Source organism: Amycolatopsis sp. SID8362, assembly GCF_010550475.1.
Lineage (GTDB): Bacteria > Actinomycetota > Actinomycetes > Mycobacteriales > Pseudonocardiaceae > Amycolatopsis > Amycolatopsis eburnea.
The window spans coordinates 1-50,721 of sequence record NZ_JAAGNB010001461.1 but is presented as its reverse complement, the minus strand read 5'-3'; the positions used below and the strand labels follow the sequence as shown (position 1 = coordinate 50,721).

The 50,721-nt window shown below is 66.6% G+C and carries 30 protein-coding genes and 2 pseudogenes; 22 read left to right on the top strand and 10 right to left on the bottom strand.

Annotation, left to right across the window (positions count from 1 at the left end):
- Together G3I65_RS44820 and G3I65_RS44815 are read left to right on the top strand one after the other, a co-directional pair.
- Positions 1 to 1,060, top strand: a 1,060-nt coding sequence (locus tag G3I65_RS44820) for a catalase family protein (RefSeq protein WP_203612681.1), incomplete at its 5' end; no start/stop codon positions are given.
- Positions 1,061 to 1,351: 291 nt separating this feature from the next.
- Complete coding sequence (locus G3I65_RS44815; protein ID WP_160701492.1) at positions 1,352 to 2,041, top strand: response regulator transcription factor; 690 nt, start codon at positions 1,352 to 1,354, stop codon at positions 2,039 to 2,041.
- An 885-nt stretch (positions 2,042 to 2,926) separates the two neighbouring features.
- On the opposite strand, the gene G3I65_RS44810 is transcribed toward G3I65_RS44815, so the two are convergent.
- Positions 2,927 to 3,553 carry a VC0807 family protein gene (locus tag G3I65_RS44810; protein WP_166641375.1) on the bottom strand — a complete coding sequence of 209 codons (627 nt, stop codon included), beginning with the start codon at positions 3,551 to 3,553 and terminating at the stop codon, positions 2,927 to 2,929.
- A 638-nt stretch (positions 3,554 to 4,191) separates the two neighbouring features.
- On the opposite strand from G3I65_RS44810, the gene G3I65_RS44805 reads away from it, so the two are divergent.
- Positions 4,192 to 5,196, top strand: coding sequence for a DUF11 domain-containing protein (locus tag G3I65_RS44805; protein ID WP_160701490.1), 1,005 nt, complete (start codon positions 4,192 to 4,194; stop codon positions 5,194 to 5,196).
- A gap of 3,963 nt (positions 5,197 to 9,159) precedes the next feature.
- Here G3I65_RS44805 and G3I65_RS56665 read toward each other — a convergent pair.
- Entirely contained in the window at positions 9,160 to 10,044 is an 885-nt protein-coding gene (locus G3I65_RS56665; RefSeq protein ID WP_203612680.1) for a hypothetical protein, read from the bottom strand.
- A gap of 36 nt (positions 10,045 to 10,080) precedes the next feature.
- On the bottom strand, positions 10,081 to 10,395 hold the full coding sequence (locus G3I65_RS44795) for a hypothetical protein (RefSeq protein WP_160701489.1): 315 nt from the start codon (positions 10,393 to 10,395) through the stop codon (positions 10,081 to 10,083).
- Positions 10,396 to 10,991: 596 nt separating this feature from the next.
- Here G3I65_RS44795 and G3I65_RS44790 point away from each other — a divergent pair.
- The 7 genes from G3I65_RS44790 to G3I65_RS58480 all read left to right on the top strand — a co-directional run bounded on the left by G3I65_RS44790 (position 10,992) and on the right by G3I65_RS58480 (position 23,881).
- Entirely contained in the window at positions 10,992 to 11,270 is a 279-nt protein-coding gene (locus G3I65_RS44790) for a DUF3040 domain-containing protein (RefSeq protein ID WP_160701488.1), read from the top strand.
- A 137-nt stretch (positions 11,271 to 11,407) separates the two neighbouring features.
- Positions 11,408 to 11,533, top strand: a complete 126-nt coding sequence (locus tag G3I65_RS58485) for a hypothetical protein (protein ID WP_255482074.1) — start codon at positions 11,408 to 11,410, stop codon at positions 11,531 to 11,533.
- A gap of 687 nt (positions 11,534 to 12,220) precedes the next feature.
- Complete coding sequence (locus tag G3I65_RS44785; RefSeq protein WP_160701487.1) at positions 12,221 to 12,472, top strand: hypothetical protein; 252 nt, start codon at positions 12,221 to 12,223, stop codon at positions 12,470 to 12,472.
- Between the two features lie 940 nt (positions 12,473 to 13,412).
- A complete protein-coding gene (locus tag G3I65_RS44780; RefSeq protein ID WP_160701486.1) occupies positions 13,413 to 16,646 on the top strand; it encodes a helicase-related protein in 3,234 nt (1,077 codons plus the stop codon).
- Positions 16,647 to 16,681: 35 nt separating this feature from the next.
- Positions 16,682 to 19,411, top strand: coding sequence for a DUF1156 domain-containing protein (locus G3I65_RS44775; RefSeq protein WP_160701485.1), 2,730 nt, complete (start codon positions 16,682 to 16,684; stop codon positions 19,409 to 19,411).
- On the top strand, positions 19,408 to 22,278 hold the full coding sequence (locus tag G3I65_RS44770; protein ID WP_160701484.1) for a DUF499 domain-containing protein: 2,871 nt from the start codon (positions 19,408 to 19,410) through the stop codon (positions 22,276 to 22,278). Before G3I65_RS44775 ends, G3I65_RS44770 begins: the two co-directional genes overlap by 4 nt.
- Before the next feature lie 1,471 nt (positions 22,279 to 23,749).
- Positions 23,750 to 23,881: a hypothetical protein gene (locus G3I65_RS58480; RefSeq protein ID WP_255482073.1), complete on the top strand. Its 132-nt coding sequence runs from the start codon at positions 23,750 to 23,752 to the stop codon at positions 23,879 to 23,881.
- Between the two features lie 262 nt (positions 23,882 to 24,143).
- Here G3I65_RS58480 and G3I65_RS44765 read toward each other — a convergent pair whose 3' ends face one another.
- Positions 24,144 to 24,386 (bottom strand): hypothetical protein, encoded by a 243-nt coding sequence (locus G3I65_RS44765; protein WP_160701483.1) that lies wholly within the window; start codon positions 24,384 to 24,386, stop codon positions 24,144 to 24,146.
- Positions 24,387 to 24,767: 381 nt separating this feature from the next.
- Between G3I65_RS44765 and G3I65_RS44760 the strand changes: the two genes are divergently transcribed.
- On the top strand, positions 24,768 to 25,421 hold the full coding sequence (locus G3I65_RS44760) for a DUF6338 family protein (RefSeq protein WP_160701482.1): 654 nt from the start codon (positions 24,768 to 24,770) through the stop codon (positions 25,419 to 25,421).
- 477 nt (positions 25,422 to 25,898) lie between these two features.
- Here G3I65_RS44760 and G3I65_RS44755 read toward each other — a convergent pair whose 3' ends face one another.
- The 3 genes from G3I65_RS44755 to G3I65_RS44745 form a co-directional block, all read right to left on the bottom strand.
- On the bottom strand, positions 25,899 to 26,078 hold the full coding sequence (locus G3I65_RS44755) for a hypothetical protein (RefSeq protein ID WP_160701481.1): 180 nt from the start codon (positions 26,076 to 26,078) through the stop codon (positions 25,899 to 25,901).
- A 200-nt stretch (positions 26,079 to 26,278) separates the two neighbouring features.
- A complete protein-coding gene (locus G3I65_RS44750) occupies positions 26,279 to 26,902 on the bottom strand; it encodes a DUF2637 domain-containing protein (protein WP_375336771.1) in 624 nt (207 codons plus the stop codon).
- 385 nt (positions 26,903 to 27,287) lie between these two features.
- Positions 27,288 to 28,673, bottom strand: a complete 1,386-nt coding sequence (locus G3I65_RS44745) for a site-specific integrase (RefSeq protein WP_255482072.1) — start codon at positions 28,671 to 28,673, stop codon at positions 27,288 to 27,290.
- An 81-nt stretch (positions 28,674 to 28,754) separates the two neighbouring features.
- Between G3I65_RS44745 and G3I65_RS44740 the strand changes: the two genes are divergently transcribed.
- Both G3I65_RS44740 and G3I65_RS44735 read left to right on the top strand, forming a co-directional pair.
- Positions 28,755 to 29,702, top strand: coding sequence for a hypothetical protein (locus tag G3I65_RS44740; protein ID WP_160701479.1), 948 nt, complete (start codon positions 28,755 to 28,757; stop codon positions 29,700 to 29,702).
- Positions 29,703 to 30,315: 613 nt separating this feature from the next.
- The gene (locus G3I65_RS44735) at positions 30,316 to 32,175 is read left to right on the top strand and encodes a tetratricopeptide repeat protein (RefSeq protein WP_160701478.1); all 1,860 of its coding nucleotides are present in this window, start codon (positions 30,316 to 30,318) and stop codon (positions 32,173 to 32,175) included.
- Here G3I65_RS44735 and G3I65_RS44730 read toward each other — a convergent pair.
- Positions 32,160 to 33,056, bottom strand: coding sequence for a serine/threonine-protein kinase (locus tag G3I65_RS44730; protein WP_160701477.1), 897 nt, complete (start codon positions 33,054 to 33,056; stop codon positions 32,160 to 32,162). The two genes, G3I65_RS44735 and G3I65_RS44730, sit on opposite strands and share 16 nt — an antisense overlap.
- A gap of 228 nt (positions 33,057 to 33,284) precedes the next feature.
- Here G3I65_RS44730 and G3I65_RS44725 point away from each other — a divergent pair, with 228 nt between their 5' ends.
- Genes G3I65_RS44725 through G3I65_RS44710 form a run of 4 tightly spaced genes read left to right on the top strand, consistent with a single transcriptional unit; the run spans position 33,285 to position 41,677 of the window.
- On the top strand, positions 33,285 to 34,664 hold the full coding sequence (locus tag G3I65_RS44725; RefSeq protein WP_203612679.1) for a PD-(D/E)XK nuclease family protein: 1,380 nt from the start codon (positions 33,285 to 33,287) through the stop codon (positions 34,662 to 34,664).
- 5 nt (positions 34,665 to 34,669) lie between these two features.
- Entirely contained in the window at positions 34,670 to 35,683 is a 1,014-nt protein-coding gene (locus G3I65_RS44720) for a hypothetical protein (RefSeq protein ID WP_160701475.1), read from the top strand.
- The gene (locus G3I65_RS44715) at positions 35,676 to 39,053 is read left to right on the top strand and encodes a hypothetical protein (RefSeq protein ID WP_160701474.1); all 3,378 of its coding nucleotides are present in this window, start codon (positions 35,676 to 35,678) and stop codon (positions 39,051 to 39,053) included. The genes G3I65_RS44720 and G3I65_RS44715 overlap by 8 nt, the downstream gene beginning before the upstream one ends.
- Complete coding sequence (locus G3I65_RS44710) at positions 39,041 to 41,677, top strand: pPIWI_RE module domain-containing protein (RefSeq protein WP_160701473.1); 2,637 nt, start codon at positions 39,041 to 39,043, stop codon at positions 41,675 to 41,677. The genes G3I65_RS44715 and G3I65_RS44710 overlap by 13 nt, the downstream gene beginning before the upstream one ends.
- 237 nt (positions 41,678 to 41,914) lie before the next feature.
- Here the strand turns inward: G3I65_RS44710 and G3I65_RS44705 are convergent, their stop codons facing one another.
- Both G3I65_RS44705 and G3I65_RS44700 read right to left on the bottom strand, forming a co-directional pair.
- Entirely contained in the window at positions 41,915 to 42,871 is a 957-nt protein-coding gene (locus tag G3I65_RS44705) for a hypothetical protein (RefSeq protein WP_160701472.1), read from the bottom strand.
- Between the two features lie 246 nt (positions 42,872 to 43,117).
- Positions 43,118 to 43,287: pseudogene (locus G3I65_RS44700) on the bottom strand (IS5/IS1182 family transposase); the annotation flags it as partial.
- Between the two features lie 639 nt (positions 43,288 to 43,926).
- Between G3I65_RS44700 and G3I65_RS44695 the strand changes: the two are divergent.
- From G3I65_RS44695 to G3I65_RS57890, 5 genes and pseudogenes are all read left to right on the top strand, one after another.
- A complete protein-coding gene (locus G3I65_RS44695; protein WP_160701470.1) occupies positions 43,927 to 44,157 on the top strand; it encodes a hypothetical protein in 231 nt (76 codons plus the stop codon).
- A gap of 233 nt (positions 44,158 to 44,390) precedes the next feature.
- A complete protein-coding gene (locus G3I65_RS44690; protein ID WP_160701469.1) occupies positions 44,391 to 44,915 on the top strand; it encodes a hypothetical protein in 525 nt (174 codons plus the stop codon).
- A gap of 517 nt (positions 44,916 to 45,432) precedes the next feature.
- Entirely contained in the window at positions 45,433 to 47,385 is a 1,953-nt protein-coding gene (locus G3I65_RS44685) for an ATP-dependent endonuclease (RefSeq protein WP_160701468.1), read from the top strand.
- Positions 47,382 to 49,292, top strand: a complete 1,911-nt coding sequence (locus G3I65_RS44680; protein WP_160701467.1) for a UvrD-helicase domain-containing protein — start codon at positions 47,382 to 47,384, stop codon at positions 49,290 to 49,292. Before G3I65_RS44685 ends, G3I65_RS44680 begins: the two co-directional genes overlap by 4 nt.
- A 792-nt stretch (positions 49,293 to 50,084) precedes the next feature.
- Positions 50,085 to 50,721 (top strand): annotated as a pseudogene (locus tag G3I65_RS57890) (transposase); the annotation flags it as partial.

Genomic DNA, 50,721 nt, shown 5'->3' with positions numbered 1-50,721 from the left:
AGTCGAGCATCGTCGCGCGGACGAGGACGAGATCGTCGCGAAGATCGTCGATGAACTGCACGCCCTGAACGCGGTGGCCTACGACAAGCACCAGCATGCGACGCGGGACGCTCACGCCAAGAGCCACGGCGTCCTGCGCGGCGACCTGACGGTCTATCCGGACCTGCCCGGCGTACTGAGGCAAGGGCTGTTCGGCCAGCCGGCCAGCTACCCCGTCATGGTGCGGCTGTCCACCGCGGCAGGCGAGATCCGCAGCGACCAGATCGCCGGCCTGCGAGGGTTCGCCGTGAAGGTTCTCGGTGTACCCGGCCCGCGGGCCTTGCCAGACGACGACACCGGCAACCAGGACTTCCTGCTCGTCAACAAGCCGACCATCCCGTTCGGGCACGTCGAGGCGTACTTGGCGGCCATGCGCCTGGCCAAGAAACAAGCAAAGGTACCGGATGCGGCGCTGAAGGTGGCGGGTGTCGTCGCCCGCACCGCCGGGCACGTGCTTGACGCGGTCCAGTTGCCGAAGCCCGCACCGGTAGCTGGACTCGGCATGCCGAACACCCACATCCTCGGCGAGACGTTCCACTCGATGGCCGCCCTGCGTTACGGCGACTACCTCGCCAAGATCAGTGCCGCGCCGCTGTCCGAGCCAGTCCGCACGCTGACCGGCGTTCCGATCGACCGCGACGGGGACGGGGTGCTGCGAGAGCTCGTCGTCGACTTCTTCCGCGACAACGCCGCGGAGTACGAGCTCAGGGCGCAGCTGTGCACGGACATCTCCACCATGCCCGTCGAGGACGCGTCCGTGCTGTGGCCCGAGTCCGAGTCGCCGCACCTGCCGATCGCGAAGCTCAGCTTCCCGCCGCAGGACGCCGGTAGTGCGGCACGCCGCGTGTACGCCGACGACGTGCTGTCCTTCAACCCATGGCACGCCTTGGCCGCACACCGTCCGCTCGGCTCGATCATGCGTGTCCGGCGCCAGGCATACGAGGCATCCACCAGTTTCAGGCACGCCATGAACGCCGTGCCACGCGTCGAACCTCGGAGTATCGACGAACTCCCGGACTGAGACATTCCACCAGCCCGTGGTGAGCGTCGAGCTGTCGCTGCTGTTGATCACGCGGTGAACCGTGGGGGCTGATCTGCTGCCCACCGACGTGATCGTCGCCAAGGTCAAGCAACAACTGTGAAGCACCCGCGTCGTGCTCATCCACGATGCCGGACGCAGCCGTTCGCAGAGCGTCGCGGCACTCCGGCAACTGCTTCCGCGGCTGGTGGCGCCGGGGTACGAGTTCGACCTTCCCACCTGAGGCGTTCTCCGGACAACGCTGCCGACCCGACCACGAAGGTGCGCAGAACAATGGCAACGACCAAAACCCGGCGTTTCGATCGCACTGTAGTGCGGGTACTGGCAATCGTCACCCAACCGCTGACCATGTACGGCCTGCACGCCCTGGTGGACCGCACACGCGGGCTCACCTGGTGCGGTGCCACTCCCAACATGGAAACGGCGCTTTCCGCGTTGAGTGACCATCTACCGCACGTCGTGCTCGTGGACAGCAGACTCGACCGCGATGCCGGCGGAATACGCGCACTACGCGATGCACGCCCCGACGTCCGGGTGATCGGCTTGGTACGCGGCGACTACGCACCTGGCTACATCCGCGCCATCCGCGCCGGCGAGGTGAACGGATTGGTGTCCCAGTCGGCTTCAACGGACATCATGGTCTCGGCAATTCGCGCCAGCCTCGGCGAACAGCCCTTCGTTGACCCGCAGCTCGCGCTGTGGTTGCCCGCTGCACCCGACGCGGTCCCCACACAGCGCAACCGGCTCACTCACCGCCAGCTGGAAGTCCTCACGCGTCTCGCGGCCGGACGGCGCAACGCCGAGATCGCGGACGAGCTGGGAGTCACTACGGAGACAATCCGCAAGCACGTCAAGCGCATCATGAACCGGCTCGAGACGCAGGACCGGGCGCACGCCGTGGCCCGCGGATACCAGCTCGGCCTGGTCGGGTTCCCGGGCGCGGAAATCCCCCCGACGACTTGACCGCGACCACGCCGATCGTCCAGCAGGACTTCCGGCGCCGTTCGGCAGCCGCCGCCCAGCGAAGCCAGTGATGACCAGCTGCCGAACACGGTTCCGCTGCCGGTTCGCACAACCAAAAGCGCAGGAGCACGTGTGACTGCGCGATCGGTTCACCGCCGACCGGAAGCCAGCCCCGATGATCGTGCCGACACGGCCCGAGGTGGAGATTGGGCACGCCCTTCCCGCCGCCAGGACGTGCGATGGCAGTGGCCGGTGATCGACTGACGCATCGGACCCCCACCCCTCACGATCCGGCGCCAAGGCGGACACCGTCAGGGACACGCCGCGAGGAACGGCCGTCCACGGCCGCTGGGCGATGTCCGTTTCGGCGACGATGTACAGCCTCACGGCACAACCTCTCTCGGCGGCGAACGCGGTCATCGCTCCAACGTGATCCCCGGGTTCGGAAACAGCCAGAGCCGAGGGGGCAGGATCACAGGCACTTACCGTCGGCTTCTTCGGCAGCGCGTCACTTCCTGTACCGTTCGGGCGGCAACGGGTACCCTTGTGGGCGCGGCAATGATGCCTACAGTGACGGCTGGCATTCGTCAGCCGCACTTTCGGCGATTTCCGATTCGCGCCCTGAGAACCGCCAGGCCGCCGAGTGCCTGAACAGACCCTGCGCAGACCCTCTGGCAGTGGGAAATGGTGGAGCGATGATCAGGGCCGCACGCCAGGCGACCTGGCATATCGGCTCGATCGCTCGGCGCCGCCGGCGCAAAGCATCGGCATGGCGTACCAAATCCGGCAGACGTTCCCAACGACGTGGTCTGTGCGCACCTGGCACTCGGGGGACATGGTGACCGGATCGGCAGCCGTAAGGCTCCCGAGTCCGCCGGAGGTGTCTCAGCCGCCCTGTGCCGCGGCTGCGCGTCGCTTGCCGTACGCGATCGTTCCGGTGATCAGCGCAGCCATCACGACCAGCGGCAGCACACTGTTGAGCACGACCATCACCTCGGTCGGCAGCACGTACGTCAGCGCGATCCGCAACGCGGCCTCGGCGAGGAATGACGCACCCCACACTACGGTCAGCATCCGTTGGCCGCGACGGAAACCCTCGAACTGCCACAGCCCGTTCCACCAGGCAACGCGCTCTGGAGTGCCGTCAGTGGCGAATTTGCGTCCGAAGTAGAACATCAGCGGCCGGGGTGCCAGAAGCGAACCCAGCAAGACGAATCCGAAGAGACCGGTGAGCGCAGAGTCCCTGAGCAACAGCAACTTCGGCGTGTTGAACATGAGTGAGGCGACCGTACTCACCGCGAGTGCGATGAGGGTGATCATGCTGAGTTCGTCGATATGCCTGGTCCGGGCGTAACTGATGCCGATCTCCACGACCGGCCACACCCCACTGAGGAGCAATGCGGCCACTTCGCCCACTTGGCCGGCCAGCGCTGCGTAGGTGAGGACCGGCAGCACGATGTTGAGCGTGATGGTGAGGAACCAGTTCAGTCCAGCAGATGACTTCCCGGCCATGGCAGCTCTCCGTCGTTGTTGGAGAAAGTGGGTGTGGCTGCCGATGATAGAGCGAAAACTACGGGCAGGCGTGACAAGCCCCTTCCGGGACATGGTGAGGGCCAGGCACCAGTCCGCTCGCGGTGTCCCATTCGGGCACCACCGGATTCCCTCGAGTACCGTGTCAACGTTGCACGCTGGAGCCGGGCAGGCGATCGCCGGTCGGCGGCTCGTTGAGACCTCGAACCAGAGCCCTTGCCGGAATCACCTTCTGCGACTCCCCTAAAGCTTGTTCTCACTGCGGCGAGCGCAGCAGCCCCTACGATGCCCGCTGCTCACTGACCGCCCCGTCCCGATGCGACATCCGCCCCCGCCAGCAGACCCAACTCTGTCAAGTCGCCCTCTTCGGCCGCGTCGTCCGATTGGACGACCGCGCGGAGGACTCCGGAAGTCCAGTCAAGCCCGCACACCGAAGCCGCCCCCGCAGGCCGTGGATGCTCGGTCACGTCCGCCCGGCTCGAATTCACCCCGATGGCCGAGTACGCACGCCACTTGACAAGCCTGTTATCGATTGGACCGATTCCTACTCCAATAAGGGGTAGCACGAGCCGGAGACTTGTCCCAGCGACTGGGAAGACTGATACGGTTTTGCACCGGCAATGAACCTCGCCCCCAGAAAGGGTTTCTCGTTGAAGTTTCAACGCAACACGTCATTTTTCCGCTCCAGTCGCCTGAAACGCATAGGCGCACTCAGCTCGATGACGGCTGTGTTCTTGGCGTTGGTCACCCCCGGCATCGCGCATGCCGAAACGCTCGATCAGCGACAAGAAGATTCTCAAGGGGTCGTCTACTCGATCACCCAAACCAGCCCCGCAGCGCAAACCTTCACATCAGCGATCACCGGCACCCTCAACCGAGTCGACCTCTACCTCAGCCGGTTGTCGTCAGCCCACGATATGACGATGGAAATCCGCAGTGTGACTGCCGATGGCGCGCCCGCTGATGTGCTGTCGACCTACACCGTGCCCATCGGGAGCGTTCCCGCTTTCCCCGGCGGCTGGGTTCCCGTTGCCCTGAATCAGGCCGTTACCGCAGGAACCCAGTACGCCATCGTCCTGCATGGTGGCGACAGCAACCCTGCGCAGTGGCACGGCGCGAAGAACAACCCTTACCTCGGCGGTGGTAGCTGGAGGTACAGCACACCTCCTGCTTGGTCGGGAGACTTCGCCCAAGACCTGGGGTTCAAGACCTACGCCACGGGAACAGGAGCACAGACGGACCCGAGCGTATATTTCTACGCCAATACCAGCGGGGCAGTGTTCCCCACCGTGACATTTACGGCCGCCATCTATAACGCCGGACCGGAAGTCGCAACGAAGAGCGTACTTTACATACAACTGCCCGACACCTCGAGTGTCAGCCAGGTCAAATTGAACAACCCGGAATCCTGCACCTACAACGGCGCCACGTACATCCTTTGCAACGTCGGCGACGTCGCCGCCGAGGGGCGAGCGACATTGAGTTTCCAAGCCAAAATCACCTCCCCGGGACAGCACACAGTCACCGCGGCTGTCTACAGCCCGACCCTCGACGCCAACCCGGTCAACAACCGCTCCAGCGACACCTGCGTCGCAGACATCACAACAGCCTTCGTCAGCTGCTGAACCGCACAGGGACCGCGGTCGGCTAGGAAGCCGGGGAACGATCCCACCGGGTCGCTCCCCGGCTTTCCGCGACCGCGCCCGACCGGATCCTGCTCAGATGCAGACGACGATCTTTCCGCGTGAAGGTTCGCGCTCGACGTGCGCGCGGGCGTCGGCGACGCGCTCCAGAGGGGAAGGACGCTTCGATTCGCGCGTGCCCAGCCGCCGCCCGCACGGCGTCGCCAGCCGCGGTGTCGAGCGCGACGGCGACGCCGTGCGGAGTGGGGGTGGAGTGACGCTCCCCGACGCCGGCTCCGTAGGTGGTGGGAATGACGCCGAAAGCGGTGAGGAATTCGTGGTTGCGCTCGCTCGCCGTCCCGATCGCGGTAGTGCCCCGAGCCACCGCGATCCCAACCGCCGCAACGCCGACGCCTCCTGCGACGCCCTCGAGCAAGAGGGTCCGCCCCGCGAGCGGGCCGAGCACGTTCAGCCCCCGCATCGCGGTCACGGACGCGACGCCGACGGCCGCCGGGACCATCCCGGCGACGTCGCGAGCCGGAATTGCCGGCAGCTCAAGGGGAAGCATCTGATGCAGCGCCCCGGTGCGCAGTTCCAGTCGAGCGGATTGACGCTGGTCAGACAGCGCTCCTCCAGGCCCAGTCCAGGGCGGCGTACGCGTTCGGCGCCAGCCGGTCCCAAGCGGGCACCCAGCTGATCACGGGGCGCACGACAGCCACTCAGGAACGCGCGGAAGTCCTGCCACCGCATCAACTAGATCCGGTCGGCGCACGGTCCAGGGAACGTCTGCGACGGCACCACATCGCCCAGCGCCCGTCCGACACCACCCGCTGGAACAACGCGATGAGCCTCCCCCCGTTCGCCGGATACGGCGGCTGTGAGGTCAAGTCGGCGTGTCTGGTGGCTGATTGAGAGCCTCAAACGTGGCGGGGCTGCGCATCCCGATCTTGGGTGTCTCCGCTTCGCGTTGTAGCAGCACACTATCCATTCGAAAGCCGCGTTGGCAAGTTCGGCACGAGTCTCCAGATTTTCGAGTCGAGAAGTTCGTGCTGGAGCGTGCCCAGGACGATTCCATCATGGCTTGTCGCAACCGTCGTCGGCTGTTCCGCCGTGGGGTTGGCGGCGGAGAATGGCCATACCGAGCGCGTCGGTGAGTAGTTCGGTGCGCATATGGTCGGCGAGTGACCAGCCGACGCTGCGCTGGGAAACGTAGGATCCTCCTCGCCGTTGCCTGCGCCGTCGCGATCGCGGTCGCCACTGCGTGCGGGTAGGCAGCTTCGAACGACATGCGTGCTGACGAGCCCTCGCCATGCGTGCAACCAGGAGGCGAAGCCGTCACGACTCGAACGGATGTGTCACGGGGCAAGGACTCACGGCCGCAGCCTTCGGTCGTCCACATCGTCGGGTCCACGGCTCACCGCACCGGCTAGCACATCGCCCTGACTTTCGACGACGGTCCCCTTCCGCGGTCGGCGCCGCAGGTCCTCACGCTCCTCCGGTATACCGGGCGCGCGCGACGTCTGCATGGCGGGCGGCAACGCCCAGCGATCCTGGCCGCGGCGCCGCAGTCCGAAGTGACCTGCCTCCGAGCGCCGGCGGGAAATACAGCATGCCGGCCCGGCAGGTCGCGGTTGTACTTCGGGATTCAGCCGCTCGCGTGGTCGGTGGACGCCCGGGACTGGACCCGCCCGGGAGCCGCGACCATTCTCGCCGGGCCAGGCAACTGCGCGCCGACAGCGTCGTGCTCGTGCACGATGCCGGGGGCGACCGCACACAGAGCGTCGCCGCGCGCGGACAGCTCCTTCCGGCGGGGTGGCACAGGGGTACGAATTCGACGTTCCAGCCTGAGCGGGTCACGGGCAGACCACTCACCGTAGGTCGCGGCATGAAGTCTGGCATCCGACGTCATCTGGACGGCCCCTGCCGATCGACCCGAGGTGGCCAGCGCGACGGCGACGAATCGAGGCCTCCCCCGGTTTCCTTCCGGTCCCGATGCGGGGCGGGTGCCGGCCGTCATCACCCCGTCACCAGCCGCATACGGGCTGCCGTGGTGGGCCACGCACGTCGGCCTACCTGGTACGTTTCGTGCCCGGGCGTGGAGGCGGCGGTTTCCGCGATGCGCCGGCGCACGCCGACGGCCTGGCACTTCGTCCCGAATCTCGGACACGATGAATTCACCGGGATCGAATCCATCCGGCCACGTGCACGGACCACAGCACCGCACGCCGGACGTCATTCCAGACACCGATCGAATAGGCAAGGCGATGAGCCACGGATCGATCGGGCACGCACCCGGACCCACATTTGCGGTGGGTGGCGCTCGTGGCAGTGCGCCACGACACGGTCAGGTCCCCGCCGCCCTCCCGTACGGCGACGTCGGCGGGGACGCTACGCCGGCAGCGCGTTCACCACGGTCGACGACCCTTAGCTCAGATGGTGGTCAGCGCGCAAGACCTGACTGCAGGATGTCGCGGCCGAATTTCCCCTACGCGCAAGCCAGACTCCCTTGCCCTGCAAGGACTTTCTAATGAAAACAAGACTCTCGACAGCCTCCGTTTTTCCGCCAAAAGAGTGACAGTTGCAGATTTACTGTTCGTGACCACCGGTCACCCGATCGAGTTACATGATCACCGAAATGCCGGATCAAGCTTGCATTACCCACAGTCACCACTCGGACGCTTGCCACTGATCGTGTGCGTCACTCCAAAGGGGCGCCCCTGAGGCAAACACGAATGGATCACACGTTTAGAGTGGGAGGATTCCACTCCGACGCGTCCCGCGGAAATCAGTACGTTGACAGCAAGACAGCTCGATGGAAACCTGAGTTCACTCTCGCGAGAGCAAATCCAGGGAAATGCTGTTAAGACACCGAGGAGTCATTCCATGACGGACATCATCACCGGCGCACTGGCGGACCTGGCGCACCTCATCGGCTGGATCATTTGACCCAGTTGAAACGCCGGCCCGGCCGCGGGAAACCGCGGCCGGGCCGTTTTAATGTTCAGCACGGTGAGCCGAGTCAGCAGTTCGGCTCACCGTGCTCCTTCAAGGGCACGAGCTGGGATTTCCGGGTCCGGATCCACCGCCGCCGAATGGGCCGCAGCGACCAGGCGAGTGTCACCTGGTCGGGTGTCGAGCCGCGCGCGTGACGCGCAATCCACGGTGCTTCCAGAACGCTGATGACCTGCTCCGAATACGTCCGCCGGTCAAGGAGGCAAGGTTCCCGCTGCCGGCCGCAATCAGCAGCAGGGCGAGCAGGGGCACGGTATCCGCGCCGACATGACGGCTCGCGCGTCGAACGGGGCGATTCAGTACGTCGCAGCCCCACCAGGGCTGGCGGCGAGGCACCTCGTCGTCGCGGCTCAGTCGATCAGCCCTCGTGCGGTCATGGACGGATCCCGTCCGGAGCCATACAGCCGTCGTACCACAAGAACAGCACGCTACACCAGCCAGTCACCGCGTCACGAAAGAAGCGGTCGGGCATCTCAGTGGCGTCCGACCTGCGGCGGGCCACCACCGGAAAATCGGGCCAGCCGATACCCGGCCGGTCCGACACGATGGACGATGGCGTCCTATCCCTTGTCGGCATCAGCGAACAAGGGCAAGTCGTAGTCCCGGACATGCATCAGCAGCGCAGCTCGTCCGGCTGCGCCACGTCGACCGCAGCCGCTTACGCCGGAAGATCCTGCGCCGCGCAGTCGGCAACACTACGAACGCGGTCTGTCCGTTCGGCGACGACGATCCGGCCGGACGTGGGAGCCGACGGTCAGGCCAGCCGGGCGGCATGCTCCCCCAAGCGGTCGACCAGCTGTGTCGACGTCTCACCGATCGTCGAAGATCGAGGCAGCACGAAGGCCCGCACGAACAGATCAGCACTACCCCCTCGAGACCATGCGAGAACTGCAGGCACCTCCACCTCCGGCGACACGTCCATGTGATCACGTTGTGACAGAGCGTCGAGTAACGTCAGACAAGGTCGAACCAAGGCTCAAGCTCCCGGTATTCAACCTGAAATTCACCAATAATCCTTTTGGCTTCCGCAAGCGCCCCTCGAAGCACCCCGACCTGGCCGTCACGAGTGAGGATGTCGATTTTGGTCAGGGGTCCGACCCAATTGTCACGCCAAGTGTCAATTGCAGTATCAAGCGCTTCCTTTTTCTTCTTTCTTCCGGTCGGATCGTCGGAAGCACCCGGGCGTATTCCACTGGTATCGTGGACCACATCAGCCCCGCCGATCATCGCCAAGCCGCCAAGAATATTCACGCTGTCTTTCGGCTCCCAAGTAACGTTGTACTGCCACTCACGGAGGGCATCCGCCAGCGTAAGCTCCTTCGTCTTGTACTGGGGCTCATTTGACTTATTCACGAGCGTCGCCGTGAAAGCTGGCGTTTGCTTCACTTCGACCACATGCTTCGAGAGGAGTTTTTGCGCCTGCTGTTGCGCCGGTTGTTGTGCTTGTTGCTGCGCCTGTTCCTCCGCCTCCAGCTGCGCTTGTTGCTGCGCCCATTGCTGCGCCTGCTGCTGTGCTTGTTGCTGCGCCTGCTGTTGCGCGTGTTGCAGCTGCTGCTGCACCTGTTCGGTGGTCTGCGGCTGCACCGAAGTTGTAATCGACCCTCCGTACCCGAGCTGTTGCTGCTGCGCCTGTTGCGCCGCCTGCTGTGCTTGTTCGGGGGTCTGTGGTGGTGCTGCTGTGGTGATGGATTGGGCGTAGCCGGGCGCCGGCGCGGGGGGCGGGGCTGCGACGACGGCTGCGGTGACGATCTGGGGGTCTTCCGTGATTTGCTGGAGCTGCTGGGTATCCAGGTTGGTCATCGCTTGCTGGAGATGAGTGCGCTGCTGGGAGTTGGCCACTGGTCCTCCTCGATCACGACAGCGGCGGGGCGGCTGTCATCGTTGCTGTTGCAGGGCGGCCGTTACCGTTCTCCGGATGATCTCGTTGAGGACTGCCGGGTCGGTCGCAGCGACATCGATCCCGTCGGCGGCGGGCGCCCGGGCGAGCTCGGTGGCCGTTTCCGCCGCGATCGGCGTCGCCCCAGCCCCCTCGCCAAGACCGGCCGGCGAGGCCACAGCGCCCACGGGCACCCCGTGGCTGGTCAGCACTCCCGCCGGATCGCTCGGGCCCTCCACCTCCACCATCAGCATCTCGGCCAAGTCCGGCACGCCCGCCTGGGTGGTAGCACCGACGAACCCGGCCCGGAACACCGGCCAGCCTTCCTTGGTCCCGTCCCCGCCGAGCTGGTTCCCCCGCAGAAACCCACACCAGCCCTCAACCGCTTCCGCACCAGCAGTCGCCGCCGTACCGGCGGCTTCGCTCGCCGCCGCGTTCCGCGCTGGCTCCGCCTGCCGCTGAAATCCGCCTGCCGCTGAAACAAGTTGTCGGGACCAAGGTCGCCGACGGTCTTCATCGTCTCGGCAGGCTCGGCAAGCTGCTCAAGCGCCTCCCCGAACGCCTCCGCCATCGCCTCGTCAACCTGGCGAGCCCCCTCGACCAGACCAGCCAGATCAACCGTGCCCTCCGCCGTCTGCGCCAGATGGGAAAAGCCGCAATTCCCCGAACGCAGCAAAACGTCGACACCGTCCATCAAATCCTCCTCGCAGTACCTCGCAGTCTAGGCACCACCCACCCCCGCCCCATGTCCGAAAAGGCATGCCAGCGGGAACCCTCTCGTGCACATCCACACCAACGCCTGGTCGCAAGCCGACGGAGAATATAGTCTGGCGCCGTTGGACCGACCGGTCGATGACTGAGAGTTCGTGCAGTTCAGCCACCGGATCAGACGAGCATTCAGGTGGTCCCGATGACACTTCACGACTACGAGCAACGACAGCTCGACGAGATCGCACACCGTCTCGCCGAGGAGAGCCCCTGCCTGGCCCAGCAACTCGCCGACTTCAAGCAAGTCCCCTCTTGGCTCGTCCTCATGGCCACGCTCAGTCCCCTGACCGTCGGTGTTCTGCTCACGGTCGCCGGTCTCCAGCTGGGCATACCCGACGTCGCCGTCATCGGCGCGGCCGTCGCGGTTTCCGCACCCACCCTCGGCTGGTTCGTCTGGTGCCGTGGCGGGTCCTCATCGTGAACGGCTGCTCCCTCGCCGGCCGAAGGACCTGAGGCCGATGAGCGAGACGACGAATTGCAAGGGCTGCGTGACCGGCTCCAGTACCTGTTCAAGGTCGCCGACAAGCATGGCCTGCTCGACCCCGGCATCATCCGCGGGTGCTGGCCTTCCACGGCGGTCCGATCGTGGGCGTGGCCAGTGACGGGAGCGCGCTCGCTGCGCCGATGCAGTTGTTGCGCCGCCATGCGGCCGTGATCAGCGCTGCGGTCTTGCCGACCGAGTGATGATTCCGCGCCACGACGGGCGACCACCGAGCGAGCGTGGCCTGACACGGGCTCCCGGCCGGCCCTGTAGTGTTCCTGCCGCACGTCACGCCGCTCCGTGAAAGCGCCGCGCGGCACCCAAGCAGCCGGCTGGCCGTCCTCACCGGCCGAGAGGCCACGGCCGTCGCGCTGACGACCAGCCTTGCGCCGCAAGCGACTCACTCCGCAAAGCAGCGAGATCATGATCTTCGGCGGCGGGAGGATTCCGCTGTTGGCGCCCCTGCCGATCACCTCGGGGTCGGCGGTGTCCACACGGCACTCTCGATGTCGAGGCACACAGACGTCGTCGCCGACATGCGAACCGGCGTCCGACGCTCAGCCGGGAACGGCAACGCTGGCTTGTATGCTCGCGCGCGCCGACCACATCGCGGACGCCACGCGCGACGCGATCCTGCGGCACGCCATTCCCCACCAGCGCCTACCGGCGCCGCGGCGGCAATGGCGACGAATCGGTGGACCGGGGCGACGACCCAGACTCCGCAACGATGACCCCATAAGGTGCCTTATCACAATTCCAGCAACCGATAAGATTTGTTTTGCTCCGGTAAAAATCAGCGATGGTGCCTTGTGTGAAGTGACTCTGGCCCAAGTTTTATGGACCGGCCACGTTGCATAGCAAGAGGGTGAAGATCACGGTGACTTTGGCTCGTGATCGACATCGTTGTGGCGATGCGCTCGACGTCGCCGCAACTCACGGGAATCACCAGGGAGGATTTTCTGGCGCCTGCGCCACAGCCGCCCGAGTTCTATCAGCGTGCCGTCGAGCTGGTTCGTCTGGGCGACAAACCGGTCGCCGCGTGGCGGAAGAACCAGCAGCTCGAGCCGGAGAATGAGATCTTGAAACGGGCAGCAGCGTACCAACCGTGCGGGTCGACTGGTCGTTCTTCTTCCCTGGCCTGACGTCCTTACCCCCGAAGAAGGCGTAGGTCGCTCCCGGTGGACGACTGTAGCGCAAGACCGAGATCAACGACGGCTACGCGGACCCTCCTGGGCGCGCACCTCCTCTCGATCGTCCGGGAAACCTGGGCCATCGGCCCCTCGTTCACCAACCTCAAGGGCACCGGCATCCGCCCCGGCCCCGACAGTCCCGACGAACACCCGTTCGATGTCGAGGTCGACCGTGCCACTGCGGACTGGCATGACGACCACACCGGAGCACCGTACTCCACCGCAGGGTCTCAACCGAATGAGCAGGACGCGCGAGGTTCGCCCCAAGCCGGCGGCACCGCCACGTAAACGGCACATGTTCCACGCCGTGGTGATCGAGAACCGAGAGCTCGGGTACCCAGTTCGTCGGAAACTGGCCGATCGAAGGGCAAGAGCAAGTCCTCGCGACCGCCGGGATGCGCTCCCTGCAGCCACCCGGCCGGGATGGCAACGACCCGCTCCACTTGGATTGCCTGGAAAGCGGTGCCGCCCAGGCGGACACGCTCTTCGTTGTCTCCGAGGGATCCCGCTCGCCCTGGCCCCTACGTCGAATGCAACGCGAAGCGCACGGACGCCGACTGAAGCCGATTCGACACATCATTTGCTGCTCCGATTGGAGCAGCAACCTTGGGACATACAGGTGAAGTGGCGCCAGCTTTACCGATCCGCAATCTGCGGTTCGTAACGTCCCCTGAGCGAAGATCGACCTCGACATCAGTTGACAAAAGGTGATCGCGAGCGGTGTCCGAATGGACAGGATTGCTCCTTTCGAATGACACGCAGTCGACGCTAACGCAGCACTCGCCTTTGGCAAGCGCTCAAGTCCAGCTACGGAAAGCCGAGGAACTGTGCAGCGGACGGCAGAGGAGAGCGTTCAACACCGTCGCCTGCGGGGACACGCCGTGGTCCGATCATGACGGAGCACGAACCCGCGGCTCTGCCGCAGCCGAACACGCAAGTCACGATCGACGGTCAACTCGTCACCGTTGTCGCCACCACTGCAAGCCTGACCGGCGCCGACGTGGTGTACCGCCGCAGCGACGGAACTCTCGACGAAGCTTCACTCGACGCCGCCGACCTGGCGCAGGTTCACATCCCGGTGAACGATGCCGCCGGCCACCCCGAACGGGCCTTGACCGGCTTGTGGGGTCGGTGGATGCAGTACGCCGTGCCGCGCATCCGGTCCGCGGTGCTGGCGACACGGCCGCTTCAGCCCTACGCACACCAGGACGAAGCCGTCTTCAGCCACATGCTCGCACAACCCCGGTTGCGTTTCCTCTTGGCGGACGAGCCAGGGACCGGAAAGACGATCATGACCGGCATGTACCTGACCGAGGGCACCCGACGCGGGCTGATTCCCGGTCGGACGGTCATCATCGTGCCTGCCCACCTGGTCGAAAAGTGGCGACGGGACCTTCGACGCTACTTCGCCGTCCACGCCGACCGGCTCACTCCCGAGCTCGCGCGGGACCCGAAGGACCTCGACCCACGGGTGAGCGTGTGGATCGTGTCGGTCGACCTGTTCACCTACAACACCGATGTGCGACGCAAGGTCGCCGGAGCCCGCACCTCGTGGTCGCTGACCGTCTTCGACGAGGCCCACCGGCTGACTCCGACCTCGCAATACTTGAGCGCAGCGCGCGAGGTGTCCGAACGCACCCACCACCTCCTGCTGCTCACCGCCACGCCGCACCGGGGCAAGGAACACTTCTTCCGCGGCCTGCTCAACTTGCTCGACCAGACCTTGTACCCGTTCGACCCGCGGCAGACCGATTACCACGCGGCACTTCGCCCGAGCAAGCTTTCCTTCCTCCGCCGCATGAAGGAAGAGCTCAAAGACCTCGACGGACGCCCGCTCTTCCCCGCTCGTTACGCCGAAACCGTCCAGATCGGACTCACCGGCCCCGAAGAGGCGGCATACACGGCGGTGATGGACTACGTCGACGCCTTCTACGGTGACAAGGCGACGCTGGCCCGTTCCATCTACGGCAAACGCGCGGCGTCATCGATCGTTGCGGCGACCTCGACCATCCGCCGTCGCGAAGAGGTGGTCCGGGGCCCGGCCGGCGCCCGCACCGACGTTCCGGTGCCCGAGGAGTTCATCGGCGCGGGCTCCGACCTGCAATTCGAAGTCCCGGACGACGACGTTTGGCAGCGTGCCGAGGACGCGGTCGTCGCGGCGCGGAGCAAGGACAAGGGCAAGGAGGTCGCGCGCATCGCCGCGGTCTTGGAGACCCTCGACCGGGCTGCGGCAACGCCTCCCACGAAGTGGCTCCGCGCCTTGGAACTCATGGAGCGACACGGAATTCGGCCCGGTTCGGGCCAGCTGCTCGTTTTCACCGAGTTCGCCGACACGGCGCGGTGGCTGGCGGGTGAGTTCGGTGACGCCGGGTTCACGACCGATACACTCGAAGGAGCCGTCGGCCACGCGGCCCGGGACCAATTGCAGCAGCGGTTCCTCGCGGGCCGGTTCCAGGTGCTGGTCAGCACCGACGCCGGCGGCGAAGGCATCGACCTCCAGTCGGCGCACGTCATGCTGAACTGGGACGTACCGTGGTCGCTGGTCCGGCTCGAGCAGCGCATGGGCCGACTGCACCGCATCGGGCAGAAGCACCCGGTGCATGTCTACCACTTGGTCGCGCCCGCCACTCGCGAGGGTCGCATCCAGGAAGTCATGCTCCAGAACCTCGAAGAGGCCGGCCGATCGCTGGGCGGGCGCATCTTCGACCTGCTCGACGCGACCGCCGCCCGTGCCGGGTTCGACTACGGGCGCGCGCTGGTGGAAGCGCAGCGCAGCGGAGCGCACACGCACGTGCCCTTGCCGGGCGCGGAACGACTCCTCGACGCGGCTCGCGAACTCGTGGCCGACGAGGACCGGTTGCACACTCCGGCCAACACCGCCGAGGCGATGGCCCGGTTCCGCGCCGACCGGCTGGAGGCGATCAACCCGGTCATCGTCGACGCCTTCGTCGATCAGCTCGCCCGGGCCCGCGGCTGGACGCTGGGTCCGGGTCCGGCGAAGGGCATCCGCGACGTCGTGGCTCGGCAGCCTCTGCCACCCGCCCTGGGCGGCGGTCTCGACCGGCTGGTCGCGGCCGATGGCGCGTCGGTGCGGCGAGCTGTGAACGACGGCGCCCACGGGCTCGAAGACGTCGTGGTCCTCGGCCCGACCGAGGAGCCGTTCGGCGAGCTGGTCGGTCTCGCGGTGCGCGAAGGAGAGACCGAGCTGGTCCGCGGCACCCGGCTGACCGACACCGCCGCGCTCACCGGCTACCTCCTGCTGATCTACGACGCGGAAATCGAAGCGCACGACGGGATCCGGCGCCATCGCCGCAAGACCCCGCTCCTCATCCGCTATTCCGGCGCGGGCGCGTTCGAGATCGCGTGGGAATCACTGATGACCTTGCGTTCAAGCGCGCCCGTACCGGCGGAAGCCACTTCGACGCTGCCACCCGCGGCGCGTGCGGAAGGCGCGATCCAGGCGCAGGCGGCGCTGACCCGGGAGGTCGACCGCGTTCGCGCCGAGCGGACAGCGTGGGTCGGGAAAGCACACGAGCAACTCGACCAGGTCGAGTACCGCTACCTCGACGAACTCGACGAGTTGCCGGCCGAGGTCCGGCGAGATCGGCGCAACGCCTTCACCGACCTCAAGGCCGTTCGCATCGACCAGCTGAAGGACATCGCCAAGGTCAACGGCAGCGGAATACGTCTGGCCGGGTGGGCCCAGGTGAGCGCGGGTGCGCGGACTACCGACCTCGGCTACGACCCCGACAGCGAAGCGATCGCCATCGCCACGGTGCTCGAGGAGCTGGAACGGTTCGGCTTCCTCGTGGACGACCGGCAGACGGCCGGGGTCGGTTACGACCTCTTCGCTCGCCAGGCCCGGACCGGCGAACAGCGCCTGGTGGAGGTCAAGGGCCTTCAGCACGGCCTCGAAGCCATCTGGCTCGAGCAGCACGAGTGGGCGCAAGCCCAGCAGCGCGGCGAGGACTACTGGCTGTACCTCGTCACGAACTGCTCGACCGCCCCTGAGGTAGTCCTGCGTGCACAGGACCCGGCCGGCCGCTTGGCGACCGGGCCACGACGCATCGAACGGTTCCGCATCAAGGCCGCCGAACTGCGGCGCATGATGAGGGGAGAACAGTGACCAGCAGGAAATCCGCACCAGCGCCTGGTACAGACGTGCGCGAGCGGTTGATCGATTATTGGTTCCCGTGCGCGGTCGTCGATGCGGCCGTCGGCTCCCCCGCGGGATCGGGCCGGAACGAGAAAGCGATCTTCCCGTGGTTCGCGTCCAGGCCCATCGCTCAGGCCCGGGCCGCGGTGCTGACGGCCTTGCTCCCCGACGACGCATCGCTGCGCCCCTGGGTCGAAAGGGCTGTCCAAGAAGGCGCACCCAGCGCCTTCGACCAGCTCGCCGAGGCTGTCCGGGCCAACTACGGTGGCCGCCCTCCGGTCGTGGTCGACATGTTCTCCGGCCGGGGAATCATCCCACTCGAAGCTGTCCGGCTCGGTGCGATCGCCGTCGGCAGCGACCTGAGTCCCGTTGCGACACTGGCCGGCCGGCTGCTCGCGGACTGGGCGATGCAGGATTGGTCGTCGGAACCGGAATTGCCTTTCCCCAGCAGCTCTACGCGTCCCCTTGCCGACCATGACCGGCTGGTCCTCGATGCCCGCATCTTCCACGAGGAGATCGGTCGTCGCATCAGGATTGCTCTCGCGACCCACTACCCGGCCGACTCCGGCGGCCGAGTCCCGTGGGGATACCTGTGGACTGTATCGATGCCCTGTGACCAGTGCCGCCGCCGGTTCCCGCTGATCGGAAGCTTCACGTTGCGCCACCCATATCGGCGCACGCAAGACGCCGGTCAGGCGATGAGCCTGGTACTCGATGCCGATGCCTGGCGAATAGAGGTCGTCGCAGGACCGGCCACCAGCCGACCGACATACGCTTCGTCGGGCAGGAAAGGAAAGAGCGCCCACTGTCCCTTCTGCGGCCACCTGCACACTCTGGAAACCATCAAAGCCAAGGGTTTCGCCGGACAATATCGTGACGAACCACTTGTTGCCGCCGATTTCGCCGACGGCGGCAAGAACACCAAGAAACTCTTCCGCACCCTGCGCGCTGAAGAACGGGAGGCGGCGCTCGCGGCCGACCCGGCCGTGCTCCCGAAAGCAGGTGCGCTTTCCGCGATCCCCGACGAGCGGATCCCATCCGGCAACGTCCACACTGTGCGGGCCAGCGGGTACGGTTATGTCGGCTACGGACAACTCATGTGCGACCGGCAGGCGCTGCTGTTTGGCACGATCGCACAGCAAATTCGCGACTGTCACCAGGACGTGGTCACGTCGGGGATCTCGGCGGAATACGCCGATGCCCTCGCGGGGTTCGCCGCCGCGACGTTGATGCGGATGCTGAAGTACGCCACACGCGGCGCGCGGCTGCGGACCCACGGGAAGCCGGACGGTTCCGAGCAGAACCGGGTCAAGATCGATCACATCTTCACCAATGAGGCCAGTTTGTCCTTCCAGTTCGACTTCTTCGAAGCCGGGGTCGCCGAAGGCCCCGGCACGTGGACCGGACTGTCCGAGATGGGCCTGGGCCCACTCGCGGCTCATCTGCGTGCTCGGCGTGGCGAACCGGCTCGGTTGCGGCGGGCCGACGCCATGGCTCTGCCCTTCCGCGACGGAACCGTGGACGCGGTCGTGACCGATCCGCCGTACTACGACATGATCGAGTATTCCGACGCCTCCGACTTCTTCTATGTCTGGTTGCGGCGCGTCCTCGGCGACATCCAGCCGGACCTCTTCGCGGACACCATCGGCAGTGAAGTAGCCCCGGACCTGCAGAACAAGGACAACGAGATCATCGTCCGCCGGGTCTACAACGGTGGCATCCGGCACGATCGCGAGTTCTACGAGCGCTCACTTTCGCGTGCCTTCGACGAGGCACGCCGGGTCCTACGGCCGGACGGTCACCTCGTCGTCGTCTTCGGCCATTCGGATCCCGATGCCTGGCTGCGTCTGCTCGGCGCGTTGCAACACGCCGGCTTCGTGGTCACCAGTTCTTGGCCGTCGCGATCTGAAACGTCCAACACCGGCGTGGCGAGCATCAAGGTGACCCTCACCATCGGCTGCCGCGTCGCCCCGGCGCGGCGTTCGGTCGCCACCGCAGCCCAGGTCGATCGCGAAGTCACCACCGCCGTGAAGGCCGCGGTCCAGCAATGGGAGAACGACGGGCTCGCGCTCACCGACCAGCTGATGGCCGCCCACGGCCCGGCGATGGAGATCTACGGCCGGTATCGCAGCGTCCTGCTCCCCACCGGCGAGCGGGCTCAGCTCGAGCGCTACCTGACTCTCGCCCGCACCGCGGTGCGAGACGCCAGCGCGCTCAAAGTCGACCAATTGCCGCTGGAGACCTTTGACGCGCCCACGCGCTTCGCTGTCTTCTGGCAACGGCTCCACGGACGTTCGGACGTCCCGAAAGGTGAAGCGCGGTTCCTCGCACAAGCCGACAACCTGCGGCTGGAGGACATGCGCGGGCCGCTCCTGATCGAGAGCAAGAGCGGCTTCCGGTTGCGGCTCGACGCGCCCGGAACCGTCAATGAACGATCGTCCGGCTTCGAGGTCGCCCGTGCCATGGCAGAGGCGTGGCACGACGGCGGAACCGAGGCCGTCGCCCGCGTCATCGCGGCTGCCGACCGGCCCGCCAACGACGCCCACCTCTGGGCGGTCGTGGCCGAGATCGTCGGCCAGCTGCCACCCGCCGAACCGGTGGCGAAGGCCTTGACGGCCGTGCAGCGCAACGCGACGACGATCGGGACCATGATCGGGCACGTGATCGCGGCGGCCGCGGAAGAGACGGAAGCACGAACGCAGCTCGCGCTGTCCTTCGGAGAGGAGCAGAGGTGACCACCCGCAAATCCTCCGCGCATTGGGCCGACGTCCTCCGGTTGCGGCCCGAGGTGCGATCGTCGGACGGATCCGTCGGCGAGCTCCAGATGAGCCTGCACAAGGCGGTCTACCAGACGGTCGACGTGCCTTACCGCAAAGTCGGGTACTACGGCGACATCACCGAGCCGACGCCGAACCTGACCGGGTTCCTCGCCCGGGTCGCCCGGCGGCTGGGCACCGATGCCGATGCCCCCGCCCTGTTCCACCTCGACCAGGGCATGGGCGGCGGAAAGAGCCACGCGCTGGTCGGCCTGCACCACATGGCCACCGCACCAGACGAGTTCTTCGCGACCGACATCGGCCGGCAGGTGCACGCCGAAGCCCGCCGCGGCGCTACCAAGATCGATCTCACGGACGCCGTAACCGTCACGCTCACCGCCGATCACTTCAGTCCCGGCCGGACCAGCGAGGTGTTCGGCCCGGCGAAGAACCTGTTCGAGCGGTTCGTCTGGGCTATCGTCGGCGGTGACATGGACCGCTACCGCAGTCATCTCGCCGGTGGCCCGAACAAGAGCACTCTGCAACTGGCGCTCGCCGAGGCCGGCCGGCCGGTACTCATCCTGCTCGATGAGCTGATGGACTACGTCATGGATCTTTCCGACGTGGCCCACATCGACACGATGCCCGGCGAGAAGGCCTTTCTCAACGCGTTGATGGACGCCTGCGACGACGTACCCCGGGTGGCCTTCGTTGTCGTCATGATCCGCTCCGATCTCGACGAGCGGGGCTACCCACCGCAAGCCGCCGATTTCCGGGACTACGTCGCCGCCCGGCTGGTCCGCAACGGCCAGACCGTCGCGGTCACGGAGGCACAGGACTTCTCGGCAATCATCCGGCGACGGCTGTTCGAGCTGCCCGACGCCAAGCTCCCGGTCCGGGACCTGTCCCGGCGATATGGAGCCGCCGCCGACAACGCTTGGCGCAAGCAAGTGTTCGACAAGCTCGGAGCGAACCGCGGGCTGTCCGGCGTCGAGGAGCGGATCGCCACCAGCTACCCGTTCCACCCGGAACTGATGCGCCTGGTCCGGGACGAGTGGTCGCAGGTCGCCGGGTTCCAGCGGGTCCGTTCGACCGTCGCCATCTTCGCTCGTACGGCACTGCACTGGTCGACCGAGCACAAAGCAGGCCGGTGGGCGCCGCCGCTGATCGGGGTGGGTGACATCCCGCTGACCGTCGCGCTGGAGCAGCTTCTCTCCTCCGGATTGCTGCTCAACAACGACCGGGCCATCCAAGGCTACCGAGCCGTTGCCAACACCGACATCACGAGCACCGACGGCCGTGGCGGGCGCGCCGTCGACGTCGACATCGTGCTCCGGCGCGACGGCGTCGCCGTCAGCCAACCTGCCCCGGCAACGCGTATGGCGACCGCGCTCCTGTGCTACTCGCTCGTCAGCCGTGGACAAGGCCGCCGCGGCGCAACGAAGGCAGAACTGCTGCACGCCGTCTTCGGACCGGCCGGCGAACCGGTGCCGTACCCGGCCGCCGAAGAGGTGTTCAACAAGCTCACCGGCGACGAGGGACTGGGCGCGCTCGAGTCGAGTTCGCCCGGCAACGCCCAGGCCCGCTTCCACCTGTCGATCAAGCAGACACTCCGGATGTACTTCACGTCGGCGATGGCGCTCGTCCCGCCCGGCGCCCGGAGCGAGCTGCTGTGGGAGCAGGCGCAGGACCTGGCCTCGAAGGTCACCTTTGACCAGCTCATCCCGGTCGACCAGCCTGGTGACGACAGAACGCCATTGCGGAAGGTGTTCGAAGGAATCGACAGCGCCACGACGAGGCTGATCCTCCTCGACCCGCGGCGCTGGACGCTGCTCAACGGCAAGGACACCGCCAGCAGGCAGGACATCACGGCTCTGCTCGGTCTGGGAGACCACCCCCTGCGCGTCGACAACGCCGCGAGCTGCGTCGTCGCCTGCGTCAACACCCAGCGCCGGGAAACCGCCCTCAAGCGCGCTGCCGAAGTACTCGCCTGGCGAGAGGTCGTCCACCAGCTCACCGACGACACTGAGGACGAGCTGGACGAAGCGCGCGGCAAGCTCGGCGAGGCCCTGATCAAGCTGCGGCGGGACATCGAACGGGCCTACCAGCATTACGCGTACCTGGTGCGTGCCGGCGAACTGCACGTGGAGTACGGCCGGTTCGACGACGAATCGCGGACCGCCCTCAACGGTGGTCACGTCTGGAACGCCCTTGTCGAAGCCGGGCGTGCGACCCAGCCTGCTGGCCTGGCCGTCGACTACCTGGCCGCGCTGCTCGGCGACTTCGACCGCACGCTGACACCTCGTGAGATCGTCCAGTCCTTTTACAAGAATCCGGCGTTTCCGCTGGTCACGTCGACCGATGAGATCCGCCGTGTGCTGTACGAGCTGGTGTCCGACGGCTGGGAGCTCGTCGACACCGACGGGGACACGCTCGCCGTCTCCGGTGCCGGACAGATCGCGATCACGTCGATCAACCAGACTCTGCGGCGCCGAACGCCAGAGCCGGAACCTTCGTCGGGCCCGGCGTCGCCCGACGTGGTCCGGGACGAGGAGCCCGGCCGTACGCAACCGAACCCCCACTCCCGGCCGACGCCGGGGCCGGCTTCCTACAAGCGGTACCGGCTGCGGCTGACGAACAAGAGCATCACCGGCTCGGAGGTGCGCGAACGCGCCTGGCAGCTGCTCCAGGAGCTTCGCAAGGTAATGGACCCCGCGGCCGCGGCGGACCACCAGCTTCTCACTCTCGACCTCACCCTGGTGACCGCCGAGGGAGACCAAGGTGCGATCGAAGCGAAAGCCGAAGCACTCGGCGCGCAGATCACCGTGGAAGACGACGACTTCTAGTGACGCCGCAGGGATCCGGGACGCGCTCCGAGCGGGTGTGCGCCTCGACATGGAGTTCTTCCGGCTCGATTCGGTGCAGGTGTGGGAAGCGATATCGCTCGCGGTCGAAGAAGTTGATCCGCGCGGCCTCACCATCGCCAAATGCGAGCATGACCGGAGTGCTCGGCCATGCCCCGAATCTGGTCTCCGCCAACGGCGCCAGCGAACTTGCCGGAACGGGCCTAGGAGGATCCCGACTCCCACCGCAAATCCACCGGAACCGACGGGGCCGACCAAGGCGTTCCGAAGGATCTACTGCTACGCCTACAGTGAGAGCCGCACGCCACGCCAATCCCATGCCCGACCCTCCGGGCTTCGGCTGATCGCCGAACACCACGAACGCAGCACCGGCGCCCACCAACAGTCGAGCCGGCGAGAAGCGCACCAACGGCGACGTCATCGAACCATCGTAGGGCCCCGCCGAGCACCTGATCGGCAACCACAACGGCAGGCACCCGACATTTACGGCCTGCCCCCCTTCCGTGACACGCGCCCCGCCGCCGGACGTCGCCGAACCGGGCGTGCCACAGTATGTGATCCCCAGTGGAGGCGGGTAGCCTCGGCCAGGTCGGCGCCGCTGATGCCCTGGTCGACAAGCGTCGACTCGGTCTCCGCGCGCACCACGACGGCGCTTTTCGATACGCGCTCGCTCTGCCGGCCCCAGACCCCGTCGTGGGCTGCGGCACAGCTACACGAGTTGCGGTCATCCGTAACAGCTCGCAGCCAAGTCTCGACTTCAGTCGGCGGACACCCGCTGGGCGTCCTTCGGACTCCCCAAAGGACCAAGATGCGCGCAATCTTGACCTGACCCGTGGTGTTCTTGCCGGGGCTCGTCATCATCGGCGCAAGGATTTTCCTCGTCCAGGACGGCGTGCTCTACGGCACAGCGGCACGTCGGGCGAGTCGACGCGATCGCCGCCGGCACCCTGGCGCTCGGCGCCGCGCTCGGAGTGTGGTTGTGTGTGGACCGATTGGGTCGCCGCTTTGGCAGCCTTCGCGAGTATCGTTGGCCTGGCGGTCAACAGCACGAACCTGGTGTCACACTGCGGAATTCGTCCTATGTCGGGTTCGTCGATGCCGAAAAGGGACTCAACAGCCGTTCCGGTCCGTCGGCGAGCTACAACCTGACGGGCCGCTTCCCCAAGGGCTGTCCCCTCGGCTTCACGGGCTACTGCCTGGGCGACAGTCAGCCTGATGCGACGGGAACGACCGAGCACGCGAGGTGGGTGACGAATCGCTGGCTGCTCGTCACCCGACATCCGAGCGGAGTGCTCGGCTGGCTTGCCCAAGCACTCTCCAGGAGAGCGCCGACAGCCGGTTCGTGTCGGACGCGCAGAAAACGCGGTCAACATGGGATTTGCCCTCTGGTATCCAGAAGACAACTCCGGATACATCGATTCGGGCCATCCCCTGCTTGGCCGACAACATTCCCATGGACGTCCCGTCAGCGTCGGTGTCCGCCTACGACGTCGGCGACGACGGTCCGCGCGCCGTGAAGGCCTCGATGCCCGCCGACTTCGAGCTCGACCAGGCAACGCGAGCAGCCTGCGGCACGAACACCTGACGGCCTCCACCTGCGTTCAGTTGCACCTCCGGTGAACGCTTACTCAAGCCGGTAACGCCGTAACCTGTGGTAGAGCCTCGCACGGCTGATGCCGAGCAACGCGGCTGCCTAGACGCGGATGCCCTTCCCACGAGCAGCACCTCCAAGATGGCTCGGTTCGGGTGCCGGAGACGGGGACTTCATGCCCGGCGTTCCGGCCCAGTGGGGCGGTCACGTCCACGTCCGCTGCGTGACGCCTACCGAGGCATTGGCCCTCCGTGATTCACAGTGGGAGACGCACTGCCCGGTCTGTACGCACCAGGTGGGGGTCGTCGTCGACGCCTTCGATGATCTTCTGGCTCTTCGCCGAGGCGGTCAGCAACTCAGTCAGAGGGTCTTGGCCAACCGCCGCGGGTGGGGCGTAAAGCCGCACCAGATCGGAGCGGCCGGTGCGCGGTCCGGACAGGCTCTCGGCCGAGCGCCAGATCGTGGTGTGAGACGCATTAACCTCGTCGAGGGCGAGCACGGTCAGCCCTTCATCAGAAAGCTCTTCACGCCGTGCGGTCCCCGCGGCGGAGCGGCGGCTCGCCGGTACTGGTCGGACGGGCCGTCGTCGGGTCCCGCCCGCCAGCGGCCGCTGACCTGCGGCGACCTGCAGGGCGACGTCGCGTCCGAGAGGCTGTCCCGGCTCCGCGCGCCCCACCCGCGCACGGCTGGGGGCGTCGACACGGCTCCTGCCAGTGCCCTCGGGTACGGTTTCACGCCATCGCCGGACAACGATCGGACCGGCTGGGAAGGACGAGAGGGGGATCGCGGTGGCGAGCCACGAGACGGCGTTCATCACCGTTGCCGGAGGGCACCTGCGAAGCTGCGCCGTCCCGATCGCCACGGGCGGGTGCCCGCCGGCATGATCTCCACCTTCCAGGGCCTGCTCGTGGCAGTGCTGGCGCTGCTGCCCGGCGCCGCCTACACCTTCGCACTGGAACGGGTCACCAACGGCTACGGGGCGGCCAGCTTCTCCGACCGGCTCGTGCGGTTCCTGGCCGCCTCCGCCGCGATCCACGCGCTGCTGGCCGGCGGCGAGTACCAGCTCTACCGCTACCTGATCGCCGAGCATCGACTGGGCAACGGCACCGCCAACGTGTGGCTGCTGCAAGGACTCTCGATCGGCTACGTGCTGCTGCCCACCGCGGTTGGCAGCACCATCGGCTGGGGCCACAAGCACCACAAGAAGTGGGCGGTCCTGCTCGTGGGCGCCGCCCCCGAGCCCCGGGCGTGGGACTACATGTGGCGCCACACCCAACGGGCGATCGTCCGGATCAAGCTGAAGTCGGGAACCTGGCTGGCCGGCTACTACGGCTGGAGCCTGGATGGCCGACGGTCCTACGCCTCGGCCCACCCTGAGGAGGGCGACCTCTACCTCGCCGTCGGTCTGACCATCGACGCCGACAGCGGAGAACTCGTCCTAGACGAGAAGAACCAGACTGTTCCCCTGCCCGACGCGCGAGGCCTTCTCGTGCGCTGGCCCGAGATCGAGTACATCGACATCAAGGCGTTCTAAGGAGTTCCGATGCATCCCCTGCCGCTTACCGGATTCCCGTCCATGATAATCCTCCCCAAATGGTGGAACGCCGGCTACCCCGCGCCGGAGACGCCGTTCGTGATGCCGGCGATGACCTCCGGGCCTGCGGATGGCTCCACGCCCGCTGCGGCCGCGCCGCCTTCCGCCGAGCCTGCTGCGGGCTCGGACGCAGGGTTCCAGGCCACCACCCCGTCGGATAGCGACGGCTGACCTCGTCGGGTGTCCAGCGCCGCGGGCCGGACGCGTGGAGGCAGGCAGTCAAATCGCCAGCGGCCGGGCGCTGCAACCGCTCGGCCGACGGATCCCCGGGACGACTGCAGCGGCGTTGCCTGCCCGACCGTGGCGGAGCTGGTCAATACAGCCCGCGATGAGGCTGAACTGACTGTGTTCCTGCGAAGGTTCGGCCACCTTGCCTAGCAGATATTGCGGAGGAAGAGTTTTGTACTACGAGTCAAGTTATCGAATTTTTTGAAGAGCCAGCGCGGCAATCCACCCACTGGCACTCAAACTGAGCACCGTGAGCAGCAGGAACACCAGCTGCCAGAACAGGGTTCCCACCATTCCTGCGAGCACCTGTGCGCCGCCTGAGCACACCAGAGCAGCGGTGCCCCAGACACGCGGCGAGAGTGTCTTCACCCCACCATCGTGACACATTCCCTGCCAGGAGCACACCTTTGGCCGAACATGTCATTCCGATTATGCCGCCCGTCAAAATGGCGGTCACAGTCCCGCCTGCGCCCACAAAATCGACGAACAACACCGAGCGAACGCTGCTGCTCACGGCACCTTTGATCCCGTGAGGTTGCTGCGTGAATCGCGCCACCGGCGTATCAACATCACGACGGCGAGCCCGTGTGAACGATTGACCTTGCAGACGTCGTTGCTGCACCAATCGCCACAGCACTTTCGGGGCGGTTGCTCTGCCGATCTTGCTCGGTCCTCCACTTCCGGAGAATCCGCCGACCGTAGTTGTGCGTGCCAGCCATTCGATCCAGCTCGGCGACTGTCGGCGTGCGGCCGCAGGACCGCTCCCTGACGTAGTACTCCCACATCCGCTGCTCGGCTGCCCGATCGGAGTCCTCCATACTCGACGGCGAGACCATGATCGGCCTCAAGGTCTCGTTGTCCGTCCCTGGTTCGAAAGCCTGACCGGACGTCTCACTAGCAGTGCGGACGGTCCCGGAGCCAGTCTCGCGAGACCGCTGCTTCAACGCACCGTTTAACAACTCGACCGCCAGTAACAAGACCAGCGGCGGACACGCCGCGACGGTGACCTGCAACATGCCCAAGGCCGACACCGAGCCGATGTTCGCCACCAATGACAGGCAGATGCCGAACACGAACGCTAGCCACGCCACCAACCGGCTCGCCCCGTCGCCACCGCGGTGGGTCTTCCACAGCTCGACCGTGGCAATCGTCAACAGACCATCAACCAAGAGCGGCCAGGTCGACGCCGTCACTATGTCCGCGCCGAAGCGGAGTGCGAAGTCACGTCCGTGACGCTATGAGGCGTACGCCGCGCCGAGGGCAACCAGCCCGGTGCAGGCGCACTGGACGGACAGGGCGAGGTCTTGAGCAAGCCATTCCCTAAGCCGTGTCACGATCGCATCGCCTTACTCGCGGGCTCGGAAGCCTTCCCACCACACCCGCGCGACCGATCACGAAGCATCAACGAGGAGCTCGGACCATGCGACACGGCCCGGCAGTTGCGAGCCCGAGGGGAGCCCGAGAGCGCACGCTCTTAACCAGCGGGTTCGGGGTTCGAGTCCCTGATGGCGCACTTCACTGAATCGAAGCCCACCTGCGGGTATCCTTGATCAAGAGGATCTTGCTGGTGGGCTTCGATCATGGGTGGGACCGGCGTGGGGCCGAATGTGGCCGCCTTTTGCCGGTCTTGTCCTTCGCCTTCTTGTTCCGGCCGCCGCCTCCTTTGCTTCGCCGGTGTTGTTTCCCGCTTCCCCGGCTGCGCAACGACGCCGCTGCGTCGCGGGCCGCTGCCAGCACCAGCGCCGCCGTTGCTTCCGCGGCCTGATGGGCCAGGCAAGGCAGGACACTGGTGTAGGTGTCGGCGGTAAGCACGATGCTGGAATGCCCGAGTAACGCCTGCACCACCTTCAGGTCGTTGCCCGCGGCCAGGGACAGGCTCGCCGCGCCGTGCCGCAGGTCGTGGAACCGGATCGGCGGCAACCCCGCTTTGGCCACCAGCCGGGTGAAGGTGTGCGTCACATAGCCCGGGCTTAGCGGCCCGCCGTACCGGTTGGTGAACAGGAACCCGACCGGCTCCTCCCCCTGCTCTTGCCGCCGCTCTGCTCGAAGCGCCCGCAGGGCCGCCACCAAGCCGTGGTCCAGTGCCAACGTGCGGACGCTCGCCTCGGTCTTCGGCGGACACACCACCGTGCGACCACCGCGGTCCTGGACCTGGTGCGATACCTGCACGGCCGCAGCATCGAGGTCGAGATCGCACCAGCGCAACCCGGTCGCTTCGCCCCGCCGCAACCCGAGCAACGCGACCGCCAGATACAGCACGTACATCGGATGGCCGCGCGCGTGCTCGAGGAACTCGGCCGTCTGCCGGGCCGTCCACACCGCCACCGGCGGACGCTCACCGGTGGCCCGCCAATGGGCCACCCGCGCCTCGGTCCACACCACCGCGCGTGGCCGGTGTCCCGGTGGCAGCTCCACCAGGTGCGCCGGGTTCCGCTCGATCAAACCCACCCGGATCGCGCCGTTCAGCGCCGCGTGCAACGTCCCCCGGATCCGCACAAACGTGGCCGCCGACAGCGGCCGCTCCCGGGTCGTGTTCGCCCGGGCCAACGCCACGAACATCGCCTGCACCCGCGCCACCGTCAACGACCGCAACGGCGTACTTCCAAGGTAGGGCTTCAGATAGTCATTCACGTGCTGGCTATACAGGCGGCGGGTGTTGAAGCTCAGGGTCTGGCGCATCTCCAGCCAGATGTCCAACCACTGCCCCACCGTCACCGCACTCCGCCCCGGAACCACATCAGCCCCGAGCAGATACGCCCGCGCCTGCTCCGCAGCCGCACGGGACCGGAACCCGCCACGACGCACCCGATGCCGTCGGCCCTCCCGGCCACACGGCAGCTCCAGCGAGAAGTACCAGCTCCCGTGCCCGCGCTCAGCTAACTGAGGACACGGGGCGCCTGGCTCGCCGCCGGCTTCTTTTCGTGTCTTACACCCGCACCGCTTGTAGACCGCCGCTCGTCCCATCACGACCTCCTTATGACCACCTCAGCGTGCGCCTCCGCGTCGTCGACCACCACAAGCTGCCCGCCGGGATAGCCTGGACGAATGACCCGCGCCCAGGGACGCAGCCGCCGAGTCAAGGTGACCGTCGAAGCGATCGTCGACATCACCGACGAGAACGCACTCGAACAAGCCGCGCTCGCCGACATCGAGGCAACACAGTTCTCCGTCTCCGATGACAGCGACCTCAGCGTCACCCAGGTCCGGCAGGACGAGCAGGACCACATCCGCGGCGACGCCGTCGCCGCGGTGCAGTGGTTCATCGACGCGGGCGGCGTGATCGATGACCGTGCCGGCATCGAGTTTGTCGAAGCCACTGAGTCCGTGGTCGAGATCGACGAACTCGGCGTACCGCTCTCGGCTTGGCCGCGATTCGCCGAACTCTTACCCCTATGCACCTGCGGCGCGGACGACTGCAATCACTGCAGCGGCTTCCAGCTGACACCGCGAACGGCAGCAGCATTGTGGACCGCAGCCGGAATCCTGGCCGACCATGCCTACGACGATGTCCTCGAACACGGTGACGAGCCGGTGGACGACACTGGTGCCTGGTCAGTGTTCGACGAGTTCCCGCGGATCACCTGGCGACAGAACGCCGTCTGGCGCCGCCAAGCCGCGCGCTCCTTCGACGACCTCAGCGACGACCTCGCCGCCGGCCATTGGCCGCAACCCCGCTGCCCCGCCGAAGAGATGGCACTGCACCTCATCCTCCGCTCCGCCGAAGCCGCCGTCGACGACGACTGGGCCACCTTCGCCGAAGGCTACGCAGACCTGCCCGAACACGAAGACGACCACGACTGGGACGTCCTCACCGAAACACTCTTTCAAGACCTCGACATCCTGACACTCTTCAGCAAACAACTGGACGGCATCGAAAACCCCGACGCCGACCAAAATCGAGAACTCGGCATCGGCGACTACCGACCGCAAGCCTGGTTCGAACGGTTCCTCAACATGGAACCACGAGACCCCCGACGCCCCTTCCGCCGCTGAACGAGATCAACAACCGGGACGCCGAACCGCATGGGTGTCCCAAAGCGCCTTCAGCACGACCGCCGAGTCCGCCATGGGCTCGGCAAGAGTTCTCCCGGCCACTCCCGGGGAAGCACCAAGCTGAGCAACCCGCAGGCAAGGTCGCTACGCAGGCATGTGAACGCGTCATCGAACGGCTGCTCCACTCGCTCACTCGAACCAGAAATCCTCCGGTTAGCTGGAGGTTCCAGGCGTGGGTCGACGTCAGTCAACCTAGCTGGGATGTTTGCATTCGCTCATGCTCTGATTCGGTGTCAATCGACGTCGATCGTCGCCGTTTATGGAGCATAAATGCTCCCTCGTTCGTGGCGATGACCGGCGACAACCAGTTTGCAGCCGACGTCGCAGCGCAGAATATGCCCGCCTCCGGCGGGCGGCGCAGTTATTGAAGACGGCCAGGCAGACCCAGCCACTTGGGTGATTGACATGCTCAACTGAATAGGCCTCGCGCTCCCGTGACGAGCGCCCAAGCCATGTCGATCGATGCCATGTCACCCCGACTCGTTGATCGTCCATCCCGCTGGACCAGCCCTCGTGAGTCTCGAGTATCGCCGTGGTCTCCGGCATGGCGGGTGTGGGCAAAACCAGCCTGGTCCGCACCTGGGCCAAGGGTGTCGAAGACGCCGCGTTCCTGGGAGGGACGTTGTACGCGGACCTCAACGGATTCGGGGCGCTCTCGCCGGAAGACCCCGAGCAGATCCTGGCGAGGTTCCTCAAGGACCTCGACGTCGAGGCACCTACGAGCACTCTCGACGGGTTGATCACGACTTTCCGAACGGCGACCGCGGGCCGGGCAGTCCTCGTCGTACTCGACAACGCCCGGGATTCCGCCCAGGCCAGGCCCTTGCTCCCTGGAGCCGGGTGCTCCGTAGTCGTCACCAGCCGCCTCCGCTTGGAGAGCCTGATCGCCCGGGAGGGGGCGCGGCCTCTCGTTCTGCGGCCCCTGGCGCGGCCCGAAGCGGTCGCGATGTTGTCCGGGTCGCTGGGTGCGGACAGGATGCGCCACGCCGGGCACCTGGTCGGCGAAATCGCGGAGTTGGTGGGCGGACTCCCCCTGGCCCTCGCCGTGGTGGCCGCGCGGCTGGCCAGGCACCCCGCCGACGCGGTTCGCTCCATCCGCGACGCACTCCGCGAGACCAAGACCAGGCTCGACGCACTTTCCCTGGGGCGCGAGCCGGACTTGGACGTCCGGGTCGCGTTGTCCTACTCCCACGACGGGCTGACCAGCGCGGCCGCCGAACTGTGGGCCGTGCTCGCGCTGCACCCCGGCCCGACGATCAGCCTGGACGCGGCCGCGGACCTGGTGGGCAGGACCTGTACCGCCGAGATCGCGGATCTCGTCGCGGCACATCTGCTCGACGAGCCGGTCTATGAGCGGTACGCGATGCACGACCTCGTCCGTGACTACGGGCTCGAGCTCGCCGGCCTCCTCGAGCCAGGTCGCATCGAGGAGGTCGCTTCGGCCGCCTTCGAGTACCTCCTTCACCACGCTTGGGCTTGCGACCGGGCGCTCGTGCCCGACCGGGAGCTGCCCATACCGACGCCGGCCAAGGGCGAGGTGGCGGTGCCGCCGAGTGCGCAGGACGCCATGAGCTGGCTGGATGCTGAGTATTCGACGATCACCGCTGCCCTGCGCGCAGCGGTCGAGAGCGGGGCCGACCAGTACACCTGGCTCTTGGCGATGACGCAGGTGACCTACCAGTGGCGCCGAAGCAAGTTCGCCGACGCCGACCGCTATCTGCGCGAAGCGGCCGAAGCGGCAGGGCGGGTCGCCGGCCCGGCTGACCAGGCAATGGTCTACCGCATGCTCGGTGGATCTCGCTGGAATATGAAGCAGTACACGCTGGCCGAAGGCGCGCAACGGCACGCCGTCCGGCTGAGCGAGCAGGCCGGCGACGAGCGCGGCCTCGCCTACGGACACCTCGGACTAGCGACCGTCTACTTGGCGCGCGACGAGCACCCAAGTGCCCACGCCGAGTTCGAGAAGGCCCACATGCTGTTCCGACGGCTGGCCGACGAGACCGGCGAAGCCGACGCGCTCAGCGGCCTCGCGCGGGTCGCACTGGCCGAAGGCGAGCACGATCGTGCGGCGCAGGCATGTTCAGAAGCCCGGCAACGGTTCGCCCAGGTCGGCGATGTGAACGCCGAAGCCGCCGTGCTGGTGGTGCTCGGCGACGTGCACGCGGACCGCGGAGACCTGCCACGGGCCGCCGCGACCTACGACGTCGCGATCTCCGCCTACCGGTCCTTGACCCGGCGAAGCCACGAAGCTCGGACGTTGGTTCGCCTGGCCGAAGTTCTCCGGCTCGACGGCCGCCAAGACGAACAGGAACAGGCCTTGCGCCGCGCCCGCGCGCTCTACGACGAACTCGGCGACACCGCTGCCTTCGAACAGATCGACAACGCCCTGACGAAGGCTCAGGAGGCGTTCTGATGACGCGCCAGCCAGTACCTGAGCACGGGGTCGGGTTCGCGGCCCGGCCGGGGTGGCGCAGCGGGGCCCGGGAGGAGCCCGGCCAGCTCTCCGACGACTTCGTCCGCACTCTGCGGGCGATCGGCGGGGTCCCACGCGATCATGCGGAACCCCACTGCGCGCAGTTGCGGTGCAAGCGCCGCGATCTCGGCCTTCAGCCGGTCCGGGAATGGTGGGTCCGGGGCCGGGGGGAGCCCTGTCTCATTGGCATAAGGAAGATTCATGATCGCCAGCTTGAACAGCAGACAACCCAGCGAAAACACGTCAGACGCCACGGTCGCCGGAGCACCTTGCATGACCTCCGGCGCGGAATACCCGACGGTGCCTTGGGGCGTGGCTGCCACGTCGCGCCGAACCGCGCTGCCCAGGTCGATCAGCCAAACACGCCCGTCAGGGGCGATGAGCGTGTTCTCGGCCTTGATGTCGCGGTGGAACCACTCCCGCGCATGCAACTCACCGAGGGTTCCGCACAGCTGGGCGATGATCGCGGCCGTTCGCAAGGACGAAACAGCACCCTCATCGGCCGCGAAATCCACGAGGTCGCGGCCACCGACGTCCGGCATGACCACGTACTGCCGCTTGATGTGGTCGCCGCCGGGGCGAGCCAGGACCAGGCCCGGTACTTCGCTCAGCTGACCCCCAACGGACCCCTCGTTGAGGATCTCGTTGCCGTATTCCTCGTAGCTGGCGGTGTCCTCGAAGAGGCGGGGCATCTGGATCTTGAGTACGAGGTGCTCCCCTGTTCGCCGGTCCCGGACACGGTAGGCCTCGCCTGAATTCCCATTCCCGAGTACGCCGTCCACAACGTAGCGGCCGTCGACTACCTCACCCGGATGAAACATCCCGGAATGCTCTCACGGAAGAAGGAAGAAATGACGTCATGGCGCCCCCCGGCTGGGGTGTCCGGTGATTCCGGCCTGATCAAGGTCTCGGTCGGGATGCTCGGGCCAGCGCGGTATCGCTGCCCGGCGCGCGACGCACTGGCGGCCCGGCCGCGCTACCGGGCCGACACACCGGTGCCGCGCAAGCCAGAGGTGCTGGAGACCTTCGCGAATGGCCCGTTCATGGACGTGCTCGACCTCGTCGAGCACCAAGGAGCCACCGTCGAGGACGCCCTCGCGAAGGTTGCCAGGCGCTCGATGCACGATTCGGTCCGGCAGTGGACCAACCACGCCGTCGACGGTTACCGCAAGGCGTTCCCGCCCGGTGAGGACGACGCGCTGAAGCCTCTGCGTGAGCGATGGGTCTACGAGACCGTGCTCACCCAGCCTGACCAGCGAGGAGCGCGGCAGTACCGGATCACCGTCTGGGGTCGCTGCTACCGATCCGCCGACGGCACCCTGCGTGAGGTGCGGCTGCCAGCGAACCGCCTCGACGGCCGGGCGAGGACCGATGCTGAGATCGCGGTCGCCGCGCTCGTCTTGGCGGCCGGCGGCCCGGGCACACCACCAGAGCACGTCACGATCCGTCAGTTCGGCATGCTTGACGGCCGTTCGGCCATCCTGTTCGACGGTTCGCGACAGGCCGCACTCGATCTGTACGCGGTGTCGGGCCGGACGGCGCTCGCCCAGCTCGTCGACGCCGGAGACCCCGTCGTCTACCGGCCGGGTGCTGCGTGCGCGGATTGCCCGTTCGCCGCGGTGTGCCCGGAACTTCGCCGGACCCCGGGCCTCCTCGGCGTCCGAAACCGCCGGCGTCCCCGTCGGAGCTGGTCCGCCACTTCGGCGCGCAACCACGCCACCTGCCCGGCTCGTGACTACGGCCGCAGACAGCGTCTGCCCGTCGACCAGCAGGTCGAGCGCGGGCCGGCCGCCGAACGCGGGCGAGCCGTGCACCGGTACCTCGAGAACAGGCACGCTGGAACCGCGTGCCGTTGCGACACCCGGATCCCCGTGGACTGGGTACCTCCCGGTTTCAGCCTGACCGAGGAAGACCAGAAACTCGGCGCGGTGCTCCTTCGCCACCACGCGGTCGTTTGCCCGGTCCGCCACACGAGCAAGCCCGCGGACCTCCGGGTGGAACCCGACCTCGTCTTCGACGACACCGACGCCGACACGGTCGTCCTGGCCAAGCCCGACCTCCTCTATCACGACGGGACCGCCTGGGTCTGGCGCGAAGTCAAGACCTCCGCCTCGGGGCGCCGTGGGACACGACCATGGATCGAGCAATACCCACAGCTCGCCCTCGCCACGGTCCTCGCCGCCCGCGCCGAATTCGGGCTGGGGATCGGCCGGGTCGAGCTGGAGGTGCTCCGTCCGGCGGGCGCCGACCTCTACACGCTCGACCCGAGAACGCCGGAGGTGCTCGCGCATGCCGAGACCGTGGTACGCAAGTCCTTTAGCAGTTGGCAGAACGACGACAGCTTCGTCCCCGTGCCAGGACGCCACTGTTCCGGATGTGAAGTGGCCCAGTGGTGTACCGCAAAGGAAACGACCGAAGGTGCAGGATGACGGACATGACGACCTTGCTCCACCACGTCGCCCGCGGCGTGAACGCTCTGTCCGATCGCGACAGTGCGGGGCCGTCTATCCCGCCGTACCCGGACGAGAGCCAGTACGCGCTGGACTTGGTCGTCAGGGATTGCCTCGACCACGAACGCACGCCCCCGGCCGGAATACCGGAGCTCATCCGGTGGTGCACGGACCTCACGGCGCAGCACTGGCCCGTTCCATTCGGGCCTGCGTACGGAGGTCTCGCCCTGGTCGATCCGGTCCAACGCACCCGGACCCGGGCTTGCGCCGAGCTTGCCGGGCTGGCGGCCGTCGCCGACGAGATCATGACGGAGACGCTCGCCGATCTTTCCGACGGTGAGGCTGCAGAACGGCTTCGATTCCTGCAGTCACATGTACTCGTCGGACCGGACACCCAGCGGAAGCTGTTCATGGAGAATCCCAGGGAAGCGCACGTAATGAAATTCGTCAAACCCCTCTACCGGCCGGCCTCGGCAGCGTGGATCGTCCGGGGCCGGGTCGCCCTGTGCGACTGTGGACTCCCCGCCCGGACGGACGATCTTGCGGGTGAAGACATGAGGTGGTGCGAGCGGGAGACCTGCCCACCAGGTGGCCGGACAGCGCAGCGATTCCCGGCCGCCCGAGTGCTTCTGCTCCATCCCGCGCTCCGACTCTTTGTCACGTTACCATCCACATTGGACATCCGGGTTCTCGACGGCTTCACATCGACGGGAGTCCCGGTACGGACGGTGGATCGCCCCACGCAACGCCGTGAAGTCTGCTTTCCCGGCCAGGGTCCACTGACTTTTCGGAGCTACGACCGGCTTGTTCCGTCCGCGTTGGCCCTCGATGCCGCAGCCGACGGCGTAGACGTCGCAGTGATCCCGGATGGTTCCGCGATGACCGCGCCGGCTGCTCGTCAGGCCTTCGCGGACAACCTACCGCCCGGTTCGCGGGTCGTTCTCGCAACCGAGAGCGAACTGCTGGCCGGCGCGCTCGAAAGGAACCATGATGCGTGACCCCGGAGTCGTGCTCGCGCCTGTCTTGCGCGACCTCGAAGAAGCAGGCCTCCGCAAAGAGCAGGCGGCTTTGCTGTGCGATGTCGAACTGGGCCTGCTGCTCCACCAAAGAACGAATCCCGACGAGGCTGCGGGCGGGGCCTGGGTCTTGTTCTGCGGCATCCCGTACGCGCGTGGCCGTGGGCTCGCGAGCACCGAGGAGGCGATGACCGCACTTCGCTCGGCGCGCTTCACGCTCTGGACGTTGCGCCGGCGCACTGCCTGGCACGATGCCTTGGCCACCTATCAAGAACTGGCCCGGAAGTTCCGAGCCTTCGACGTGCCGCGGCCGGACGTCCGGATCGTCCGGCTGCCGACCGAAGGCATCGCCGATGACCGGTTCGCCTCGTACGGCCGGCTGCTGGCCGCGGCGCCGCCGTTCGAGGGGCGCCCGGCGACCTTCGCCCGACGCGGGCCACACCGGTTCCAGGCCGGGCGGGCGACGGTACGCGTCGACCTGCCCGACACCGGGCACCTCCCCCGGCCTGCCGCCCACGACGTCGACCTCCGCCCGACGGGCAACGGCGAACCGATAGCCGTGGTCTGGAACGACTTGATCACGACGGCGGAGAGCATGGACGCCGTCGAGTGCCACCATTGGGCGCGCCGTCTGCGTTCGGTCCGGCTCCGCACGAAGGGCGACTCGACCTTCCGCCCTGACGGCGCATTCACGATCGCGGGCGTCGAGCACCTCCTCGGCATCGTCGGTGCGGGGAAGAGCACGCTGCGCGACGTGCTGACGGTGCACCTCGCCCGGCAAGGACGCCGGATCACCGTCGTGGTCGGGGATGTCGCCGAAACCGTGGCGCTGGTCAGGCTCTACAACGTGTACACCGGCGGCAAGGCGGCACCTGTCCTCGGCGCGTCCGGAAAGGAACGGCACGCGCAGCGCATGCACCGCAGGCTCACCGGTCGCGGCGAGGCGAACGTCCTCGCCCACGACGACGCCGGGTTCGGGTACCTCAGCACCTCGTGCACGGTGAACGCCCTCATCGGCGACCCGGACGACGTCCTCGCGTTCAACCAGGCGCCATGCACTCGCCTGCACCGTCGCACCGTTCGGTCCGACGCCAAACGGGAGTGGTCGACGGTGCCGGTGACGTGCCCGTACTGGGCGGGATGCCCGCGGCACCGCGGTGCGCACGAGCTGGTCTCGGCCACCATCTGGGTTTCGACCCCGGCCGGCCTGGTGGACGCCTCGGTGCCGCGGCCGCAGAACGCCGAGAAGATCCGCTACCTCGAGGCCGCCTGCCGGCGCAGCGACTTGGTGATCATCGACGAAGCCGACCGCGTGCAGATGCAGCTCGACCGAATGTTCGCCCCCGCGGTCGCCCTCGTCGGCGGCTCGGACAGCAGGTCGCTGCTCGACGATCTGGTCAGCCACAAGAACCGGGAGTTGTTCGAGGGCGCCCGCACGCAACTGTCCCACCACGACGTCGAGGACTGGACGGCTGCGGTGAACACGATCACGACGACGACCGACAGGTTGTACGCGATGCTGGTCGCCGACCGAGGCCTCCGCGACTGGGTACGCACGGGCTACTTCAGCGCCTGGACCTTGCAGCTCCGGTTGATCGAGGAACGCTACCCCGACGATATGGTCGACGCGAACGAGCCCCGTCGACAGCTCACGGAACTGCTCGACGACTTCCGTGACAACCCGTTCGGGGATCGCGCGGGAGCCACCAACCAGGAGCTCACGGCGCTGGTCAACGAACTGCTCACCACCGGGCGCCAGCCTGCGACCCGGCGGAAACTAAGCGACTTCCTGGTGAAGTTGTTCGACCTGCCCTCGAAGCTGTCCGAGTTGCAACTGGCCTACGAGGATCAAGGGCGACCCGGGCCGGCAGGACGCCGACACAAGCCAGCACCGGATCCCGCGGATTGGCTGGACGAGAAACGGCGCCAGTTCGAGTTTACCCTGCTGCTCTCTGCGCTAGAACCGAAGCTGGCCCTGATGAACGCGATGTGGCCGCGGGTGGAATCAGTTCTGAAACTGGGCTTCAACGACATGTACCAGCGGCCGCCGGACTACGGCCCGATCGTCCCGGAAGCGCCGATGGGGAACGTGCTGGGCTTCCAGTTCATCGTGGACGGACCGCCGAGGCACGGAGTTCAGAGCGGAGAGCTGCGCTACTTCCGGTGCAGTGGGATCGGACGGGAGCTGCTCCGTGCGCTGCCGGAGCTTCCCCTGGTGGACGGCCGTCCTGGTACCAACGTGCTCTTGATGTCGGGGAGTAGCTGGGCGGGCAGCTCCAGCCGCTACCACGTGCCGGTGCCCGTCGGCACCATCCTGCTCCCGGAGGAAGAACACGTCGAAGCCGTGGTCGACGGTACCGAAATGCGCTTCGAATTCCTCCGGAGCGGACGCGGCACCGAAGCGCTGCAGCTGTCCGGCGCCGGTCTCGACCAGCGACCGGACGTCCTGAGCCGGATGGTGACGCGTCTGGGTGAGCACGACCACGACGGCAGCATCCTGGAGCGTGAGCTTCGCCGCTGGCCGGATGCCCGGCGGAGGATCCTCCTGCTGGTCGGCAGCTATGAGGAAGCCGAACGGGCGGCCAACGCACTGCACACCCTGAGCCCGCGGTGGCGGGGGCGGGTACTGCGGCTCGTGTCGGACGACGTCGACGTCACCATCGGAAGCGACGACGAAATGCAGGCGCCTGTTCTGCGTCGCGGCGATGTCGACACCCTTCGCCACACCGATGCGGAAGTGCTCGTGGCACCGCTGCTCGCCGTCGAGCGCGGGCACAACATCCTGAACGACGACAAGGTCGCCGCCATCGGCAGCGTCTTCTTCCTGGCTCGGCCCAACCCCCGACCCGACGATCTGGGGCTCGCCGTCCACACGGTGAACGACTGGCTGGTGCGGTTCGCCGAAACCGCCGAGTTCGCCGAACGGCTGAGCGAAGCGGCAGATCTGGACGAAGGTGCCCTCGCGCTCCGCAAAGAGGCACGAAGTCGCTGGTACCGGGCCCTCGCCCGATCGCTCGCCTGGACCTCGCTGGGGTCTGACCGCGATTCGGTGACGTGGGACTTGCTGGTGCTCATCTGGCAGGTCATCGGCAGGCTGGTGCGCGGCGGGGTGCCCGCCCGGGTCGTGTTCGTCGACGCCGCGTTCGCCCCGGAAACAGCCGCGGGAAGGCCGGCCGACGAGACGCCCGAGACCAGCCTGCTGCACAACATCCACGCCGTGTTGACGCCCTACCTGACACCGGACTCCACTGTGCCGGCCCACGACCGCTACATCGTCGACGCACTCTATCGGCCGCTCTGGGCGGCGCTGGACCGTCTCCTCAACGACAGGAACCCGGAATGCACTCCTTGATCACGCCGTGCGCGTACGAGCCCGATCCCAGCGCTGGCCCGTGGGTTGAAGACTTCCACGTAACGACATTCGCCGAGCAGTGGCGAAGCGAGCTGACCGACCTGTGCGCACTGGGCTGGCGCAGCCGGGATCCGTTCGCCGGGCTGCCCATCCGGAAACTCGACGGCCTTCTTCGCGCCGTGGCGCCGGGAGTACTCGCGACCGGACGCGGCGCCGCTGCCGACAGCACCGTGCCGTGGCTCTACGCACGCGAGCCGCTCCCGGCTGACGTCGTCCTCCCCGCGTTCCTGAGCTGGGTCGCCGCGCTCCGGCCGGAGACCGAGCACCAAGCCGCTTCCCGCCGCGTGCTCGACGCCGTCCGGCAGACCGAACCGGAGTGGTCAACGTCTCCGGTGGAGCTGTCCGGCACCGACATCTCCCCGGGCGGGACGGCATCACCCCATCAACGGCTCTACGCACTGCTGCCGGAACTGCTGGCTCTACGCCTGGCAGAACGTCCTTTCCGTGCCGAGGGGCAGGATACGGACATGTGGTTTCGGGCAGTCCGGCTCGAGCACGGAGCCGAGCTCGTGTCGTGGCCTCCTCAGACATTCCGGAAGAACGGCCAGGACCACCACTACTCGGCTCGGTTGCGGATCACGCTCCACACAGTCCCGTTCGCGCCCTCGTTCCGGGTGCACGTGTCGTCGGGAATCCGCCGGTGGGTGACCCGCACCCCGGTCTGGATTCCGCGCGGTCGCGGCGCCACTGTCCTGTTCGACCTGCCGTTCCCCTGGGACGGAGAGACCGGGAAGCGCCGTGTCCGGCTCGTCGGCAATGCGATGAAGTTCTCCCCTTCCGACGGGCGCTGTATGTGGCGAGGCCAGAGCCCCATGGAGATCATCGACGATCTCGACATCGTCCGGCGGTTCCCGAAACCCGACGACCTCATCGCGGACCCGCGCGCCTGGTTGGACGGACAAGGTGACGTGGCCGCGGCGGTGGTCCACAGCACCATGATGGGAAAGCACACGATCGGTGCCGGCCTGATGCCCGGGGAACGGGCTCACCTCGACAAGTGGGTCGAGGCCGGGCTTCGTCCGTGGCTCCGCCGGGTGCCATCGCTGACCCGCGCGTTCCGCGTCACCAAGCCAGTCATGCTCCCGAAGGTGCCTAGAAAGGACACTGCTCGACGTGCGACGGTCGAAATGCGAGCGGTGTCCGCACGGAGGGCCACGCTGCGCGCTGCGTTGGCGGGAGCGCCTCTGAACGTCGACATCGTCACCGTCTACCCGGAGACCCGCGAGCATCTGCTGCGTCAGCTCGCCGAGTTGCTCGGGGTGACTGATCTCGGCGACGGCAACCTACGCCGCTGGTCCGTGGATGGCCTCGACGTCGACCTCGTGCTGTCCGAGTCCGGTTCTCTCGCCACGGCGCTGAAAGCCCCGCCGGACGCGCAGGACAAAGGCACCGGGGCCGACGAGGCCCAGCGCGCACGACGAGCGTCCGTCGCCGCGCGGTTTCCTCTTCGCACGGGACGGCCGGGCCTCGCCTTGGTCGAGATCCCCGGTCCCGATCGGTTCACCAGCCCCGGAACAGACCCGAAGTTCGCCTTGCGCCTCGGGTTCGCGGACACCAGGCGGCTCTCCCAGTTCATCAAGATCGCCGAGGACGACGCCGACGATCAAGCGATCCGTGCCGACGCCGCGTGCCGAGACGGGCTCCGCCAGCTCGGCGCCTCGTCAGCACCAGCGCACCGGGCAGGAACGGGAGTTCCGCAGAAACTCCAGTACGTCGCATTGTGGGTGGCGCGCAAACAGACCACCGCACAGACGAAGCGCGCCAGTCGGCACCTCGTCGCGGTGCGAATCCGGCCCGCCGACCCGGAACATCCGGTCCGGGCCTGGGACGACCGCGCGCAGGACTGGATTCCCTACGCTGACTTCCTCGTCTCGCTCGCGGCCGGCTCAGATGCCGAAACCAACGCTCTGTGGCGGCCTCCGACGGTCGAGGACGAGCGCACCGACGTGGAACGGCGCGTGCGCGCCATTCTCTTCCAGGTCCGGGACCGGCCGACACTCCTGATGGCAAACGCCGGAAACATGCGGGACTCGTGGCGGTGGCTGAGCAATCGCACCCTGGTGCGGGACACGCTCGGCTTCGCGAGAGAACCGGATCAACGATTGGGCGCTTTCGGCGAGCACCTGCGGGTTGTCCTGCTACGCGACCGCAACGGCAGGGACGAGGTCCCGCAGTGGTATGCGCCGGGGAAGGACAACGACACGCCCGGCTTCGGCACCGGCCTCTGGGCGTCGCCGGACGCTTTGCCGGACAATCGGGTATTCGCGAGCACGGCCGACGTTCCCAGCACCTTTCCCAAGATTGCCCGTGGGCTCCGCAAGCTCGGCCGGGAGCCTGGCCGGGCTCCCTCGGCCACGGTGACGGCGTGGAACCCGCAGTACCTTGAATTGACCGTCCTGGGTTGCCCATCGCAGGACACCCCAGTGACGTGGGCAGCGATCACCCACCAAATGAGGTTCCATGACGAATACGTCCCGCTGTCACGTCCACTGCCGATGCACCTGGCGAAGCTCGCAGAGCAATACCTGAATCCGCAGTCTGCGGAAAGAGATTCGCCAGAATGACGACGTGTGGTTGTCGCCGGTCGGCACTGCGGCGACAACCACACAGGCGCAGTCGAATTGCTACCCCTTCTTCAATGCGGCGGGCACCTGGCCTCGGACACCACCTTGTCCATCAGGTGATGATCATGCAAGCACGCAACCTTGCCCTCGATACTGCCGTTCTCGGATCGCTGAACCGCCGCGATCACCACGTTCCCGACCTCCATGCCGGACGCGAAAGGGTTACAGGCGCGAACTTCAGCGGCGAAAGCCGCGATTCGGGTCGCGTTGCTCGCCATCATAAAATGGCTCGAACAGGAACTCCAACTCGCCGGGCGCATTGGGGCCATTCTTCGAGGACAACAAGCCAATGTGGTCCATGTCCTCAAAAAGCGCGTCGTAGAGGCTGTTGAAATCGTAGTCGTACCGCGTCTCCGGCAAGCCCTGAACAAAGCTATCGATCACGTCCGGGTCCTCGAACAGGACCTCCGCCTCCTGGATCATCAGGTCCAGAGCGATCTGCTCTGACATGTCTAGTGGACGTGGCTCGACCCCGTCTTGCAGGTCGTCGGTCAGGTCATCGAAGATACGAGCCATGCGGCGAAAGAACTCGACTGGCTGCTTGCGCATGATGGCAGGCACAATTTCACCAAAGGTGCACGGATGACCGGCGTTCAACTCCTCAGCATGGTCAAAATACTGGTCTGCAAGTATCGATCCCGCCGCGGCCAGCACCCTCGCAGTGCGGGGAGTCAGATCAGGCCGGACACAGTCCACACACGCACCTTCCTCGCAGATTTCGCAATCCTGGCAGTCGTCGACACAGTTTCCGCAAGTGACGCACTCACTGGACGCGCAAGACGTGGTCGGGAACATCAGGATCCCATCAATGGGGTCGCCATGCAGGTGGTCCGCCAGCCGTGCCCGTCCCAGATGTGTGCCCTGAGCAGGCTTAATCGGCAGTTGACGCACCGTCGCGACGACACTCTCAGGCAGGCCGATCAACGACTCATCGAGACGTTCAACGTGATTTCGACGACCAAGCAGATGAGAGTTGAGAGCGTCCGCCAGACGCCGCGCAGCGGTGGCATTGGAGACGGTGGCCAAGGCAAGTAATTGAGGGTGACCAGGGAAGCCGGTGATCGCCATAATGCGGTGCTTGCTGGCCGTATGGTGAGGCAAAAATACCTCGTACCGATCGTCGTCAAGGGACATGGAGGTCTCCGATAGCGCAGGCCGACTAGGCCTTCCGCCAGCACGCGCCAACAGAAAGCCCATCAACAAAGGTCATGGTATGCACTGATGGTCCGGGTGCTTCCGCAGACCTCGTGGCGCAAAGCCACGCTAGCACAGTTCACCCGCGTCCGCACCGAACTTGGTCGACGCCCATGACCGAGGCGAACCACGACCGACTACTGTGAGCGACCTCCGCGATAGTAGGAGGCTCCGGCAGTAGAGGGGTTACCGGAGGCGGCGGGTGGCGGGGCGGGTGTCCCAGCGGTTGGCGTTGCGGGCTGCTTGCATGAGGCATCGGACGGCGACGAAGGCGGCGGCGATGTGCAGATAGAAGTCGACGATGACGCCGTCGTGGTCGGTGCAGCGGCCAAGTTGCCGTAGTTGTTCATCCACGAGGCGCCACCCAGGTCGGCACACGAAGACGGATCGCAAGCGCGAAGACGTTTCCGAAGCGAAAAGGAACGTCAACCCCACGACTCTTAACCAACGGGTTCGGGGTTCGAGTCCCTGATGGCGCACAGTCGGAAAGCGAAGCCCACCAACGGTTTCCCTGCAATTTCAGGGTCGCTGTCGGTGGGCTTTGTTGATCTGTGGGTCCCCGCTGGGGCCGCTGTGGGTCTTCTTCGAGCGGCCGACACGATCGTCGTCCGGGAGCAAGCGATCGTCCGTGACGTCTGGTCCGGATAACGCCGCCAGGTCGGCCGGCATGGTCGGTGGTGGAATACCGGTCAGCCGACCGTCACAGCAGCGCGATCATGGCCAAGAAGTCTCGGGATCTGTTCAGCCCGGTGGTCCCGGCGACGGATGCGGCTCGCAGGGGTCGGCGACCTGCAGCGAGGCGAGCGGGCGCGGTGAGGGCGTAACGGCGGAACGGGGCGGCGCGACCGAAGGTCATGAGGAAGATCGCTCTCGTGGTCGTCGCGGCCGTTGCCGTGGCCGGCTGCTCGACGGCGTCGCCGACGCCCGCGCCCAGTCCCGCGCCGAGCCCGTCCGCGTCACGGACGGCGGCCGCCCAGGCAGGAGCCGAGGATAGGGTGATCGTCGCGCTCAGCCGAATCGACCCGAACCTGGTGGCGAAGCCCGACCGCGCGCTGAGCCGCGCGAAAAACGTGTGCGACTCATTCGATCGGTACGAGGGCGACGAAGCGAAGGTGGCCGACTACACCCGCCAGGAGTTCGACGGCGGCTCCGCAAAGGTGGACACCAGCAAAGCGGCTCGCATCGTCGCCGCGGTCCGCAGCAGCGGCCTCTGCGGGCACGGCTAACCGGACCCACGAACACCGCACTCCGCTGTGACTACTGCCGCGCTGACGACCTAACCTACGCGGTCCTGCTCCCAGGATCGGGCACTGCGAGCGCGGGCGTCACGCCGGACATCGAGCCAGGTCGGCCCCGCGCGGCACCTAAGCACCACGGTCACAAGTTCATTGCTTGCCGTAACACAAGATCTGTCCGGTGAGACATATCGGCGTTGACCATCATCATGTTGGAGGGGTTCGTGATCATCCGTGGTATCGTTTCCGCCGTTGGCGTCTCGGCGGCCGCACTCTCGTTGGCTGCGTGCAGCAGCCCAGGCGGCGCACCCACGGCGACCGACTCGGCTGGCGTCGTCGCCCCAGCTGAAGCCGCCGGCGGCCCGAAGTCCGCCGACGACGTCACGAAGACGCTCACCGAGAAGATCCCCACGGTGAAGCTGTTCAAGACCTATACCGCGGAGGACGACCCGAACCACCTGCTCGGTCGGCCTAACGGCTACACGTCGAAGACGGCGTTCTCGGACTCGCGCGTCAAGGCCGACGACGTCGAGTACACGAAGGAGGACGCGGTCGAGCGCGGCGGCTCCGTGGAGGTGTACGCGGACGAGGCTGGAGCGAAGGCGCGGATGGACTTCATCCAGTCGATCGCGAAGGGGATGCCCGCGGTCGGCGAGTACGACTACGTGAAGGGCGGTGTGCTGGTGCGGGTGTCGCGGTTCCTGACGCCAGATAAGGCGAAGGAGTATCGGGCGGCACTTGGCGGCTGAGGGCAGATGACAAAGCGCCCGCTCGCCTGGGAGATATGGCGGTCGATCGGCCGGTGTTCGGAAGGCCAAGACCCCGGAAGTGCGTCACGGACGACCGGGCCGGCGAGCTGTGCGGCGGCGACGTATTCGACTGGCCGGACCGTAAGTCTCCGCTGCACAGCCGCGGATGGCTATGGTGCCGCAGATGCCTGCTGTCGACCAGCCATCGACCGGTGTGGCCAGGGGCCTCGGCGCCGACTCAGCGTGGCAGCCGACGTGTTCGACGATGTCGGTACGACAACAGCCCCGCTGGCCACGTCCCCGCCTTCGCCTGTGCCACCAGATGTAACAGGCGGCCGGTACTTCGCGACCTGATCACCATGGCCAGCACCCAGCTGAAGACTGCTGACACCCTCGTAGCCGCGGTCGTGCGCCCCGCTGTCACAGTGCATGACGACGCATAAAACACAAGCGGGTGTCCTGCGGCGGGTTGTCCTTGGGCGAAGGTCCACTGGTCCGAGACGGGAGGTCGCGCTGAATGTTCCTTGAGCGGCTCACTCTGATCAACTTTCAGTGCTTTGGCCCTGAAGCGACTACGATTCGCTTCGACCGGCAGCTTACCGCGATGCTCGGCTCGAACGCCGCCGGGAAGACCGCTGCCTGTCAGGCGCTGCTGAGGTTGTTCAGCGTCGTTGGCGACCAGCGGCGTATCCGTGTCGAAGACTTTCACGTCCCCGATGACGAGAATGAGGCGCCGCAGACGAGATCGTTGACGATCGAAGCCGTCTTCGCCTTTCCGGAGCTCGCCGAGGACGCCGACACCGTGGCCGCTTCGCGCAGTGTTCCAGAATTCTTCGCGCAGATGACCGCCGATGACCAGGGGCAACTGAAGCTTCGGATCGTCCTGGATGCTTCGTGGTCGGCCGACGGCTCGGTTGCCGGAACCATCGAACACAGCCGCCGTGTCGTCCACACCTTCAACGAGGACTACGGCCAGGACTGGGTTGAGCTTCGCGACCCGGAGCGCAGCCACATCCAGATGGTGTATGTGCCTGCCACCCGCGACGGTGCACGTCAGGTCACTGCTTTCCTGCGCGGACGCCTCTGGCGCGCCAGCCAGTGGTCGGAGCCGTTCAAAGAGCACGTGGGTGAGGCCGCCGCCGAGCTCTCCGAGAAGTTCAAGGACGAAGCGGTCGTCGAGACGGTGACACGGGCGATTTCCGCGCGTTGGCAGGCGCTCCACCGCGTCGCTTCGGAGCAGAATCCCCTGTTCGAGCCGATAAGCAGGGATGTTGGCTTCCTGGTCGCGAACGCCGAGATGTACTTTGAGCCGTCCCCGACGGGGCGGACTCGATCGGCACGGGAACTCAGCGACGGCCAGCAGTCCCTGCTCCACATCGCACTCACCGCGGCGACCCTTGACCTGGAAGCAGCGATCGCGTCGGGCGAACACGACGACAGGTTCGATATCACCGCGACAGCCCTGCCGTCGCTGACCCTGCTGGCGATCGAGGAGCCGGAGAACAACCTGGCGCCGTTCTTCCTCTCCCGCGTGGTCCAGCAGCTCCTCGACGTGACCGCGTCCGGCCGTGCGCAGGCGGTCATTTCCAGCCACTCCGCGAGCGTCATTTCGCGCATCCCGCCTGCGCAGGTCCGGCACTTCCGGCTTGACGAGACCACCCGGACAACCCGGGTGTGCGAGATCGTCCTGCCCGACGACTCAACCGACGACGGCAAGTACCTCCGTGAGGCTGTTCGAGCGCACCCCGAGCTGTACTTCGCTCGCTTCGTCGTTCTCGGCGAAGGTGCCTCCGAACAGGTCGTTCTTCCAAAACTAGCCGAAGCGAGGGGCCTGCACATCGATCAGTCGTTCGTCGCCGTCGTCCTGCTCGGCGGACGTCACACGAACCACTTCTGGCGGCTCCTCAGCCAGCTCGGCATCCCGCACGCCACGCTCCTCGACCTCGACTGGGGCCGCGCCGGCGGTGGAGAAGGGCGCATCAAAGACGTCTGCACGCAACTGCAGGCGGTGGGCATCGACCCGTTCGACGGCTCCGAGGAGATCGACGGCTTCGCCTCGCCTGACGACATCGTCGACCTCGACCTCGACCAGCTCAAGCGTTGGCTCAAGCACCTTGAGAAGTCGGGCGTCTACTTCTCTGCACCGCTCGACCTCGACATGCACCTCCTGGAGAGGTTCAAGTCCGCCTATACCGACCACCTCGAGGACGGACAGCGGGGGCCGAGTGGCAGAGGCGACCCCCGTGACGCCGTTCTCGGCGATCCCGACGTACGGCCGGACGTTGCCTACTGGTCAGATGAACGGAAGACCGACGACTTGCGCTGGTACCGATATCTGTTCCTCACACAATCCAAGCCGGGCACCCACCTACGTGCCCTTTCCCACGTGGACGAGGCTGCCTTGGCCGATCTCCAGGGCCCGCTCGCACGGCTCTTGGACCGTATCGAGCAGGCGGTCGACCCGACATGAGAACCAACCCTGCCGACTGGCGCCCGCGCGATATCGAGAACCTCGAACCCGCCGCCTGGGACGCGCTACGCGCCGGTACCGCCTCGATCACCGCCGGGCCGGGTGCCGGAAAGTCGGAGTTCCTCGCCCAACGTGCCAGCTACCTGCTCGAAACCGGGCTGTGCCGTCCTCCCCAGCAGATCCTCGCGATCTCCTTCAAGCGCGACGCCGCAGCGAACCTTGGCCGGCGTGTACGGACTCGGCTGCCTGAACATGCCGACAGATTCACTTCCATGACGTTCGACGCGTTCACCAAGTCCATCGTCGACCGGTTCAAGGACCTTTTGCCGCAAGCCTGGAAGCTCCGCGGCGCCTACCGGATCGGGTACGCCAGCCAGGCCGAAGTCCGCGACTTTCTCGGCAACCTCGCCGTCGCCGGACCGCAGGAGTTCCGCAGCGACATCGCCGGCATCCGGCAAGCCGGATTCTTGACCGAGAGAATGGGCGCCTACGCCCTAGAACCCGAGCCGCGCGAACCGGCAACCGCGGTCGACTACGCTGTACATCAGTGGTGGGCACAGAAGTACCAGGCCCACGATGTCCCGACAGTCGACTTCGTCATGCTGAACAGGCTGGCCGAGCTGGTCATCCGGACAAGCCCGCAGCTCCGGCGCGCCCTTACCGCGACCTACCCTTACGTGTTCGTCGACGAGTTCCAGGACACGACCTATGCCCAGTACTCGTTCTTGAAATCGGTGTTCGCACGCGAAGGCACCACTGTCACGGTCGTCGGCGACCGCAAGCAGCGGATCATGGGCTGGGCCGGCGCACTCACCGACGCTTTCGCTCAGTTCGAAGAGGACTTCGGCGCGGAGGCGTTCGAGCTGAGCTGGAACTTCCGCTCAACCCAAGAACTGGTCGATCTGCAGCATCGCTTCGCGGCGCGCCTCGACACAACCAGCCGCCAACAGCTGTCCCAGGTTACCAGCCAGGTCGGCGAGTCTCCGGTGCAGATCTGGTCGTTTCCCACTGCCGAGCTCGAAGCCGAGTCCGTCGCGGCGTGGATCGCGGCCGACATCGAACAGTCGGGACGCGCGCCGGGTGAGTACGCGATGATCGCGCGTCAACGCGTGGCTGACCTCGAGCCCGACCTCGCGCGGGCACTCGATGCGCAGAGGCTGAAGCTTCGCAATGACGACTCTCAAGTTGGCGATCTCCGGCTCCAGGATCTCCTCAAGGACGATCTTGCGCGATTGCTCATCGGGCTGCTTCGCCTCGGCGCCACTCGAGGCGGTCAGCCGAAGGCCTGGCGTGAAGTCGTCGCCGCATTGAGCCGAGTCATGCCTAGTGACTTGAACCGCGAAGTAGGGTCGAGCGTCGACGACGCGCTCTCGACGTTTCTGGCCGACTTACGTAGCTGGTTCGCAGCCACCCCACTCGACGATGCGGTCGACGGACCTGCCGCCGATCACACCGAGGAACTCACGGACGTACTCGTCGCAAAGCTCATGACGTTTCTCAACTACGACGACATTGCTCAGAAGCGTGTCTTCGCTGACAGACCTGAGGATCTTGCGGTGACACTCGAGGCGTTCAAGATCCGTCTTTCCGGTGCCATCGGGCGTATCCAGTCTTGGGATCAGCTCGCCAGTGCGTTCACCGACGACAACGCGGTCCCTCTGCTGACCATCCACCGCAGCAAAGGCCTGGAGTATCACACCGTCTTCTTCCTCGGGCTGGATGGCGAGCAGTGGTGGGCACATGCCCGCGACACGGTCGAGTCCACCATGGCGTTCTTTGTCGGCGTATCCCGAGCCGCCGAAAGGCTCATCTTCACCCAGTGCGACGAACGTGGGGCACCGACCCGGATCGCTGACCTGTACGAGGAACTGGACCAGGCGGGAGTTCCGTTCGTTCGCATGGGGTGAGATCCGGTCCGCGGGTCAGCTGCTACGACCGTTATGACACACAATACGAGACCTCGGCGACCACATCGGCACCGCATTCTTCGAGCCTGGGCTCTGGCAGAGGCGGCAGAAGGTCAACAGAGACCATTCTCGGCGGCTGGATCCGCTGCGCGAAGATACTCCGCGCTGCGCGTACCAGCTTCACGAGCGTTCGCGATCGGCCTGCGCCCACGCCAGGAGGCTTACGGAGATTCTCGGCAGATACCGGACGCTGATACGCTCACGACACCGCCGGTCCTCATGCCGAGCGCCCTCCAGCAACTCAGCATCCACCTTCTCGCTCTCTCGCTCTGCCACGGCACCGTCCGAGTCGGCGGCACGGGCAGCTGCCCGGTAGCCGACGCCTGCAGAAGGAGTAGCCCCACCTCCGCCCAGTCGATTAGAAACAGCGGACCCACCGCATCGAACAACGCCTTCCCCACCTCACTGACGATCAGAGGCTCGGCGGCGTTCAACGCCAACTCCACCACACTCGACGCCAACAGCAACCGCCGAGCCAGCCGAAGCACCTCCACGGGGGCGCCCCGCAACGACAGGGATCGAATCGCGGCCATCGGCCCGACCGAAGCGACACTCGGCGCCGGCGGCAATTGGGCTCCGGCCAACGTGTGCTTGGTCATCTGAGGCCTACCGCGACGACCCTCTCGCCGTCAGGCATCTACAACAAGATCATTTTTGCTCCGAAAGGGTCTGCCCAGGGTCTGGTTGACACCTCACCTGTGAGGCTTCGGCCTCGCCTGGAAGGATGTCATCGTGCCCAAGCCCTACCCCCGCGAGTTCCGTGACGACGTCGTCGCCGTCGCTCGCCGCGGCGAGACCCCGTTGAAGCAGGTCGCCAAAGACTTCGGGATCTCCGAATCGTGCCTGGCCAACTGGCTGCGCGCGGCCGACGTCGAGGACGGCACCCGGCCCGGAGTGACCCGGGAGGAGTCCGCCGAGCTACGCGAGCTGCGTAAACGCAACCGGCTGCTGGAGCAGGAGAACGAGGTCCTGCGCAAGGCCGCGGCCTACCTGGCGCAGGGCAATCTGCCGGGAAAATAGCCTTCCCGCTCGTCCGTGAACTGGCCGCGGCCGGCGCCCCCGTGCGGGTGCCGGCCGCGGTGACGTGCAGGGTGCTGGGGATCTCCCGGCAGGCCTACTACCAGTGGTGCGCTGCCCCGGTCTGTCAGCGGGACTTCGACGACGCGCATCTGATCAACGCCGCGCTCGAGATCCATGCCGACGATCCGGCCGATGGGTACCGGTTCATCGCTGACGAACTCGCCCGCCGCGGGTTCACTGCCTCGGAGAACCGGGTGTGGCGGATCTGCTCGATGCAGAAGATCTTCTCGCTGCACGCCAGGAAGAAAGGCCGTTCCCGCCAGGCGGGGCCGCCGGTGCACGACGACCT

What these genes read in the sequence shown, in the direction of transcription:
- G3I65_RS44815 (WP_160701492.1), top strand. Translation starts at nt 1,352, where the DNA reads ATGGCAACGACCAAAACCCGGCGTTTCGATCGCACTGTAGTGCGGGTA.
- G3I65_RS44810 (WP_166641375.1), bottom strand. Translation starts at nt 3,553, where the DNA reads ATGGCCGGGAAGTCATCTGCTGGACTGAACTGGTTCCTCACCATCACG.
- G3I65_RS44805 (WP_160701490.1), top strand. Translation starts at nt 4,192, where the DNA reads ATGAACCTCGCCCCCAGAAAGGGTTTCTCGTTGAAGTTTCAACGCAAC.
- G3I65_RS44790 (WP_160701488.1), top strand. Translation starts at nt 10,992, where the DNA reads ATGACACTTCACGACTACGAGCAACGACAGCTCGACGAGATCGCACAC.
- G3I65_RS44780 (WP_160701486.1), top strand. Translation starts at nt 13,413, where the DNA reads ATGACGGAGCACGAACCCGCGGCTCTGCCGCAGCCGAACACGCAAGTC.
- G3I65_RS58480 (WP_255482073.1), top strand. Translation starts at nt 23,750, where the DNA reads ATGGACGTCCCGTCAGCGTCGGTGTCCGCCTACGACGTCGGCGACGAC.
- G3I65_RS44760 (WP_160701482.1), top strand. Translation starts at nt 24,768, where the DNA reads ATGATCTCCACCTTCCAGGGCCTGCTCGTGGCAGTGCTGGCGCTGCTG.
- G3I65_RS44745 (WP_255482072.1), bottom strand. Translation starts at nt 28,673, where the DNA reads ATGGGACGAGCGGCGGTCTACAAGCGGTGCGGGTGTAAGACACGAAAA.
- G3I65_RS44740 (WP_160701479.1), top strand. Translation starts at nt 28,755, where the DNA reads ATGACCCGCGCCCAGGGACGCAGCCGCCGAGTCAAGGTGACCGTCGAA.
- G3I65_RS44730 (WP_160701477.1), bottom strand. Translation starts at nt 33,056, where the DNA reads ATGTTTCATCCGGGTGAGGTAGTCGACGGCCGCTACGTTGTGGACGGC.
- G3I65_RS44720 (WP_160701475.1), top strand. Translation starts at nt 34,670, where the DNA reads ATGACGACCTTGCTCCACCACGTCGCCCGCGGCGTGAACGCTCTGTCC.
- G3I65_RS44715 (WP_160701474.1), top strand. Translation starts at nt 35,676, where the DNA reads ATGCGTGACCCCGGAGTCGTGCTCGCGCCTGTCTTGCGCGACCTCGAA.
- G3I65_RS44710 (WP_160701473.1), top strand. Translation starts at nt 39,041, where the DNA reads ATGCACTCCTTGATCACGCCGTGCGCGTACGAGCCCGATCCCAGCGCT.
- G3I65_RS44705 (WP_160701472.1), bottom strand. Translation starts at nt 42,871, where the DNA reads ATGTCCCTTGACGACGATCGGTACGAGGTATTTTTGCCTCACCATACG.
- G3I65_RS44685 (WP_160701468.1), top strand. Translation starts at nt 45,433, where the DNA reads ATGTTCCTTGAGCGGCTCACTCTGATCAACTTTCAGTGCTTTGGCCCT.
- G3I65_RS44680 (WP_160701467.1), top strand. Translation starts at nt 47,382, where the DNA reads ATGAGAACCAACCCTGCCGACTGGCGCCCGCGCGATATCGAGAACCTC.